At 64.9% G+C, this 57671-nt stretch carries 46 protein-coding genes, 2 tRNA genes and 1 pseudogene (1 of these 49 running past the window's edge); 23 read left to right on the plus strand and 26 right to left on the minus strand.

What is annotated here, in order from left to right:
• The 3 genes from AC1ROD_RS12015 to AC1ROD_RS12025 all read right to left on the minus strand — a co-directional run.
• Window positions 1-614, minus strand: the 5' portion of a protein-coding gene (locus AC1ROD_RS12015) for a fumarylacetoacetate hydrolase family protein (protein WP_492948502.1). 532 nt of this gene lie to the left of the window's left edge; 614 of the gene's 1146 nt are visible here — the first part of the coding sequence; the start codon lies at window positions 612-614; its stop codon lies off the left edge, out of view.
• Window positions 615-702: 88 nt separating this feature from the next.
• Window positions 703-1704, minus strand: a complete 1002-nt coding sequence (locus AC1ROD_RS12020) for a LacI family DNA-binding transcriptional regulator (protein WP_492948503.1) — start codon at window positions 1702-1704, stop codon at window positions 703-705.
• 42 nt (window positions 1705-1746) lie between these two features.
• On the minus strand, window positions 1747-2634 hold the full coding sequence (locus AC1ROD_RS12025; RefSeq protein WP_492948504.1) for an SDR family NAD(P)-dependent oxidoreductase: 888 nt from the start codon (window positions 2632-2634) through the stop codon (window positions 1747-1749).
• Window positions 2635-2822: 188 nt separating this feature from the next.
• Between AC1ROD_RS12025 and AC1ROD_RS12030 the strand changes: the two genes are divergently transcribed.
• From AC1ROD_RS12030 to AC1ROD_RS12055, 6 genes and pseudogenes are all read left to right on the plus strand, one after another.
• The gene (locus AC1ROD_RS12030) at window positions 2823-5006 is read left to right on the plus strand and encodes a TonB-dependent receptor (RefSeq protein ID WP_492948505.1); all 2184 of its coding nucleotides are present in this window, start codon (window positions 2823-2825) and stop codon (window positions 5004-5006) included.
• 93 nt (window positions 5007-5099) lie between these two features.
• On the plus strand, window positions 5100-6674 hold the full coding sequence (locus AC1ROD_RS12035; protein ID WP_492948506.1) for an AMP-binding protein: 1575 nt from the start codon (window positions 5100-5102) through the stop codon (window positions 6672-6674).
• A gap of 73 nt (window positions 6675-6747) precedes the next feature.
• Window positions 6748-7491, plus strand: coding sequence for a TetR/AcrR family transcriptional regulator (locus tag AC1ROD_RS12040; protein WP_492948507.1), 744 nt, complete (start codon window positions 6748-6750; stop codon window positions 7489-7491).
• Window positions 7492-7553: 62 nt separating this feature from the next.
• Window positions 7554-8888, plus strand: coding sequence for a spinster family MFS transporter (locus AC1ROD_RS12045; protein WP_492948508.1), 1335 nt, complete (start codon window positions 7554-7556; stop codon window positions 8886-8888).
• A pseudogene (locus AC1ROD_RS12050) lies at window positions 8888-9712 on the plus strand (carboxylesterase/lipase family protein); the annotation flags it as partial. The gene AC1ROD_RS12045 and the pseudogene AC1ROD_RS12050, both read left to right, overlap by 1 nt.
• An 85-nt stretch (window positions 9713-9797) precedes the next feature.
• Window positions 9798-10529 (plus strand): carboxylesterase family protein, encoded by a 732-nt coding sequence (locus tag AC1ROD_RS12055; RefSeq protein WP_492948509.1) that lies wholly within the window; start codon window positions 9798-9800, stop codon window positions 10527-10529.
• 79 nt (window positions 10530-10608) lie between these two features.
• On the opposite strand, the gene AC1ROD_RS12060 is transcribed toward AC1ROD_RS12055, so the two are convergent.
• Together AC1ROD_RS12060 and AC1ROD_RS12065 are read right to left on the minus strand one after the other, a co-directional pair.
• A tRNA-Arg gene (locus AC1ROD_RS12060) sits at window positions 10609-10685 on the minus strand.
• A 121-nt stretch (window positions 10686-10806) separates the two neighbouring features.
• Window positions 10807-13113 (minus strand): S8 family peptidase, encoded by a 2307-nt coding sequence (locus tag AC1ROD_RS12065; RefSeq protein WP_492948510.1) that lies wholly within the window; start codon window positions 13111-13113, stop codon window positions 10807-10809.
• A gap of 192 nt (window positions 13114-13305) precedes the next feature.
• Here AC1ROD_RS12065 and AC1ROD_RS12070 point away from each other — a divergent pair, with 192 nt between their 5' ends.
• Window positions 13306-14937 carry an alpha-D-glucose phosphate-specific phosphoglucomutase gene (locus tag AC1ROD_RS12070; RefSeq protein ID WP_492948511.1) on the plus strand — a complete coding sequence of 544 codons (1632 nt, stop codon included), beginning with the start codon at window positions 13306-13308 and terminating at the stop codon, window positions 14935-14937.
• Between the two features lie 132 nt (window positions 14938-15069).
• Window positions 15070-15144, plus strand: a tRNA-Val gene (locus AC1ROD_RS12075).
• A 132-nt stretch (window positions 15145-15276) separates the two neighbouring features.
• On the opposite strand, the gene AC1ROD_RS12080 is transcribed toward AC1ROD_RS12075, so the two are convergent.
• Together AC1ROD_RS12080 and AC1ROD_RS12085 are read right to left on the minus strand one after the other, a co-directional pair.
• A complete protein-coding gene (locus AC1ROD_RS12080; RefSeq protein ID WP_492948512.1) occupies window positions 15277-16464 on the minus strand; it encodes a class I SAM-dependent methyltransferase in 1188 nt (395 codons plus the stop codon).
• 46 nt (window positions 16465-16510) lie between these two features.
• Window positions 16511-17284, minus strand: a complete 774-nt coding sequence (locus AC1ROD_RS12085) for a hypothetical protein (RefSeq protein WP_492948513.1) — start codon at window positions 17282-17284, stop codon at window positions 16511-16513.
• Window positions 17285-17451: 167 nt separating this feature from the next.
• Between AC1ROD_RS12085 and AC1ROD_RS12090 the strand changes: the two genes are divergently transcribed.
• Window positions 17452-18564 (plus strand): class I SAM-dependent methyltransferase, encoded by a 1113-nt coding sequence (locus AC1ROD_RS12090; protein ID WP_492948514.1) that lies wholly within the window; start codon window positions 17452-17454, stop codon window positions 18562-18564.
• 14 nt (window positions 18565-18578) lie between these two features.
• Here the strand turns inward: AC1ROD_RS12090 and AC1ROD_RS12095 are convergent, their stop codons facing one another.
• The 4 genes from AC1ROD_RS12095 to AC1ROD_RS12110 all read right to left on the minus strand — a co-directional run bounded on the left by AC1ROD_RS12095 (window position 18579) and on the right by AC1ROD_RS12110 (window position 23493).
• Window positions 18579-19772, minus strand: a complete 1194-nt coding sequence (locus tag AC1ROD_RS12095) for a class I SAM-dependent methyltransferase (protein ID WP_492948515.1) — start codon at window positions 19770-19772, stop codon at window positions 18579-18581.
• A gap of 69 nt (window positions 19773-19841) precedes the next feature.
• Window positions 19842-22082: a glycosyltransferase family 4 protein gene (locus AC1ROD_RS12100; protein WP_492948516.1), complete on the minus strand. Its 2241-nt coding sequence runs from the start codon at window positions 22080-22082 to the stop codon at window positions 19842-19844.
• 26 nt (window positions 22083-22108) lie between these two features.
• Entirely contained in the window at window positions 22109-22948 is an 840-nt protein-coding gene (locus tag AC1ROD_RS12105; RefSeq protein ID WP_492948517.1) for an NAD-dependent epimerase/dehydratase family protein, read from the minus strand.
• Window positions 22945-23493, minus strand: a complete 549-nt coding sequence (locus AC1ROD_RS12110) for a hypothetical protein (protein WP_492948518.1) — start codon at window positions 23491-23493, stop codon at window positions 22945-22947. Before AC1ROD_RS12110 ends, AC1ROD_RS12105 begins: the two co-directional genes overlap by 4 nt.
• A 209-nt stretch (window positions 23494-23702) precedes the next feature.
• Between AC1ROD_RS12110 and AC1ROD_RS12115 the strand changes: the two genes are divergently transcribed.
• Genes AC1ROD_RS12115 through AC1ROD_RS12130 form a run of 4 tightly spaced genes read left to right on the plus strand, consistent with a single transcriptional unit; the run spans window position 23703 to window position 27216 of the window.
• Window positions 23703-24485 carry an ABC transporter permease gene (locus AC1ROD_RS12115; RefSeq protein ID WP_492948519.1) on the plus strand — a complete coding sequence of 261 codons (783 nt, stop codon included), beginning with the start codon at window positions 23703-23705 and terminating at the stop codon, window positions 24483-24485.
• A 42-nt stretch (window positions 24486-24527) separates the two neighbouring features.
• Window positions 24528-25694, plus strand: a complete 1167-nt coding sequence (locus tag AC1ROD_RS12120) for a KpsE/RkpR family capsule polysaccharide export protein (protein ID WP_492948520.1) — start codon at window positions 24528-24530, stop codon at window positions 25692-25694.
• A complete protein-coding gene (locus AC1ROD_RS12125; protein WP_492948521.1) occupies window positions 25694-26371 on the plus strand; it encodes an ABC transporter ATP-binding protein in 678 nt (225 codons plus the stop codon). Before AC1ROD_RS12120 ends, AC1ROD_RS12125 begins: the two co-directional genes overlap by 1 nt.
• 2 nt (window positions 26372-26373) lie before the next feature.
• The gene (locus tag AC1ROD_RS12130; RefSeq protein WP_492948522.1) at window positions 26374-27216 is read left to right on the plus strand and encodes a hypothetical protein; all 843 of its coding nucleotides are present in this window, start codon (window positions 26374-26376) and stop codon (window positions 27214-27216) included.
• 27 nt (window positions 27217-27243) lie between these two features.
• Here AC1ROD_RS12130 and AC1ROD_RS12135 read toward each other — a convergent pair whose 3' ends face one another.
• The 4 genes from AC1ROD_RS12135 to AC1ROD_RS12150 form a co-directional block, all read right to left on the minus strand.
• On the minus strand, window positions 27244-28026 hold the full coding sequence (locus AC1ROD_RS12135; protein ID WP_492948523.1) for a class I SAM-dependent methyltransferase: 783 nt from the start codon (window positions 28024-28026) through the stop codon (window positions 27244-27246).
• 89 nt (window positions 28027-28115) lie between these two features.
• Entirely contained in the window at window positions 28116-30887 is a 2772-nt protein-coding gene (locus AC1ROD_RS12140; protein ID WP_492948524.1) for a glycosyltransferase, read from the minus strand.
• A gap of 284 nt (window positions 30888-31171) precedes the next feature.
• Window positions 31172-31909 carry a class I SAM-dependent methyltransferase gene (locus AC1ROD_RS12145; protein WP_492948525.1) on the minus strand — a complete coding sequence of 246 codons (738 nt, stop codon included), beginning with the start codon at window positions 31907-31909 and terminating at the stop codon, window positions 31172-31174.
• A gap of 28 nt (window positions 31910-31937) precedes the next feature.
• The gene (locus AC1ROD_RS12150; RefSeq protein WP_492948526.1) at window positions 31938-34397 is read right to left on the minus strand and encodes a glycosyltransferase family 4 protein; all 2460 of its coding nucleotides are present in this window, start codon (window positions 34395-34397) and stop codon (window positions 31938-31940) included.
• Between the two features lie 249 nt (window positions 34398-34646).
• On the opposite strand from AC1ROD_RS12150, the gene AC1ROD_RS12155 reads away from it, so the two are divergent.
• The 4 genes from AC1ROD_RS12155 to AC1ROD_RS12170 are packed head-to-tail and all read left to right on the plus strand — an operon-like array spanning window position 34647 to window position 38540.
• A complete protein-coding gene (locus AC1ROD_RS12155; RefSeq protein WP_492948527.1) occupies window positions 34647-35603 on the plus strand; it encodes an NAD-dependent epimerase/dehydratase family protein in 957 nt (318 codons plus the stop codon).
• Window positions 35603-36916, plus strand: coding sequence for an HAD-IIIA family hydrolase (locus tag AC1ROD_RS12160; RefSeq protein WP_492948528.1), 1314 nt, complete (start codon window positions 35603-35605; stop codon window positions 36914-36916). Before AC1ROD_RS12155 ends, AC1ROD_RS12160 begins: the two co-directional genes overlap by 1 nt.
• On the plus strand, window positions 36913-37896 hold the full coding sequence (locus AC1ROD_RS12165) for a GHMP family kinase ATP-binding protein (RefSeq protein ID WP_492948529.1): 984 nt from the start codon (window positions 36913-36915) through the stop codon (window positions 37894-37896). The genes AC1ROD_RS12160 and AC1ROD_RS12165 overlap by 4 nt, the downstream gene beginning before the upstream one ends.
• 17 nt (window positions 37897-37913) lie before the next feature.
• A complete protein-coding gene (locus AC1ROD_RS12170) occupies window positions 37914-38540 on the plus strand; it encodes an SIS domain-containing protein (protein ID WP_492948530.1) in 627 nt (208 codons plus the stop codon).
• A 21-nt stretch (window positions 38541-38561) separates the two neighbouring features.
• Here the strand turns inward: AC1ROD_RS12170 and rfbA are convergent, their stop codons facing one another.
• The 4 genes from rfbA to rfbC are packed head-to-tail and all read right to left on the minus strand — an operon-like array spanning window position 38562 to window position 41978.
• Window positions 38562-39434 carry a glucose-1-phosphate thymidylyltransferase RfbA gene (rfbA, locus tag AC1ROD_RS12175; protein ID WP_492948531.1) on the minus strand — a complete coding sequence of 291 codons (873 nt, stop codon included), beginning with the start codon at window positions 39432-39434 and terminating at the stop codon, window positions 38562-38564.
• On the minus strand, window positions 39431-40375 hold the full coding sequence (gene rfbD, locus AC1ROD_RS12180; RefSeq protein WP_492949072.1) for a dTDP-4-dehydrorhamnose reductase: 945 nt from the start codon (window positions 40373-40375) through the stop codon (window positions 39431-39433). The genes rfbA and rfbD overlap by 4 nt, the downstream gene beginning before the upstream one ends.
• Window positions 40321-41373 carry a dTDP-glucose 4,6-dehydratase gene (gene rfbB, locus AC1ROD_RS12185; protein ID WP_492949073.1) on the minus strand — a complete coding sequence of 351 codons (1053 nt, stop codon included), beginning with the start codon at window positions 41371-41373 and terminating at the stop codon, window positions 40321-40323. Before rfbB ends, rfbD begins: the two co-directional genes overlap by 55 nt.
• Window positions 41374-41390: 17 nt before the next feature.
• Complete coding sequence (rfbC, locus tag AC1ROD_RS12190; protein ID WP_492948532.1) at window positions 41391-41978, minus strand: dTDP-4-dehydrorhamnose 3,5-epimerase; 588 nt, start codon at window positions 41976-41978, stop codon at window positions 41391-41393.
• Between the two features lie 130 nt (window positions 41979-42108).
• Between rfbC and AC1ROD_RS12195 the strand changes: the two genes are divergently transcribed.
• On the plus strand, window positions 42109-44133 hold the full coding sequence (locus AC1ROD_RS12195; RefSeq protein WP_492948533.1) for a glycosyltransferase: 2025 nt from the start codon (window positions 42109-42111) through the stop codon (window positions 44131-44133).
• Between the two features lie 2 nt (window positions 44134-44135).
• Here AC1ROD_RS12195 and AC1ROD_RS12200 read toward each other — a convergent pair whose 3' ends face one another.
• Genes AC1ROD_RS12200 through AC1ROD_RS12210 form a run of 3 tightly spaced genes read right to left on the minus strand, consistent with a single transcriptional unit; the run spans window position 44136 to window position 47268 of the window.
• Window positions 44136-45443, minus strand: a complete 1308-nt coding sequence (locus tag AC1ROD_RS12200) for a glycosyltransferase family 4 protein (RefSeq protein WP_492948534.1) — start codon at window positions 45441-45443, stop codon at window positions 44136-44138.
• Window positions 45440-46108 carry a hypothetical protein gene (locus tag AC1ROD_RS12205; protein WP_492948535.1) on the minus strand — a complete coding sequence of 223 codons (669 nt, stop codon included), beginning with the start codon at window positions 46106-46108 and terminating at the stop codon, window positions 45440-45442. Before AC1ROD_RS12205 ends, AC1ROD_RS12200 begins: the two co-directional genes overlap by 4 nt.
• A gap of 2 nt (window positions 46109-46110) precedes the next feature.
• Window positions 46111-47268: a polysaccharide biosynthesis/export family protein gene (locus AC1ROD_RS12210; protein ID WP_492948536.1), complete on the minus strand. Its 1158-nt coding sequence runs from the start codon at window positions 47266-47268 to the stop codon at window positions 46111-46113.
• A gap of 191 nt (window positions 47269-47459) precedes the next feature.
• Here AC1ROD_RS12210 and AC1ROD_RS12215 point away from each other — a divergent pair, with 191 nt between their 5' ends.
• Window positions 47460-49211 (plus strand): gamma-glutamyltransferase family protein, encoded by a 1752-nt coding sequence (locus AC1ROD_RS12215; RefSeq protein ID WP_492948537.1) that lies wholly within the window; start codon window positions 47460-47462, stop codon window positions 49209-49211.
• Between the two features lie 16 nt (window positions 49212-49227).
• On the opposite strand, the gene AC1ROD_RS12220 is transcribed toward AC1ROD_RS12215, so the two are convergent.
• The 3 genes from AC1ROD_RS12220 to AC1ROD_RS12230 are packed head-to-tail and all read right to left on the minus strand — an operon-like array spanning window position 49228 to window position 53798.
• A complete protein-coding gene (locus AC1ROD_RS12220) occupies window positions 49228-51489 on the minus strand; it encodes an AGE family epimerase/isomerase (RefSeq protein ID WP_492948538.1) in 2262 nt (753 codons plus the stop codon).
• A gap of 52 nt (window positions 51490-51541) precedes the next feature.
• Complete coding sequence (locus AC1ROD_RS12225) at window positions 51542-53023, minus strand: sensor histidine kinase (protein ID WP_492948539.1); 1482 nt, start codon at window positions 53021-53023, stop codon at window positions 51542-51544.
• A gap of 37 nt (window positions 53024-53060) precedes the next feature.
• Complete coding sequence (locus AC1ROD_RS12230; RefSeq protein WP_492948540.1) at window positions 53061-53798, minus strand: TVP38/TMEM64 family protein; 738 nt, start codon at window positions 53796-53798, stop codon at window positions 53061-53063.
• A gap of 147 nt (window positions 53799-53945) precedes the next feature.
• Here AC1ROD_RS12230 and rpmH point away from each other — a divergent pair, with 147 nt between their 5' ends.
• Genes rpmH through yihA form a run of 4 tightly spaced genes read left to right on the plus strand, consistent with a single transcriptional unit; the run spans window position 53946 to window position 57026 of the window.
• The gene (gene rpmH, locus AC1ROD_RS12235) at window positions 53946-54080 is read left to right on the plus strand and encodes a 50S ribosomal protein L34 (protein ID WP_013268133.1); all 135 of its coding nucleotides are present in this window, start codon (window positions 53946-53948) and stop codon (window positions 54078-54080) included.
• Window positions 54081-54126: 46 nt separating this feature from the next.
• Window positions 54127-54543 carry a ribonuclease P protein component gene (locus AC1ROD_RS12240; RefSeq protein WP_492948541.1) on the plus strand — a complete coding sequence of 139 codons (417 nt, stop codon included), beginning with the start codon at window positions 54127-54129 and terminating at the stop codon, window positions 54541-54543.
• A 4-nt stretch (window positions 54544-54547) separates the two neighbouring features.
• Window positions 54548-56386 carry a membrane protein insertase YidC gene (gene yidC, locus AC1ROD_RS12245; protein WP_492948542.1) on the plus strand — a complete coding sequence of 613 codons (1839 nt, stop codon included), beginning with the start codon at window positions 54548-54550 and terminating at the stop codon, window positions 56384-56386.
• A gap of 1 nt (window position 56387) precedes the next feature.
• Window positions 56388-57026, plus strand: coding sequence for a ribosome biogenesis GTP-binding protein YihA/YsxC (yihA, locus tag AC1ROD_RS12250; RefSeq protein WP_492948543.1), 639 nt, complete (start codon window positions 56388-56390; stop codon window positions 57024-57026).
• On the opposite strand, the gene AC1ROD_RS12255 is transcribed toward yihA, so the two are convergent.
• Complete coding sequence (locus AC1ROD_RS12255; protein WP_492948544.1) at window positions 57023-57583, minus strand: hypothetical protein; 561 nt, start codon at window positions 57581-57583, stop codon at window positions 57023-57025. The genes yihA and AC1ROD_RS12255 overlap by 4 nt on opposite strands.
• Between the last annotated feature and the right edge of the window lie 88 nt (window positions 57584-57671).

Raw genomic sequence — 57671 nt, forward strand, 5'->3', positions numbered from 1 at the left:
ACGACGATGACCACCTCGGGCTCGGGGTTGTTCCAGTGGGAGTCGGCACGGACGCCGACGTGGGCGCCCCAGCCGACCGAGGACAGGCAGGGGGCCTTGGTGAAGATCTCGGCGTCGGGGCCGATGGCGACCTCCAGATACTGGGACCACAGGCCGTCGGCGATCAGGGCGGCCTTAAGCTCGGCGGCCTGTTCGGACCCCGGCTTCACCTTGGCCATGTCGCCGCCGATACGCTCGGACAGGCGTTCGCGGATGCCGGCGGCGACCGAGGCCTCGCCCCGCGCCCGTTCCTCGATGACCCGCTCCAGGGCCGAGACGGCGAAGGTCACGCCCGAGGCCTTCACGCACTGCAGGTCGAGCGGGGACAGCAGGTTGAGCTCGCCATCCTCCCAGACCGAGGCGACGCTCAGATCCTCGATGGCGCCGAGATCACGGCCGGTCGCGGCGGCCAGATCGGCGCGCGACAGGGCTTCCGCCGAGGTCGGGGCGAAGGCGGAGATGTCGAGGAGACGGCCCGCGCGCAGCAGGACCGGGGTCGGGCCGTCGGCGGTTTCGATACGGCCCAGAAGAGTCGCGTCGCGCCAGTCCTCGGGCAGGATGTCCGTCAGCCTCATCTGTTCCTCCGCCCCAGTCTGCGTCCGCCGGGATCGTTGTGTGTTAGCGCTAACATCAAACGCCGCGACACGGGTTGTCAAGACGGCTTCAGGCGGGCGGGGCGGAGGTGCCGCGTTCGATCAGGGCGTGGGGGAAGACGACGTCGCTCCCGGCCGCGCCGCCGGCCAACAGGGCCACGGCTTCGGCGGCCATGCGGGCGACCGGCTGGCGGACGGTGGTCAGGGGCGGCCAGACCGCCGTGGCCATGGGGATGTCGTCGAATCCGACCACGGTCAGGTCGCGCGGCACGTCCAGACCCCGCTGGTGTGCGACCGCGACGGCGCCCTGGGCCATGTCGTCATTCGAGGCGAAGACGGCCGTCGGCGGGGCGGGCCGGTCCAGCAGGCGGCCGGTCGCTTCCAGCCCGGAGCGATAGGTGAAGTCGCCCGCCTCTATGACGGCCTCGGCGCCCAAGCAGGCGTCGATTTCGGACTGGAAGCCGATCAGCCGTTCGGCGCTGGCGCTCTGGTTGGCGGCGCCGGTGATAAAGCCGATGCGACGGTGGCCGAGGTCGAGCAGGCGCCGTGCCATGGCGGCGGCGGCTGCGCGGTCGTCGATACGGACGGCCAGGGTCTCGGACGGAGCCTCGGGTCGGAAGCTGCCGGCAGCGACCATCACCACCTTCAGCCCCAGTCGGTCGGCCTCGGCGAGGGCCGCGACCGATTCCCCATGCGGCGGCGGCAGGACCAGACCCTTGGCGCCGCCCGCCGCCAAACGGCGCACCGCCGCGACCTCACTCTCCGCGTCGTCGCCGCACTGTTCGACCAGCAACTGGCCGCCGTGGGTTCGGACCCCTTCGAGCGCCCCCAGCAGGAATTCGCTCAGATAGCCGGCGCTGGGGTTGGACCAGATCAGGCCGATGCGGTCGAGGCCGCCGAGGGCGAGGCTGCGCGCCGCGACATTGGGGGCATAGCCCAGGGCCTCGACGGCGTTGAGCACCGCTTCGCGTGTCTCGGGTTTCACCGCGCCGCGGTTGTTCATGACGCGCGACACGGTCATGGCCGAGACTCCGGCGCGCGCCGCGACGTCGCTGATCCTGATTCCGCTCATCCGCCGACCATGGGGCGCGGCGGATGAAACGTCCATCCGAAGCTAGGCCGGAACGGGCTCCGCGAGGGTGTGGCGGACCTCATGCTTGTACTGGGCGGCGCCGGAGTCCGGCACCAGTTCGCCCGCCCGGTCGCCGATGACGGTCCACTGCGCCTGAACCTGTTCGGCGGCGTCGGCCGCGTCGCCGACGTAGATGCCTTGCGTCATCGTGATGTGGGCCTGTTCGAAGGCGCCGGCGCCGGCGAGCAGGATGGTGCGGGTCGGCGCGCCTTCGGCGGCCAGGGCGACGACACCGGGGCTGACCAGACCGGAGGACAGGCCCTTGAGATCGTCGGCGGAATAGAGGCCTTCGGTCATCTGGGTCGCGGCGCTGGGCGCCAGGCAGTTGACGTGGATCCCGGCCTTGCGACCTTCCAGCGCCAGGGTCTGCATCAGGCCGACGAGGGCCATCTTGGCGGCGCCGTAGTTCGACTGGCCGAAGTTTCCGTAGAGGCCGGAGGAGGAGGTGGTGAAGATCACCCGGCCATAGCCCTGCGCCTGCATGAAGGGCCAGGCTGCCTTGGTGACGTTGACCGAGCCCATCAGATGGACGTTGAGCACCAGTTCGAAGTCGTCGAGGTCCATCTTGGCGAAGGTGCGGTCGCGCAGGATGCCGGCGTTGTTGACCAGGATGTCGATCGAACCCCAGCGATGGACGGCGCCGGCGACCATGTCGGAGACGGCCTGGCGGTCGGTGACGCTGCAGACGCAGCCGACGGCCTCGCCGCCCGCGGCGGTGATCTCGGCGACCGTGGCCTCGACGCCGGCGGCCGACATGTCGTTGATCACGACCCGGGCGCCGTAGCGGGCGAGTTCGAGGGCATGGGTGCGGCCCAGGCCGCCGCCCGCGCCGGTGACAATGGCCACGCGGCCGGAAAGATCGATGGTCATGGTCCTCATCCCTGTGAGTTAGCGGCCGGACTTCGCCGACCTTCATGGTGTGCAATGCAGCAAATACTAGCCGAATGGTCAATCTTCACCGGACGGCTAGTGAATGTTGACGGCCGTCGAAAAGGGTGAGAGGCTTCGCTTCGATGGCGCCGTCAGAGCGTCCGAGGAAACATCGAGGAGGGACAGCCATGAGCCGCAAGCTCTGGATAACGACATCTGCCGCCGCTCTGCTGTGGTGCGCCGCCGCATCCGCCCAAGCGCAACAAGCCGACACCGACAACAGCCGTCGCACCGAACAGGACCAGTCGACCGCCGTCGCCGACGTGGTGGTGACCGCCGAGCGCCGCACCAGCAATCTTCAGACGACCGCCGTCGCCGCCACCGTGCTGAGCGGTCAGGATCTGGAGAACAAGGCCGTTACCTCGCTGGACCAGCTGCAGTTCGCGGCCCCGTCCACGACGATCCAGAATTTCGGCCAGGGCAATTTCTTCAACGTGCGCGGCATCGGCAAGTCCGAGGCCACCACGGCCGTGGGCGTGGGGGTGATCACCTATCGCGACGGCGTCGCCGCCTTCCCCGCCTATTTCCAGACCGAACCCTATTACGACATCGGCAGCCTTGAGCTGCTGCGTGGTCCGCAGGGCACCTTCGCCGGCGCCAACGCCACGGGCGGCGCGGTCTTCATCACCGCCCGCAATCCCGACTTCACCGGCATCAACGGCTATGCCTTCGCCCAGGCCGGGAACTACAACGACATCAAGCTGCAGGGCGCCATCAACCTGCCGCTGACCGATACGGTCGCCATGCGTCTGGCCTTCAACCACGAGACCCGCGACAGCTTCTACACCGTCACCGGCGCCTATCGCGGCCGTCCGGGCGTGGTGGATTCCAACAGCGTGCGCGCCAGCCTGCTGTGGCAGCCCAGCGACGCCCTGAAGGTGCTGTGGAAGACCGACTACAACAACATCGACCTGGGCGGCTACATGGCCGACCCGGCCCTGGCCACCAACGACCCCTTCACCATCACCTCCAACGGTCCGAACGAGGCCCATGACGAGTTCGTCCGGACCTCGCTGAACGTCAGCTATGTCTTCGACAACGGCATGACCCTGAAGTCGATCACCGGCTATCAGAACGGCACTTCGCGCTTCGCCACCGATCTGGACGGCACCTCGGCCGGCAACAACACCTTCTACGACCAGCTGGACGAACAGGTCTGGTCGCAGGAGTTCAACCTGCTGTCGCCCGACAGCCAGCGTCTGACCTGGCTGCTGGGCCTCTACTACCAGAACGACATGGCCCAGTTCCCGCCGACGACGCCGGGGCGCGGCGAGTATCGCATCGGCTTCCCGGAGAACGTCCTCGACATCTATCTTTACGGCGACACGCCCAAGGAGACGACGGCGGCCTTCGGTCAGATCAGCTACGACATCTCCGACAGGCTGCAGTTGCAGGTCGGCGCGCGTTACGCCCATTCGGTCTCGACCAATGACGACGTCTACCAGACCTATCCGCAGTTCGGGATCGTGCTGTTCCAGGACGACAAGGTCGAGGACGACAAGCTGACCGGCAAGGTCACCCTGAACTGGAAGCTGGACGACTCCAACTTCGTCTACGGCTTCGTGGCGACGGGTCATAAGATGGGCGGGCTGAACGGTCCGAACCTCTATCAGCCGGCCGCGTCCTTCGAGGCCGAGAACCTTGTCGACTACGAGCTGGGCTGGAAGTCGACGATGATGGGCGGCCGCCTGCGCACCCAGCTGGGCGCCTACTACACCGTCTACGAAGACTACCAGGTCAATATCGGCGACCCGCAGTACCCGCAGATCAGCCGCATCCAGAACGTCATCGGCGACACGACCATGATGGGTCTGGAAGCCTCGGCGCAGGGCCGGTTCGGACCGCTGTCGTTCGACATCGCCGGCTCCATCTCGAGCTCCGAGATGGGCGACTTCTTCGCCGCCGATCCGCGTCTGGGCCGCACCGGGGTCTGCAACCCCTCGACCGGTCCGACCAGCGCCAACTGCGTAAACATCTCGGGTAACACCAAGAACTATGCGCCTGAGTTCACCTTCAACGCGGGCATCCAGTACGCCTTCAGCCTCGGGTCGAACATGACCCTGACGCCGCGGGTCGACTATGCCCACATCGGCGAGAGCTGGACGACGATCTTCAACAACGCCGCCCTCGGCGACAAGCTGTCGGAGCGCGACATCGTCAACGCCTCGATCAAGCTGAACACGGGCGAGTGGACCTGGGCGGCCTATGCCGTCAACGCCACCGACGAGACCTATATCGCCGCGATCAACTCGGGCCTGCGCTACGCCGGACCGCCGCGGCAGTACGGGATCAACCTGACCAAGACCTTCTAGCCGGCCTGCGAGCGTGGGCGGCGATCCCGTCCACGCTCGTTTTTTTCAGTGCGCCTTCGCCTGACTGCCTTTCTCCCCGAAAGCCCGCCCTTGATGACCCCCGATCCCGGTTTCATGCAGGACTATTCCCTGACGGTGGACCGCTTCCTCGACCACGGCGCCAAATGGCACGGCGGGGCGCGGATCGTGACGGCGGGTCTCGAAGGCGACGATGACGTCGCCGGCTATGCCGATATCCGGGACCGCGCCAACCGCCTGTCGGGCGCTTTCCTCGATCTGGGTCTCAGGCCCGGGGAGCGCGTCGCCACCCTGGCCTGGAACACCCGCCATCACCTCGAGGTCTGGTACGGCGCCATGGGCGTCGGCCTCGTCTGCCATACCCTCAATCCCCGCCTGACCGTCGCCCATCTGGCGGCCATGATCGTCCAGGCCGAAGACCGCGTCCTGATCGTCGGCGCGGGTCTTGCCGCCATGGGCCGGACCCTGATGGACGAGTGCCCGTGTCTGGAGCGGCTGGTCCTGCTGGACGGCGACGCCGCGCCCGGCTCAGTAATGCTGGAAGAGCTTCTGGCCGCCTCGGGCCGTCCCGCCGTCTGGGGCGATTTTGACGAGCGGACCCCGGCGGGCCTCTGTTTCACCTCCGGCACGACAGGCGCGCCCAAGGGCGTGGTCTACACCCACCGCTCCAACTATCTGCACACCATCCGCTCACTCCAGGCCGACGCCATGGCCCTGACGGACGTGGATACGGTGCTGGTCGCCGTGCCCATGTTCCACGCCAACGCCTGGGGCCTTCCGTTCGCGGCGCCGGCGGTGGGCGCGAGCCTCGTCCTGCCGGGCCGGGTCACGGACGGCCCATCGCTGGCGCGTCTGATCAATACGCACGGCGTCACCGTCGCCGTCGGGGTGCCGACGGTGTGGATCGGCCTGCTGGACCATCTGGACGCCACGGGCGAGGACGTTCCCACCCTGAACCGCGTCATGATCGGCGGCTCCAGCTGCCCCGACACCCTGCTCAAGCGGATGGAGAGCCGCCTCGGCGTCACGGTCCAGACCAGCTGGGGCATGACCGAACTGTCGCCGCAGGGGACCATCTCGCCGATGACCACCCCGGACGGCGTCTCGCGCGGCTCGGGCCGTCCGCCGATGGGGATGGATCTGCTGTTGACCGACGCCTCTGGCGCCGCCCTGCCGGAGCAGAGGAATGTGGTCGGCCATCTGAAGGTGCGTGGCCACTCGGTCGTCGGCCGATATTTCGGGGCCGAGACGCCCGCCGTCGGCGCCGACGGCTGGTTCGACACCGGCGACCTCGCCGTCATCGACGACAACGGCGCCCTGACGCTGGCGGGCCGTTCCAAGGACCTGATCAAATCGGGCGGGGAGTGGATCAATCCGGTCGAGATCGAGGAGATCGTCGGCGCCCTGCCGTCCGTCGGCCTGGTCGCCGTCATCGGCCGCGCCGATCCCAAATGGGGAGAGCGGCCCCTGATGGTCATCGAGCCGCGTCAGGGGCAGGAGATCGCCGACGCCGATCTGAAGGCCAGCCTCAAGGGCCGCGTCGCCGACTGGTGGATCCCCGACCGGATCGTGCGGGTGCCGGCCATGCCTCTGGCGGCGACCGGCAAGATCAACAAGATCCAGCTCCGCGCCACCTACGGAGCGGCCTGAAATGGCGGCTGAATTCACCATGGAAGCGGCGGACCGGTTTTCCGGAAGCTCGAACCGTGCTGACATTCAGCCCATGTCCGACCCGACTTCGAAACCGCCCGCCCGCCCTGCCGCCAAATCCGCCACGCGAACCCCGCGCCGCAAGGCCGAACAGCGCGCCGAGAGCCTGGAGCAGATCCTCGATGCCGCCGAGGAGCTGTTCTCCCGTCACGGCCTGCACGGGGTGACGGTGCGCGACATCGCCGACAAGGTCGGCGTTCACAAGTCTTTGATCCACTACTACTTCACTGACAAACAGGACGTCTTCGACAAGGTCATGGCCCGTCGGGCGCCGGTCACCTCCGGCCGCCGGATGGAGGCGCTGGACGCGTATGAGATCGCCTGCGGCGGCAAGCCGACGGTGGAGGGGGCGCTGCGGGCCTTCCTCGACACCGATCTGGACACCTATTCGACGGGCGGGGAGGGGTGGCGCAATTTCGGCGCCCTCAGCGCCCAGATCAACAATACCCCCGCCTGGGGCGCGGAGGTCATGGACCGGCTTTATGACCCGGTGGTGCTGCGCCTGATCGGCCTGCTGAAGGCCGCCATGCCCGACAGCTCCGAGGAAGACATCTTCTGGGGCTATCATTTCGTCACCGGGGCCCTGACCCTGAGCCTGGCGCGGACCGGACGGATCGACCACCTGTCGGGCGGCCTGTGCCGGTCCGACGACTTCGAGGCCATCAAGGAGCGGATGGCCGCCTTCATGGCCCACGGCTTCATCGGCATCTGCAAGAGCCGCGCGGCCGAACGTGCAGGCATAGCGCCGCCGGGCTGATTTCCGGCTTCCCCCTTCCAGAACAGAGACGGGTCTGAAGGCCCGCAGTCCGAGGAAACGACATGAGCGAGATCGAGGCGACTGCAATGGCGGCCGGAAGCGGGGGTGGGCCGACCCGAACCTCATCCGTGGGGGCGAGGGCCTGGATCGCCCTGGCGACCCTGTGGTTCATCTATGTGCTGAACTTCCTCGACCGGCAGCTGCTGTCGATCCTGGCCAAACCCATTCAGGACACCCTGCACGTCACCGACAGCCAGTTGGGTCTGCTGGGCGGGCTCTATTTCGCATTCTTCTACTGCTTCATCGCCATCCCCGTCGGCTGGCTGGCCGACCGGACGAACCGGGTGGCGGTGGTCTCCGTCGCCTGCGGCATCTGGAGCGCGGCGACCATGGCCTGCGGCCTGTCGCGCAATTTCGGCGAACTGGCCACGGCGCGGATGACCGTCGGCTTCGGCGAGGCCGGAGGCGTGCCGCCGTCCTATGCGATCATCACCGACTACTTCCCGTCGGGCCGCCGCGGCATGGCTCTGGGCCTGTTCAATCTCGGACCGCCCGTGGGCGCAGCCCTCGGCATCGCCTTCGGCGCCACGATCGCGGCCGTCTTCAGCTGGCGTGACGCCTTTGTCGCCATCGGGATTCTCGGCCTGATTGTCGCCGTCGCCACCCCCTTCCTGGTCAAGGAGCCCAAGCGCGGCGGTCTGGATCAGGTCGCTGGCGCGCCCTTCATCGCTCCGGCCAAGGCGCCCTTCTGGGCCACGGTGAAGATGTTCTTCTCCCGCCCCGCTTTGGTTCTGGCGGCGCTCGCCAGCGGCATCACCCAGATCATCACCTACGGCATGGGCAATTTCTCGGTCCTGTTCCTGATGCGCGAGAAGGGCATGGGCCTCGGCGACGTCGCCGTCTGGTACGCCCTGGTCGTGGCCATCGGCATGAGCGGCGGCATCTTCGTCTCGGGCTGGCTGCTGGACCGGTTCACGCGCAAGTCGAAGAAGGCCTATGCCCTGCTGCCCGCCATCTCCCTGTCGCTGGCCCTGCCCTTCTACATCGCCTTCGTCTGGGCCCCGTCCTGGCCGTTGGCCCTGGTCCTGCTGATCGGCCCGACCTTCCTCAACTACTTCTACCTCTCGTCCTCGGTGGCCCTGGTGCAGGAGGAGGTGAAGCCGAACCAGCGGGTCATGTCCGGCGCCCTGCTGCTGCTGGTGATGAACTTCATCGGCATGGCGGTGGGCCCGACCTTCGTGGGCGCGGCCAGCGACTTCTTCCACGCCACCCATCCGCAGAACTCGCTGCAGATCGCCCTCTACATCCTCGCGCCCGTCTATCTCGTCGCCATCGGTCTGTTCCTGTGGTTGGCGAAGGTGCTGGGCCGCAAACCTCAATCGAGCGGAGACGCCTGATGTCCGTACGTAGCCTCCTCACCGTGGCCGTCGCGGCCACCGCCCTCCTGACGGCCGCCTTCGCGCCGTCTCCAGCGGACCGGCCCACGGTCCGCGCCCCGGCCGGCGCCGTGCAGGGTCGAGCCGCCGACGGCATCGAGTCCTTCAAGGGCATTCCCTACGCCGCCCCGCCGGTCGGTCAGAACCGCTGGCGGCCGCCCGCGCCGATCGCGGCCTGGTCGGGGACGCGCGACGCTTCCGACTACGGCGCCGCCTGCATCCAGCCCTCGCGCGCCCCGGCCTCGATCTATTCGTCGGATCTGGGCCGCACCAGCGAGGACTGCCTGACCCTGAACGTCTGGACGCCCGCCACCACCGGCAAGGCGCCGGTCATGGTCTGGATCCACGGCGGGGCCCTGGTCGCAGGCTCCAGCAAGGAGCCTCTCTATGACGGCGCGGCCCTGGCGAAACAGGGGATCGTCGTCGTCTCGATCAACTATCGCCTCGGGGTGCTGGGCTTCCTCGCCCACCCCGATCTCAGCGCCGAGTCCCCGGTCGGGATTTCGGGCAACTACGGCCTGATGGATCAGGTCGCGGCCCTGACCTGGGTCAAGCGCAACATCTCGGCCTTCGGCGGCGATCCGGATCAGGTGACCATCGCGGGCGAATCCGCCGGCGGCCTCAGCGTCATGTATCTGATGGCCTCGCCGATCGCCCGGGGCCTGTTCCACCGCGCCATTGCCCAGAGCGCATACATGATCTCGACGCCCGAGCTGAAGGAGGCCCGCTACGGCGCGCCCTCGGCCGAGACGGCGGGGACCACTCTGGCCCGCGCGCTTCAGGCGCCCAGTCTGCAGGTGCTGCGGTCGAAGGACGCCCAGGAGCTGACCGACGCCGCGGCCATGTCCGGCTTCTCGCCCTTTCGGCGCGGTGGACGGCAAGGTCCTGACCGGCCAGCTGGTCGATGTTTTCGCCCAGGGCAAGCAGGCGCCCGTGCCGATCCTGGCGGGCTTCAACAGCGGCGAGATCCGTTCGCTCAGGGTCCTCGCCCCGCCCGCGCCGCGCACCGCCGCCGACTATGAGGGCATGATCCGCGCCCGCTACGGCGATCTGGCCGATGAGTTCCTGCGTCTCTATCCGTCGTCCGATCTCGGGGAGAGCGTTCTGGCCACCACCCGCGACGCCCTCTACGGCTGGACCTCCGAACGGCTGGTGCGTGACCAGACGGCGCTGGGCAAACCGTCCTTCCTCTATCTGTTCGACCACGGCTATCCGGCGGCGGATCAGGCCAATCTGCATGGCTTCCACGCCTCGGAACTGCCTTTCATGTTCGGCAATATCGACCGCACCACGCCGCGCTGGCCCGCCATCCCGGACACGGCGGAGGAACACGCGCTGTCACAGGCGATGGTCGGCTACTGGGCCTCCTTCGTGAAGACGGGCCGCCCGGAGGCGCCGGGCGCCGCCGTCTGGAGCTCCTATGGGACCGATGAGGCCTATCTGGCCTTCAAGGCGACCCCGGAGGCCGGTCATGACCTGATGCCCGGCATGTTCGATCTGCACCGCTCAGCCGTCTGCCGTCGTCAGGCCCTGAACCTGGCGTGGAACTGGAACGTCGGGGTGGTGTCGCCCGACCTGTCAGCGGGGGCACCCGGCTGCTGAGCTCGCAAGTCGCGGAAGCCAAACAGCAAAAAGCCCCGTTATCTTGCGATGGCGGGGCTTTTTAGTCGCTGGGGAGAAGTGGCGCACCCGGAACGATTCGAACGTCCGACCCTCAGATTCGTAGTCTGATGCTCTATCCAGCTGAGCTACGGGTGCGTGCTGCCTCTCGGCGAGGGCGGCTATCTAGCGGCTCGCTCCGGCGGGCGCAAGCGCCTTTCGTCACAATCGTCACATGACCTTGCCGCGGACCGCGCGAGGTCCGCGGCAAGACTGGCGATCAGAAGCCGCGCGCCCAGCTGGCCAGCAGGGCATAGCCCATGCCAGCGTCATGCCGGTGCTGTTCCTGACTGATGGCCACGGCGTCCAGACGCAGGGCCGAGCCGTCCGGCAGGCGGTGCAGGCTGCGCAGGGTCCAGTCGATCTCGCGGCCTGACGGCGAGGCGGAGAAGCGCCGCGTCGAGAAGGTGGTCGGGTCGAAATAGTCGAGCGGCACATCGGCCAGCCGGGCCGAGAAGGTCCCGCTTTCGATCCTGAGCGGCTGCGACGCCTCAAAGGTCAGGCTCGAGCACCAGGGGGCCCAGGACGGGCAGTCGGCCGTCAGGGCCGCGCGCCAGGTCGAGGAGACGGCGGTGCCGTCCAGGCTCAGCAGACTGCCGTCCAGCTCGGTGCGGCCCAGGCCGAACTCGCCGCTCAGCCAGGCGTGTTTCGAGAGGCGCAAGTCGCCGCCGATGGCCGAAAAGGTCGTCTTCGAAGGCAGGGCGAGGTCCGATCCGACCGGGAAATAGGCGCCCAGAGGCCCCATCCGTTCGTCGAGGGATCCAAAGCTGAGATTCAGCCCGCCCCGGGCCGTCCGCCAGTCCAGGGCCGCACGGGCATAGGTCGAGGCGTCACGGGCCACGGGGCGCAGGAAGGCGGTCCGGTCGCCGCCGCCCGTCTCGGCGGTGAAGGTCAGGGCGCCCAGGCTGACGGCGCCGCGCACGGCGTGGTCAGCGTTGGCCAGGGCTGCGAAGCTGTCGCCGGAGGCCGCGTGGAAGGGCGAGCGCGCGCCGCCCTGACCCTGCCAGGCCGAGAAGCCGTAGCGGCCCACGGTCAGGTCCAGCATGGCCGCCTGACGCGCCTCGGCGCCCAGCCAGGGGGCGTTGAAGGGGGTGATGCGCGCCACCACCGCCTCGGGCTCGGGCGACGGTGTCGAGGCGATCAGATTCAGGCGCGTGCCGTCGGGCATGGCGAAGTCCAGCCGGGCGGTCTGCGACGCCTGACGCGCCTCGGGCTGGTAGCTGCGCCTGGGCGCGGTCGGATAGGCGGCGCCAAGGTCGGTGCGGAACAGCCGGTCGTATTCGTCGCGAGTGACCGTCTCCAGCGCCGGGGTGCGGCTCAGCGCATCACCGAAGGCCCCGCCGATGAAGGCGCCCGGATCGACGGACACCCGCACCAGGGAGCCGGTCGCCGTCGGCGTGCTGGTGGTTCCGACGGGAGCGAAGGCGCGGGCGAGGTCCAGCAGGCCGCGGCCGTAGACGATGTCGGTGCCGGCGTCACCCGCATCGCGAGCGGTGCGCAGCAACAGATCGACCGCCTGCTTGCCGGTCAGGTTGGGGAAGGCCTCGATCAGCAGAGCCAGGGCCCCGGCCACGGCGGGGGAGGCGAAGGAGGTGCCGCTGCCCTTGTAGCAGCTTGTCCCGTCGCAGATGCTGATGATGTCTACGCCGGGCGCGCTGAGAAAATCCTGGGCCGACACGCCGGCCCTGTTGGAGAAGTCGGCGATGGTGTTGGACGAGTTGTGGGCGCCGACCACGATGATGCCGCCGGCGAAGCGCGGGTCCGTGGCGTAGCGGCCGGGATATTCGGGATTGGTCCCGCTTTCATTGCCCGAGGCGATGGCGAAGACGACCCCGGCGTTGATGGCGCGCAGCAGGGCGTTCTCGAAGGTGGAGCCCAGGGTTCCGTCGCCGCCCAGCGACAGGTTGATCACCTTGGCGCCGTTGGCCACGGCATAATCGATGGCCCGGGCCAGATCGCTACCGCGGAAACAGCTGTCGTCGTCAGGGTCAGTGCATTCGCTGATGTCAGCGCGGACCGACAGGACGGTGGAGTTGTAGGCCACCCCCACCGTGCCGAAGCCGTTGAAGCCGGCGGCGATGACCCCCGAAACGAAGGTGCCGTGGTTGGAGCTGCCGGTCGGGGTGTTGCGGCCCGCGACGATGTCCGTGGACAGGGGGGAAATCCGGCCCGCCAGGTCTGCCTGGTCCAGCTGGATGCCGGTATCGACGACCCCCACGATAATGCCGGTTCCGGTCGCGCCGTTGTTCCAGGCCGTCATGGCCCCGGTGTTGGCCACGCCGTAGTTGCGCAGATACTCCGACGACGTCGCCGAAGGCACGGCGGGCGGGGGAGGCGGCGGCGGCGGAGGCGGAGGCGGAGGCGGAGGGGGTGGAGGCGGGGGCGTCACCGGCGGGGTCACGGGCGGCGTGACAACGCCTCCGCCCGTCCCGCCGCCCCCGCCGCCACAGGCGGCCAGAGGCAGGAGAAGCAACCCGCCCAGACAGGCGGTGACGCCCAGGCTTTTCCAGCGACGATCGATCCCCACGGCGAACTCCCCAGTACGCAACGAAACCCTGAACCCCCCGGTCATTTGCATCATTTATGAAACAATCGGTTATGGCCAGCGTCACCGTTAAGAACCGTTGTTGCGAGGGCGGTCCCGGCGCTTTCTCGGTGCAAATCAACGGCCGCTGTGTTCAAAACCTTCCCGCCTTTTGGGCAGCCTGAGGACAATCGTTTGATTTCGACCGTTTCGGTGACCCCCTTCTCCGACCAGAAGCCCGGCACCTCCGGCCTCCGCAAGGCGGTCGGCGTGTTTCAGCAGCCTCACTATGCCGAGACCTTCATCCAGTCGGTTTTCGACGTGCTGACCGACAAGGCGGGGGCGACCCTGGTTATCGGCGGCGACGGACGCTTCCTGAACCGCGAAGTCATCGGCAAGGCCGTTCGCATGGCGGCCGCCAACGGTTTCGCGCGGGCAGTCATCGGCCGGGGCGGCATCCTGTCGACCCCGGCGGCCAGCCACCTGATCCGCAGTTACAAGGCGCTGGGCGGGTTGATCCTGTCGGCCAGTCACAATCCCGGCGGGCCCGACGGCGACTTCGGCATCAAGTACAATATCGCCAATGGTGGCCCGGCGCCGGAAGGCGTCACCGGCGCCGTCCACGCCCGCAGCCTCGAACTGGACCGCTATCTGATCCTGGAGGGCGGGGCGGACCTCGATCTGGACGTTCAGGGCGAGACCCGCATCGGCGATATGGTCGTGGAGATCGTCGATCCCGTCGCGGCCTATGCCGACCTGATGGAGAGTCTGTTCGACTTCGACGCGATCCGCGCCCGCCGCGCGGCGGGCTTCACCCTGTCGTTCGACGCCATGAGCGCGGTTACCGGCCCCTATGCCCACGAGATTCTCGAGCGCCGGCTGGGCTTCGCAGCCGGTTCGGTGGTCAACGGCGTCCCGCTGGAGGATTTCGGCGGCCATCACCCCGACCCCAATATCGTCCACGCCCGTGAACTCTACGACCGGATGATGGGCCCGGACGCACCCGACTTCGGGGCCGCCTCGGATGGGGACGGCGACCGCAACCTGGTCATCGGACGCGGCCGGTTCGTGGCGCCGTCCGACGCCCTGGCCATCCTGGCGGCCAATGCGCATCTCGCGCCGGGCTATGCGCGGGGCCTGTCCGGCGTGGCGCGGTCGATGCCGACCAGCGCTGCGGTGGACCGGGTCGCCGCCGCCCTGGACATTCCCCTCTATGAAACGCCGACCGGCTGGAAATTCTTCGGCAACCTGCTCGACGCCGGTCAGGTCACCCTGTGCGGCGAGGAGAGCGCCGGAGCGGGCTCCGACCATGTGCGCGAGAAGGACGGGCTCTGGGCGGTCCTGCTGTGGCTGAACATCCTGGCCGTCCGCGAGGTGTCAGTCGACGACCTCATCCAGGAGCACTGGCGCCGGTTCGGCCGCAACTACTATGTCCGCCACGACTATGAAGGCGTCTCCAGCGAGGGCGCCGATGCCTTGATGGCCGCGCTCAGGGATCGGCTGGCCGAGCTTCCCGGCCAACGCCACGGCGACCTCGTCATCGCCGCCGCCGACGACTTCGCCTATGTCGATCCGGTCGACGGGTCGATCAGCGCCGGCCAAGGCCTGCGGATCCTGTTCGAGGGCGGATCGCGCGTCGTCTATCGCCTGTCGGGCACGGGAACCTCCGGCGCCACCCTGCGGGTCTATATCGAGCGCTATGAGCCCTCGGACGGCATTCTCGACGCCGATCCGGCCGAGGCCCTGTCCGCCCTCGTCGAGGCCGGCAAGGCCATCGCCGGGATCGAAACCATCACCGGCCGGACGGCTCCGGACGTCGCGACCTGATGTCTCCGGAGCCCGGGATCGGCGGTCTTTCGAAATAGCGGGAAAAGCCCCTTGCGGCCCGCGCCGATCACGGGCTATAGACCGCGCCTTCCCGTTCCGGAGCCGCCGCGGCGACACCGGAACCGCCAAGGCGGACGCGTAGCTCAGCGGGAGAGCACTACGTTGACATCGTAGGGGTCACAGGTTCAATCCCTGTCGCGTCCACCATTGCCTTCCTTCGACAGATTGACCATCTCGGACGATACGGGTGGATGTATTTTGCCAAGACCTGGCGAGGGCTCGACCTCGCTACGGGTTTGCCAGGGCAAGAGGAGCGAGGGACGAGGCGCGGCGTCGGATTCAGGTCTCGCTGTCCAGCGGGGCGAGATTGTTCTCGGGCAGGGTCGGCTGACGCAGCGGGGAGCCGTCGGGCAGGATCACGCGCAACCGGGCCTGGGTTCGAGTGCCCCAGCCGCCGATCGAAAGCCTCCTGATTTTCGAGAAGTCCGGAGATATCGACAAATTGGGATTGATCGACGGATCACGCACGCCCTCGATCGGGCGGAAGTCTCGAGGCCCAAAGCGGTGGCAGTTGACGCCGGGCCGCGCGCCCAGATACCGCTGCGCTGAGTGGCTCCAGGCGCCTTCGTCGCTGTCGGAGGCGACGGCGATACGGATGCAAGGCTCACCCGGGCCCGAGGTCTCGATCACGATTCGCAGATCAGCCGGTGACAGATCGAGGGTCTCTTCGTCGAACGACCATTCGAACGATTGCCATTCCTCGTCCTCATAGTTGAGCGACAGGGTATCGGTCGGCCCGGCATGCGGAGTATCGAAATGTATGTCCAACGGCTTACGCACAGCGCCGTCGGGCCCCGCGATCGCCAGATCTCCCGCCAAAAACTCGTCGGCGCCCTCCGTATAATAGCTGTCGCGAATTCCGGCGGGCAGCAGCGGCATCGACCGTAGGAGATGGAATTTGGTCGGCTCCACCTCGACCTTCCGGCCCCATCCGCAGACGTTCAGGCCCAGCTCCATGAAAGTGCTTTGCGAACAGTCGAAACCGCAGGCGGCCAGCAGCATGGCCAGCTGCGTGCAGTTCCAGCCGATGTGCCAGTGATGGTTGACTGCCACAGGAATGTAAGGCGGCACGACGACGAAAAGATATCCGCCGGGATTGAGCAGGTCCCGCATCCTGCGGATCGACGCCGCCGGGTTCGGAAAATGCTCGACCACATGCGAGCAGAAGACGGCGTCGTAGCGGCGCTCGTCATCCATCTCCTCCAGATCCTTGTGAAGGAATTCGATTTGCCCGGCGAATTGGAACGCCTTGTCGTATCGGTCGGCGGCGACGGGCGAATGGCCGCGGTCCAGAAACCATTTGGAGTGGGTCCCAGCTCCGGCCCCGAGATCCAGGATGGTGTCGAAATCCGTCGGCAGGTTGCAAAGCCAGGCTTTCTGCTCCCGCAGGCGGAACGTAGCGGTGCTGGCGGCGGATTCAATCTTGCCGTCGTCGAAGCGGGCGTTTGAGTGTCTGGAGCGGGCCATCTGAAGTCCTGTGCATCGGCGGAACTCCTAATGGCCCCCTCTGCGGTCAAAGTGCTAGTTGGATGGTTTGTACCGCCACGCTCAGACTTTCGTGAAACGCTAGAAGTTCGGCTGGCGGCTGGCGCCGGTCTGTCTTCCGAAAGGCCAGATAATGGCTATCCTCGGACTCCTCGCAAAGGAGGATTTCAGAACCAGCATTCGACAAGTGGAACGCGATTTCAATCATTGTTCTTGCGGTGGGGAGGTCAAAGGTGTGCCAATGGCAGTCGTGATCATCTCGCTGTCGAACATCAAAAAGAACGTATTCGGCGAATTTTTCTACGCCCTGTTCAGAGTACCAAGGACGAAGATGGCCGTCATACGCAGTAATAGAGTTCACAAACGAATAGATATGCTGTTTGCTTTCATAGCTATATTCTGCGCGAGAGAAAAAATAATCCTCAAGTAGGTGCCGAATGGGCGTGGGAAGTCGCCCTCGTTCCGTCGAATTTTCTGCAGAGGGGATCGAGACGTACATTACGCCCCCCGTCTTCAGCCAGCCAACCCAGCGGATCAGATCTCTAATCGGGTCGTGGGCATGCTCCAGGACGTGATGGGCGGTCACGAAATCCAAATTAGAGGGGACGTCTTCAAGGGCCAGAACATCATACTTTGGAGGTTCCCCAAACCATTCCGCAAGATCGCCAGTAGTCCGCTTGTCTGCAAAAAGCAGCTGATCAACGTCGGAGTGGTAGACAGGAGAGAGTCCGGCCCCGATCTCGACACCGGTTCCCTTGATGAGGGGGTCGCCAAAGGCTTTGCGCGCTTCCATGAAACCCATCGGGCAATCCTCTCACGGAAAGATCGCAAACGCTAGGCGTTACCCTGCGACCTTTTTGAGGCATTGGGCCGAGGTGGACGAGACGGGCGGCGACTGACCTCGGTTCATAGACGACAAGTTTTTTTTCGGCTAGCACACCCTCACAGACTGTGCGGGACCTGAAAAGTATGTCGGACTATGGCTATTTCGATGAGGCCTATTTTCAGACCGGCGCCGATCGTGGAACAGCGTACAACGACTTCCTGACTGCCGCGCCGAACTCGGCGATCTTCCGGGAGGTCGCGGCAATATGTGCAGCGTTTGAGCCCAAGAGGGCGCTTGAAATCGGTTGCGCCACAGGGGTTGTCGTCAAGCATCTAAACGACTTGGGGGTCGAGACCCACGGGATAGACGTCTCTCAGTGGGCGATAGATAATCGAATGCACGAAAACGCCATTTTGGCGGGGGCAGAGAACCTGCCTTATCCTGATGGATACTTCGACTTGGTGTATTCAACGCATGCACTTGAGCATATCCCCAATCATTTAGCAGAAGCGGTGTTTCGGGAGCTGCGACGCGTAACAACACCGGATGCGGTGCAGTTTCATACCTTACCGATCGTAGGACGTGGGCCGTACGCGGGCGACTTGGCGGATGTCATTGCTGGCCTGAAAAATGATCCGACGCATAATATACTTGAGAACCAGTCGTGGTGGCTGGAGCAGTTTGCCGCCACGGGGTTCGGTGACATTGGAGTGGGCGTCGATTTCTACGAAGAGCCCTATCCCGAGCACAGCGCGTGTCAACTTCTCCTAGTATCCGAAGGGGCCTCGGAAACCAAAAAGGATCACATCCGAAAAAGCGTGCGCGAACGGAATCTTACCGTTCTTTCTGCTCTAATGGCTGATCGCCAGACCGCGAACGACGGCAACCACACACCAAGCCAATCTATACAGTTTCGGACGTTGAAGTTGGAGGGCGTGTGGGATGATGTAAACGGCGAAACCGATTTTGTTTTGAAGGATCAGAAAATGATCGCGACTGTCGTGCTAGATGCGGCGGACCCGATTTTTCTTCGATTTTGTTTCTTCGGGCCTGAAAAGACCGAAGCAAACTACATGAAGGTGTTCCAACCAGGAACAACATCGATCTCTTTTGGCCCCGAGGATCTTTACCAGCCGCGAGGTCGTGTATTAGGCGAGGTCGTGCGCAGCTACGTCTTCGGAGGACAAGGTCACGGGACCATAAAGGTCTCGCTGGATATTCTCGATAACAAAGGCTCTGTGATTCACAGTCTGTAGGTATCAGTTACATCTCACGACTGCTGGAAAAACCTAAGTCCAACGACTCGGAACCCACTTTCCTCGGGCCCATGGAAGGCGATCCGGCTGTTCTCTGATCCGACCAGAAATTCGCCTCTGTGCAGGCCGTCACCCGTGATGACAGCACCCGTTCCCGGTGGGCCCCCAGCGCAAACCATCACCGACCCACCATTTGTGTTGGTCAACTCGACTTCGAACTTCAGCGTCTGTCCGCTTCGGATTGGGGCGAAGGTGCTGGCCCAGCCGACCTTCCCGGCCGTCTTGCGAAGGGCGCCGGCGTCGAAGGCGAAGTCGCCTTCAAGGAACCAGTTCTCAGGCGTCTCCAGGCGATCGGAGTCGAGGATCCGCTTGCCGCGCAGGATCTCCTCCAGAGGGCGGCCGGAACGAGGTAACGGTTCCTTGCCGCGGCACAGACCCACTCCGAGGCCCATTTCGTCGTGGAAGGGAAACTTGGCGGCCTGTTCCTCGTGAGGATCCAGCAAGAGCAATTCATGCGCGGCGAAGCACTCCGCGTCGACCAGCCCGTCGCTAACGCCCTTCTCGCCATTGGCCTGACCCCCCATAGCGACGACGGACACGTCGTGGGCGATCAGGAAGCCTGTGGTGAATCTGGCCCAATGGCGTGCTTCGAAGATTGTGTTCCGATACTGCTTGGACGCGTCGATGAAGATCATCTGGGGATTGCCGGCCAGACAGGCTCCGGCCATTTCCGCAGTAAGCGGGTCTGTCGAATCCGCGCAGACGTGCGAGACCTGTGAAGCGAGGCCGGCGCGCCTTGTCCAGCTGTCGCTATAGTCAGTCAGGGCCTGATCGATGTCGAAAGAAATCATCCGGGCATCGGGGCTGATCTTGCGCAGGATGAACCCGATCACCAGAGAGCTGAAACCGGCGTAGTGCCCGAGTTGAACCACATTTCTCATGCGGTGGTTCAGCAAAAGGGTGGTGATCACGGAAAGCGATTGAAACCCGACCTCTCCGCAATAGGGGATGTCGTTGGTTTCCGCGAACCAGTCAGCCAGCACCTGGATCTCGTCGTCCTCGAGAAGCATGGCGAAGGCGGGGTCGATCGTCATCCCGTCGCGGGAGGGGTCGTACCATTTCATCCGCCCGTGCAGCCGTGCGGGGTCCTCGACGGCTACGGCGTTCAGGGCGTCGAGAAGTCGGGTGGCGTATGCACTTCTGCTCAATCGATCCTCCCGCGTCCCGCGGTTTGTTGTCGTCCGCGCGCCAGAGCCTGGCCCCGCAGCGGCGGGGCGTCAGGCGGTCGCCTTGCGACGCGGGACACGCGCCGTTCGTGTTTTGGCTTTGGTCCCGGGCTTGTCGACGGTTGTGCGGAGCCCTCTGACCCGGCCGAGTTCTTCGAGCATGTAGCGTTCAATCAGACGCACCATCTCGATCTCGGTCGGAAATTGTTTTGATAGCTTGATGCCGTTGTCCCTGAGGCGGCCATGGAGGGCTGCATTGTCCAGAACAGACCGAATGCCGTCGGCGAGGGATTCCGGCGTCGGATCAGCCAGAACGGCGTTGGCGTTCGAGCCGTAGTTGACGACGTTCCCGTTCGCCGCCAGGTCGACGACCGGACAGCCGCAGGCCATCATCTCGAATGGGACCAGCGACGGATTTGTGGTCGAGAAGCACAGGCCCACGGTCGCGGTGCGGTAAAGATCGCCCAGTTCCTGGATCGTCTCGGTCATCCCCAGACTGGTGAATTCGAACGGCACATGCTCGAAGGTTTCGGGCTTGTCGCCATAGAAGACGATCTCGACGTCGGGATGGGTTTTCTTGACCAGCGCGAGCGCCGAGACCCCCAGCGGGTAGCACCGCCTCGGCATGTGGGGGCGGGCGAAGAAGATCACGCGGGGAGCGGCTTGCTGCGCCTCATCACCCGGATAGTAGATCGAACGGTCAATCGGGAAGCGGAAGAAGTCTCCGTGGTGATCGCCGATGGTGGACTGGAGCATCCTCAAGGGCCACGGGCCAGACGTTATGAAATAGAAGCCGAAGCTGTACGTCGCCATGGCCCGCACATAGTCGGTGCCCATGGGATAGAACATCGGCTCGAAATCCTGCAGGAAATAGATCTGCAGGGTCGTCCGGTCGTCGTTGGCCTTGGCGATGTATGCGGTCGTCCAGAAGGTGGAGACCATGATGTCGCCGTAGGTGACATCATCCGTGCCCAGAATGACATCGGCGCCCACGTCGAAGAACTCGTCGGCGATGAAGGTGGCGATTTCGGCCCCGTTGGCGAAGCGGTGATTGTCCGGAACCACATGGATCACGCACTCATGGCCGAACTCACCCAGGAAGCGAATGGCGCGGAAGATGTTCCGGTGGCCGCCCGACCCCTCGAAGGGTTGGGGGATTAGCCAGACGATCTTCACCCCGGATCGTTTGGCCAGGTTGTGGCGGGCCTCGCGCACGATCACCGACCGACCCGACCTGTGCTGCTCGATGATTTCGCCGTAGACGGTAACCAGGCGAGCCCCGATAGCCTTGGGCTGGAAGCGTGCCATGCATTCGCGGCGGGCGGCAGCCCCGATCCGGTCTCTTATCTCGGGATTATCGAGCATGAACCGCATCGACTGGTACCAGTCGCGGCTCGTGGAGGCGAGAAAGCCGGTGACGCCATGGTCGATGCTTTCAGCGAACGACGGCATTGGCGATGCGACCGTGGGGACCCCGCACAATGCGGTCTCGACAAATTTGAGCTGGCTTTTCGCCTGGCAGAACAGGCTGTCCATCTCGAACGGAGCCAGGTTCAAGTACAGAGATTTGCTTTCAACCAGCAGATCTTCCCAGCTCATGAAATCAAGACGATAAATCTTGTGTTCGAGGCCTGGTAGAAGTTTCTCCGTGTCCAGATAGCCGATCAGTTTCAGATAGACGTCGTCGTACTCGGTCAGGATTTGAGCTACGGCTTCGGCCGCTTCCGCGAAATCTTTCTGATGAGTCTTGGTGCCGCTGAGGTAGCCCATGAAGCGAGGTCCGCCGACAAGGGGCTCTGTCGCGTCGGCGATGCTCATCTGCCGGTCGTTGACGCCGAAGGGTATCACCCAGGCGTTCATGCCCGTGTACTGTTCGAGATAGCTGGCCAGGAAGGTCGTCGAGGTCGTGACGTACTGGGCCGAGGTCAGCGCCCTGGAAATCTGACGCATGCCGTTCAGATAGTCTCGCTGATCCTTCTTGCTCATGCGGCGATAGACGTCGATCTGATCGACGACGGTCGGATCGAACACCAGGTCGTCCACGTCATAGACCAGCGGAACGCCCAATTCCTTGATGAGGTCGAAAAGGGGGCCGCTGCGCTCGTTGTAGCCGCCGCGGAAGTTCACAACGATCGAGAAAGAACTCAGATAATCGCGATCCAGCCGAGCTTCATGGATGTCCCAGATCCATTCCGCATGATGGCCCTCGAGTTTCAGGGCCTCGATGTGGTTGAAGACCCGATAGCGTTTGCTCGGACCTTCGTTGCAGCCCAAAATGTAGAGAACTTTCACTTGGACACATCCATAGGGCTTGAAGCTTATTTGTCTTGAAGGTCGAGAATGGCCCGGATGTCGGTCGCATCTCCCCAGATCGCGGGAGAGTCATAGAGGCGGTCCGGAAACGCACCGTATTCTGGCCTGATCCTCAGTCCGTTTTCCTCGAGGAATCGTTCGACCCTGCTGCGGAGCGTCTCGGGCTCGCCCGTGCAGCAGTTGATGACACCCAAGATGGCATTCTGGGCATCCGCGGCGACGATCTGCCGCGCGAGATCCCGGACGTCGATGAAGTCGTATTTGTTGAGGCCCGAGGTGAAGGGGAAGGTCGCCTTGCCCTCGGCCTCCCAGCTCAAAATCTTGGCGAAGATCGACTGATTGGTGGCGTCGTCACCCATGATGTAGAAGGCGCGAATCCAGCGGAAGTCGACGGGCGTGCTCTTGAGGCGAACAGTCAGCGCCTGACGCAGGGCGTTCTTGGCTATGCCGTAAAGAGACTGCGGCCGCGTCGGCGTGTTGGCGTCGACCGGGCCCTCCCAGTAACCGACTTCATGCATGCTTCCGAGGACAGTCAGACTGGTCACGCCGGCATCGGTCAAGCTGGTCAGGAAATCGAAATGGGAGGAGAGGTTCGACATGTGACTGTCAGCGAAATGCTGAAAGCCGTCGCGCCAGGCCAAATGAATGCAGCTGTCGGGCACCGCGCCGTCCAAGGCTGCAAGCGCGTCGCGAAAATCAGTCGCCAGATGGGTGGTGCGTGGATCCGCCATGTCGCCCTTCGGGGCGACGAGCAGCACTTCGTCACGCCGCGCCAGAAGGGCATCGACGACGTGCCGGCCGACATACCCGCCGGCGCCAGTGACCAGGACCCGGCGAGCTGTCAACGCGCGGGGCCCTTCAGGCGACGGCCAAGCCGCTTCCAGAATCGACCCCACCGCGAGATGCGTTTGGCGACACGGTAGGGTGGGCTGCGTTGCAGCTTCGACAAGGCGGTGAACTTGGCGTTGAGCGCGTCCGCGCGGTCGGCTTCCTGGCGTGTGCGCACTTCGGACCTTGCCATGGCCAGCTGGTGCGAGGCGGCCTGACGCTGAAGCGCGGCAGCGTGATGGGCCGCCTGGGACGCGAGCGCCTCCGCCATGGCGGCGGGGTTGGGGCTTCCGCGCCCGCGCGCGGGCTGGTTCCCGGCTTGCGCCCGTTCCAGGGCCCAGTTGAAGGCTTCTTCGGGCGTGACCGCAGTCCCGCCGCTGGCTACGACCATCTCCTTGAGCCGAAGCAGGTCCTGCTCCAGCAGTCGGGTCTTGTTCTTGTAGAAATTGCGCTCGGAAACCATGGCCGCACTGTCGCGGGAGATAGTCGTCGGCGTGACAGCAACCGCCAGAACCGTTTCCGGGCGTGTGGCAAGCGATTTCGATGACTGCCTCGGCGCCATTCGGCCTCCATCCGATCCAAATACGCCACCGAAACGCGGACCCTGAAGGTCTTTGCGCGAGGTCGCCGACCCATATCCGCAGGTCGATTAGGATACAAGGTTTACGGATGCCGCCGCCGAGGCTCAAGGGCCAGTAGTTGTGATTTTTTTCCGTTTGCTCTAGCGCTTCGCGCGGCCTGTTGTTGGGGGCGGTGTCGGAGTGTCGTGAAATGCAGCGGCTTGGCCAATCGATCAGGGAGCATTTCCGGATCGTGGGCGCCCTCGTCATGCGGGAAATTCTGACGCGCTACGGGCGTGAGGGAATTGGATTTCTTTGGCTGGTCGCCGAACCCCTGATGTTCTGTTTCGGTGTTCTCATCATGTGGTCGCTGATCAAGCCGCCGTACGAACACGGAATCCGCCTCGCTCCGTTCCTGATGACCGGATACATGTCCCTTCTGTTGCTCAGGCACATCGTTTCCCACAGCATCAGTGCGGTGCAGGCCAACTCAGGCCTCCTCTATCACCGCGGCATCACCGTGCTGCACATCTATTTTTCGCGCTGGATCATGGAGCTCGGCGGAGCGACGATGGCCTTCATGGTCGTCTATGTGACCCTGCTCTGTCTCGGACAGGTCTCCCTGCCGCATGATGTGCTGCTGCTGTATAGCGGATGGTTCCTGATGTCGTTCATCGCGCTGGGAATCGCCCTGATCTTCAGCGCTCTCGCCATCGAGTTCGAGATCGTCGAACGGATCGTCCAGGTCATCATGTATCTGATGATTCCCGCGTCCGGGGCCTTTGTGATGGCGGCCTGGATTCCTGAGAAATATCGCGACGGCTTTCTCAGAATTCCAATGCCGAACGCGATCGAGATGGTGCGCGCCGGAGTGTTCGGCGAGTTCGTCAAAACCTATTACCATCCGGCCTATGCGGCTGCCTGGGCGGCGGTCCTGATCGGAGTCGGGCTGCTGATGCTGGCGCGGGCAAAGAAGCACTTGGAGATCGAGTAGCTTTCTCGTATTCGGCCTGCCTATGAGCTCCGGGACGGCGTAATGACAAAACCGAATCTGACCTATCTGGGGCCTGTCGCCGGACGTGAGGATGCTCGGCCGACCACGGGGCGTGACTGGTGGCGGCGACTGCCTCGGGTCTTCTTGGTCACGGTCGTTGCGCCCACCCTGGTCGCCGCGATCTATTTCATGTTGATCGCCACGCCCCGCTATGTGTCGGAGGCGCGGTTCATCGTCCGTGCGCCGTCTCACAACCAGCCTTCATCGCTGGGCATCGCGTTGCAGGGCGTGGGCCTTGCGTCCACCCAGACGGAAGCGTTCGCGGTCCACGATTACATCAAGTCGGGCGACGCTCTTCGGGAACTGATGACCCAGGTCGATGTCGGCCAGGTTTACGGCAACCGGGGCGCGGACTTTTTCTCCCGGCTTCCGCATCCGTGGCAGGGCAGAAGTTTTGATGATCTCTACAGCGGTTTCCGCGACTATGTGACGGTCGGCTACGATTCCTCGACCGGCATCAGCACGATCCGCGTGGAAGCTTTCCGCCCCGAGGACGCCAAGTCGATCAACGTCCATCTGCTGGCCGGCGGCGAACGCCTGATCAATCGCCTCAACGAGCGCGCGGCGAGCGACGCGGTGTCCCAGGCCGAACGCACGGTGGAGGAGGCTCAGATCAGGCTGACGCGCTCCCAGCAGGCGCTTACGAGCTTCCGTAATCGCGAACGGTTTATCGATCCCGCCCGTTCGGCCAACGCCGGAGCGACCCTGATCGGTGAACTGGCTGTCAATCTCGCGACCCTGAAGGCCGAGCGCGCCCAGGTCGCGGCGTCCGCTCCTCAAAGCCCGCAACTCCCCTTCCTGGATGGGCGTATTCGGGCGCTGCAGTCCCAGATTGATATCGAGCAAGAGAAGATCGCGGGCGATTCCGATTCCCTGGCGCCCAAGATCGGCGCTTACGAGGATTTGGTGCTCGATCGCGAATTGGCGGATCGAGCCATGACGACGGCCATGACCTCTCTCGACGCCGCGCGACTGGATGCGCGCCGGCAGCAGCTCTACCTGGAGCGGGTCGTCGATCCGAGCCTCCCGTCCGAACCGTCGAAGCCGCGCCGTCTGCTCGCGCTGCTGGCGGTGTTTGCGACCTGCCTCATGATCTATGGGACCGGTTGGCTGATCTGGGCAGGCATCCGGGAAAGTAAGCAGGATTGATGGGCGGTGCTTCCTCCGAACCTGGCCTGACGGTAAGAGGCCTTGCCAAGCGCTACCGCGGCAAGGCCGGACGTGTCCTGTTTGAGAACCTCGATTTCGAGGTCGCTCACGGCGAGCGGATGGCGGTGCTGGGCCGAAACGGTCAGGGCAAGTCGACGCTGATCAAGATTCTCGGCGGCGTCCTTGAGCCCAGCGCCGGGACGATCGAATGGCGTATGCGTTCGTCCTGGCCCATCGGTTTCGGCGGTGGGTTTCAGGGCAGCCTGAGCGGGATCGACAACATCCGGTTCATCACCCGGATCTACCACCGCGACTACGATGAGATATTTGATCGGGTCGAAAGCTTCGCCGAACTCGGCAAGGCGCTTCGGCAGCCGGTGAAACATTATTCTTCGGGCATGCGGGCGCGTCTGGCTTTTGGCCTTTCGCTAGCAATTGATTTTGACTGTTACCTGATCGACGAGCTGGTGGCGGTCGGCGATGCGCGGTTCCAGGCCAAATGCTGGAGCGAGCTGTTCGACCGGCGTCAAGATCGCGCCTTTCTGATTGCGTCCCATGACTCAAACCTGATCCGGCAAACCTGCCAGCGCGCCGTCATCGTCGAGGGCGGCAAGGCGAAGCTGTTCGACGATATCGACGAAGCGGTCGAGGTCTACAGTTGGCTCCGGGCGAGCTGATCATGGCGATCGTCGGCGTCTATCAGTTTCCCTCGGACAATGAGCTCGTCTGGCGAACGCTCATGTCGAACGAGGCGTTGGCCAAGGGATGGCTCTACCGCGAGCACGCGTTGGACGTCGCCACGATCGAACCGGGCGCCTCGGTTCTGTTTGTAACGTCCGATCCCGAGATGATTGACCTGGCGGGCGTTGACGCCTGGACGGTCATCGGGGCGGACCTGGATCGAGCCGCGGCCCTTCTGGTCGAGCGTTTGGGCATGGGAGACGACAGTCTCTGGCACATCGCCCGGCGGGGCGTCGCCGCAGATACGTTGTTGCGTCAGGGTTATGCTCTGTTCGACACCAGTGATGACGCGATCGACATCGCTGGCTTCGGCCGTATTTCAGCGGGCCCCCAGGGCGATTCGCCGCGAAGGAGTCCGACGGGGCCGCTTGCCCTCTATTCGCAGTTGCCGGTTCCTGTCGGCGCCCGGGCGGTATGGTCGACCGCGGTCTACAAGCTGGCCACCGAGGTCATGCCGGGCCTCGAGCCGATCGATCTGACCGGAAAGGCCCGCCTTCTCATCCAGGGCCCCTATTTCGACCTCACGCCTGGTGTCTGGACCGTGACGCTTGATGTCGAGGTCGAGGCTCCCGCATGGGGCGTTCCGCTGGTGTTCGAATGGGGACATGGCGCCGACGTGGCTGAGCTGTCGGTCACTGTTCGCGATTCCGGCCTCTACAGGATCGTGATGGAGCACGGCTGGACCGCACCGGCTCATGCGGATCTCCGAATCACCCTTCCCCAGCCGACCTTCCATGGGCGTTTGACGTTCGTCGGCAGCGAGATCGTGCGGACCGCCTAGTCAGTAATCTCGACGGCCGCGCGGATATTAATTCTTGATCGGCTTCTTCATGGATACGGTCATGGCGTTCATGACGTGGTCATAGTAGAATCGGACTTTTTCTAAACCATTCTGTGAAGCGAGCACTTCAAATGCTTGCTCGCAATAGAAATAATAGTGTCCTGGATAGACGTGTTCTGAGCTGAGAACTGGCACTTGGATAAATATGAATGCGCCTGGATTCATCCTTTTTGCGCACATCTCAAAGACGGCTCCGGGGGCAAGGAAATGCTCCATGGCGTGCCAAATAAGAACGATATCAGCTTCGATTTTGCTGACGTCTTCAAATGAAGATACCTTGTAGCGATCTCCAACCTTGTCGCGAACCATGTTGAGGCGGGTCTCGACATGGTCGAAAACATGGACTTCGTCAAAATAGTTCAGGGCGGCGGCGGCGAGCATGCCGCTGCCTGCGCCGATTTCCAGGTAAACGCCGCCCCGTTCGGCACCGACGTCCCCCAGCAGGAAATCGAACATGGCGTTGCCTTGGGCGACGATCCCATCGAACTCATCGCCCTCGGGCACCGCGTAGAAGGTTTCGTCGGCCGCCCAGCGCTTTTGCCATTCTACGACGTCAAGGGCTTCGTTTTCCGTGGTGGCGTTATAAATTCCGGCGCAATACCCGCACATCCACAGCGGGGCAAACCCCGAGTCCATGCTCTTGCATTCGTTGTACTTCCTCAACGTATTTTTCTGGCGGCAAATACCGCAAGTCCGGGTTGAGATTGCATTGGGAATGCTGACCGAGAACGGCAAGGCGAGATCCTTCATAGGGCTGGCCGAGCCTCTCTAGCGGCAAAGAGGGGGGCTTAGGAAGCCCGACTTTCCCGCCCTTCCGATTGCTGTCGGTGCGGCGGCGATCACCCCCTCGGGGCGCAGGGCGGCGACGCGAGCGCGGCCTCGAGCAAGATTTTCTCATACTCTTCGACCTCGCTCGTGAAGCCGGCGCGCGCCGCCAGAACCTCGGGGCCGCGCGCCCCCATTTCGCTTCGGAGCTGGGGATCGGCGACCAGGGTGCGGATCGCCCGGGCAAGCATACGGGTCTTCCCCGGGACATAGAAAATGGCATTCCAGTCGGGCCAGACCATCTCCCTGATACCGAACACGGGCGTCGTGATGATCGGCAGGCCGTAGGCCATGGCCTCCAGCAGCACGCGCGGCGCGCTTTCGACTCTTGAGGTGCACAGGCTGATGTCCGCGGAGGCATAGAAGCGGGATATGTCGGGCTCCGGCCCGGTGACCACGATCCGCCGTGCGCGGTCCGGACCAAGGCGCGCAATGTCGCGAAGCATGGATTGGAGATAGTCGGCTTCGGGATGCGCGCCGACGATGAAGAGTCTCGTTCGGGACGCTGTCAGCCCATCAAGACGCGCCATCGCCTGAACCGCATCGCGCTGCCCCTTCCTCTCGCATACCGTACCCGGCAGCAGGATCATGACCTCCTCGGGCGATATGCCCAACTCGGCGCGAAGGCGCGCTCTCTCGCTGGATGACATTGCCGCCTCGGTCGCGGGAAGGTCGTGCGCAATGGTCATTGTGTTGTGGCGATTGCCCACCTCCGCCCAGGCGCGCCGAGTAGCCTCCGCGACATAGGTCCACCGGGTGGTGCGCTGCAGGGCCTTATAGGTCTCATCCCTCAGTTCCGGCTTCAGCTCGCTGAAATAGGTGTTCCACGGCTCGCTCTCATGCTGCCACATCACCGCCGGAAGGCCTGATCGTGCGGCCGCAAGGATGGCTGGAAACGCGCGCAGGGTGTTGGCGAAGACGACTTCGGTCCCTGTAGCGCGAAAATGTTCGGCAAGATGGTCGATTTGTTCGTCTACGGACGGTCTATCGGCGTCCGCGCCGGCGATGGCGACCGGAATGCCGGCCCGCCCGAGATCCTTGATCAACGGTCCATCTGCAAGGGCCACGACTTCCGCCTGAACCTTGCCGCGTACGGACAGGGCCAGGACCAGATCTACCAAGGTCCGGGGCGCGCCTTCGTTGCGCAGATTATGGGAGATGAAGGTTGTTCGGACAGGATCGATCGATCGCCTCCGTGCGGTGACGGCGAACGGGCGGAAAAGATTACCCTGCCGGGAGAGGTTGCGGTTGTGGAACGGGTCGTTCCCGGGCCAGCGGGACGCCGCCTTCCGGGCTGCCAGGCGCTCTCCGGCGGTGGGCGTCGTCTGCGGGAGTGATACGGACACATCGGGACAGACTAGGCACCCTCCGTCTGGCGCAGCCCGGACACACAAATCCACGAAAGACAGGTGGTCAGGGAAATCGACCGCATTCAGCCCGCCGATTTCCTGAAATCGCGCACGATCCATCATCACCAGTCCAGCTTCGACCGCGCGACACTCCCGCGTGACCAGGGCCAGTTGCATATAGCCGCCTTCATCAGCAGGCAGACCCGCGAAGGCGGGCGCGGGTTCACCGTTTCCCAAGGTTCCGAAAACGCGGCCGCCATCAACGACTCGGCCCTGCGCGAGGGCGCGAGGCCCCACGATGTGAACGCCAGGCAAATCGAGATAGCCGCTCATTTGGCCTATCCAGATTATCCCGTCGATCTCGACGCCGGGACGAAGCAATATGATCCGCTCGGCGTCAGTCTCTTCGGCCAGACGATTGAATCGCTCGGACCCCGTCGCCCCGGCGTCGACCGTGACGGTCTTGCATCGCTCGCCGAGGACGGACGCGGCTCTCCCGATGTCGACGTCGGCCTTGCCGTCCGCTCCAATCAGAACCTCGAAATCAGCGTCCCTGATGTTTGCAAGGGCACGCATCCGCCGGCCCAGGGTGTCGGAGGGACCTGGATCTGGGATCAGAATGGCGAAGCGAAGCGCCGGGCGCGGGAAGTGAGGCTGAAAGACACCGACAGATCGCGCCACCGCCCAGGGCGCGCGCCCGATCGTCACCTCTAGACCGCGTCTCTGAAAGGCTTGACGAACGGCTTCGGCGCCGGCGCCGAAACTGCCCGGCTTGGCGGCGCCAGACATGGCGGTCGAGCCTTCGATCGCACGCCAGTGATATAGGATGCGTGGGATGTGGCCGATATGCCGGGCGCGTTCCGAGGCCCGAAGCACGAGATCGAAATCCTGGGAGCCGTCGAAGGGCTTGCGCATCCCACCGACCGCCTCGAACAGAGATCGTCTGATCGAGACGACATGTCCGAGATACATGTAGGCCAGCAGAAGGGCAGGCGACCAGTCCGGTTTGAACTGGGGGTCGCTGCGACGGCCCGCAACGTCGATCTTGTCGTGATCACTATAGACGAGATCTGCCGTCGGATGGCTTGCGTAATATAGCGTCAGCTCCGCCAGACATTCCGGATCCAGAAGGTCGTCCTGGTCGAGCAGAACCAGGACGTCGTTCGTAGCCGCCGCGGCCGCTGTGTTGGTCGCCTCGCTGATCCCCTGGTTGATGTCATGCTTGCCGATCCGGATGCGGCGATCGCTCCGGGCGAGGTCGACAAGGTAGGGCCAGATTTCGTCTACGCCCCCCCCGTCATCGACGATGCACAGCTCCCAGTTCTCGACCGTCTGCGCGCGCACCGACTCGACGGCGTCGCGCAGCATCCAGAGTTCCGGCCGATACACCGGCATGATGATCGAAAAGGCAGGCGCATTGGCGGCGACAGCGTTCACCGCCGCCTGCAAGTCCTGTCGCGATCTGGCGTTCGGACGGTTGACCTCACACCAGGCCTCGTAGGGCGAGGGGCCGTCGACGGGCGGCTTCCAGGTCCCGGCAGGGGAACGGCGAGGCCAGAGCCAATCGGGCGCACGGCGACGCAAGGCGCGTAGCCGCTTTACAATAACGCGCCCGGCGCGCCCTCCGATCATCACCGCCGGCTCCGGTCACGTTTAAATCTCTGCCCGTCTTTCAGGAAACTGGGCACAGGAACGCGACGAGGGACCATGGTGGAAGGGGATCAGGCCGGCTTGCGGGCCAGGCAGGCCAGGAATTGGGCGACTTCGTCGTTCCAGACGTTTTCGCAGACAAAGCCGGCCTCAGTGCAGAATTTCTGGAGGGCGTACTCGTTGAAGAATGTCAGGTGGGAGCGGACGACATAGGCGTCGCGGTAAGCCGGTGTCTGCAGGAACAGCACACCGCCGGGCTCGAGCCGTTCAAAGATCTCGCGCGCCATCTGATGCGGACTGGTCATCTCGTGAAGCGAATGCCAGGCGACGACCGCGCTGATCGGGTCGCTGACGTCGTTCAGGCCGGCGCCGACCTTGGGCCTGCGGTCCGCCGGGTAGTGCTTCGCCATCTCTTCAAGCGTCCAGGTGTTGAAATCCAGCGCCCAGCCCTCGGTGAAGTGAGCCTTGCTGGCCGCGGCGACCTGGCCAAGACCGGCTCCCAGGTCCACGAGAGCGCCGGCAGGCAGGGGCTTGACCAGATTATCCAGGAGAAATCCGACCACGTTCTGCCCCTGTTCCAGAAGCTGGGGGATGCGGGAGATCGAGTCGTGGTCGGCCCTGTAGAAAGCGTTCTCGGGCGAATCGCCTTCCCCCGGGGGCAGCGTGGACGCTTCCAGGTCCGTCGCGTTCACCAGCACCAGGCAGTAGGTGCAGATGTCGATGTCTACGCGACGATGGTCGATGTCCATGCGCTTCTGAAAGCGCGTCAAGCGGTCGGCCTTGCCGCAGCAGGGGCAGATCTGGGGCATCGGAGTCCTTGCGAAAGAGAAGGCTGGTTCAGACGAAGGTATGGAGGGCCGGGTTTGTTTCGGCGGCCGGCGAAGGAACAGGAGAGGACATCTCTACTCTTTTCAAGATTAGAGCCTCGACCCGTCGCGCCATTTCGGTCTCTGTCGGCAAGGCGGCGACCAGGGCCAGTCCGCGTTCGCGACGCGCCACAAGCTCTGCTTCGTCGTCGATCCACGCCGCCAGTTGCTCGCCCATTCGCGCCGGATCCTGGTCGGCGAGATAGGCGATGTCGGATCTGTCGCCGTAGTTCACCGTGGCGTCCGGGCGTTCCAGATCGACGATGGGTAGCCCGCACGCCATCATCTCATACGGGACGAGGCTGGGGTTCGTCGTCGAAAAGACAAGGCCGAGGGTGGCTTCAGCGTAGGCGTCGGCGAGGTTCTGCAGCGACGGCATCACACCCAGGTGGGTGACGGGGAAATCATACGACATCCCGGCCGCAGCCTCGGATCCGAACATCGCGATCTCCAAGTCCGGCTTCAGTTTGTGAAGCGTCTTCAGGGCCGCGACTCCGATGCGGAAACACCGACGGGGCATGTCCGGCTTGGCGAAGAACAGGACGCGGCGCCGGCGCCTGATCCCGGGCTGTTCGCGATAGACGCCGCGATCCACCGGGAACAGGAAATGATCGGCCTGCATGCCGTAGTCGCGCTTCAGGATGCGCTCACACCACGGACCGGAGGTAATGGCGTAGAGGTCCTTTTTGTAAGTGCTCTCCGCCATCAGGTATTCCGACCCCATTGGGTAGAAGGCAGGCTCGAAATCCTGGACGAAATAGATCAGCGATCCAGCGGAATCGCGAACCGATTCCGCAAGTTCCACCGTCGACCAGTGGGTGGCGATCAGTATATCGACCTTCTCCAGATCCGGAGCAAACCGGTTCACGGAGCCCTGGAAGGGATAGAAGTGACGCTGCACCTGTCGACGAAGCGTCGCCGGATCCAGATCGGTGTCCGAGAAGTAGAGCCGGACATCGTGCCCGAACCGTTCCAGGTGATAGGCGGCTCTGAGGATGTTTCTGTGTCCGCCGCTCCCGATGATCAGGCCCGGCACGATCCACGCGATGCTTCTTCCGGTCGGAGCCGCCCGCGTCTCGACCGGCTGTAAAGAGAGCCCATAGGCCGCCAAGGCCTGGCGAGCGGCGTGGTCGAAGCTGAACCTTTCAAGCACGGCCTGCCGGGCATTGCGTCCCATGGTGCGGCGAAGAGTGATCGACCCCGTCAATTCGTTCAGCTTCGCCGCCCACTCCGCTGGCGTGGAGGCCAGTGCGCCGGTCTCGCCGTCGGTGATCGCAGCGGCGTAAGGCACGGTTCGGCTGGCGACAGTGGGAACCTCGACCAAGGCGCTCTCAAAGAATTTGAGTTCGCTCTTGCCTTCGCTGAACGCATTTCCTTCCTCGAGGCAGGCGAGGTTGATGTCGCATTCCCGCATGCTGTTCAGGGTGTCGAGGTAGGGCATGAACGGCTGCCGCTCAACCTGGCCGGCCAAGTGGCTCCAGGATTCGTCGAGATCCAGATGGCCGACAATGCGGAGTAACACCGACGGGTTGGCCGACATGACGGCTTTGAGGCCCTCGGCGCAGGCTTGGAAATCCCGCCAGTGCGTCTGACTGCCGGAAAAATAGCAGATTCGGACGAACGGGCCGGCGGCCCGGGGTTGCGCCAGAAGGTCCGCCGCGCGGGCCATCTGGGCGGCATTGATCGAGTTCGTCACGTGCCAGGCGTCGCGGCCGAGATCCCGCATCCGGCTGACCAGGAATTCGGTCGAAGCGGTGGCGCGCTCACAGAGGAACATCATGGCGCGATAGGCGCGCACGTCATCCTGATAGCTGGCCCGTTGCTCGGCCGACATCCGCGCCACAGCAGCGATATCGCCAACGATATCGGGCTCGAAAACGTAGTCATCGACATCGAAGACGGTTCGTGTGCCCGACCGCCGGAAATGTTCGAGAACCTCGATCGTGCCGTGCCGGGGATTCAGGGGAGCCCTGAAGAAGACCGCCACCGCAGGCTTCAGGTCCCGGGCGATGACGTCATGTCCATTGGCGACGTCCATCACGAGAACATCGTACCCGAGGTTCCGGAGGCCTTCGATGAGGTTGTAGACCCGGTACCGCTTGGACTCGCCGTCCCAGCATCCGATCAGGAACAGTATATCGGGTTGCAGTTCGGGGCGGGTCGGGACTTGGACAGGCGCCGGCGAGTCCGGCTTGCGGGGCTTCTTCTTCTTCTTGACGCGGCCTTCCAGCCAACGCACTGGGCTGGTGAGCTTCCAACTCAAAGACTTCCGCAGGGCCGCCAGGTCGGTGTTCCTCGCCCTGAGGCGAGCCGTGTCTTGCGCCAGCGCTTCGTAGTGCGACAGAAGGTCCTGGTAACGCGCCGTCTCCACAGCCAACCGAAGCTTGAGATCCGCCGCCTCCGTCGAGAGACGGCTGTTGGAGTCCGCCAACTTGCCAAGATCCGGGTTCCTGACAGCAGGGGCCTTCAGTCGTCGCCAAGGCCGCAAAGCCGGTCTCCATTCTCGGGGGCGGAGGATGGACGCAGTGGCTGCTCCGCCTGCAACTCCTTGTAGCGTCATAGCGATCTCGCGTGGGCTTGGGAAGCGGGCCAAGCCCTTCCGAACGTGACGAGGGTGGTATGTTGTATTGCTCGCCCCAACCGCTTCCGCTAACGGGTCATGCAAACCGGGGATTGCGAATTGACCACCCATATCATCACTGGAGGCGCCGGTTTTATTGGCGCAAATCTGGCGCGCGTCCTTCTGGATCAGGGAGATCGCGTCATCGCAGTGGACGATCTGTCACGCGGGAAACTCTCCACTTTGGCATCCCTGTCGGATCATCCGTCCTTCAGCTTCCGTCAGGCGGACTGCTCTGATTTTAAGGCGCTTTCGGACGTCGTGGCTGAGACGGGACCGATCGACGAGGTCTGGCACATGGCCGCCAACTCGGACATTCCCGCCGGGGTGGAAGATCCGCGGATCGACCTGCAACAGACCTTCATGACCACCTTCGTCATCCTCGAGGTTATGAAGAAGGCGAACATCCCGACCCTGCATTTCGCGTCCAGCTCGGCGATCTACGGAGACTTCGGCGATACGCTGATCCACGAAGACATCGGGCCGCTCCAGCCGATCTCGAACTACGGCGCCATGAAGCTGGCGTCGGAGGCGCAAATCCGGGCCGCGAGCGAGGCGTTTCTCGCCCGCGCCGACATCTTCCGGTTTCCCAACGTCATCGGCGTGCCCGCGACCCACGGCGTGATCTGGGACTTCGTCCGCAAGCTGAAAGATAACCCCGGCACGCTCGACGTGCTTGGAGACGGATCTCAGCAGAAGGCCTATCTGCACGTCGACGATCTGGTCGCCGCCATGTTGCACATTGCGGCTCTGCCGGGGTCATATCTGGTCTACAACATCGGTCCGACCGACGACGGCGTGACGGTCCGTTCAATCGCCGAGGCCGTGCGCGACCATGCGGAACCCGCCGCGACCATCGCCTATGGGGTAGGTGCGCGGGGCTGGGTCGGAGACGTGCCTCGCTTCCGGTATTCGGTCGAGCGGCTGATGGCCACCGGGTGGGCGCCGACTCTCGGTTCCGCGAACGCAGTAGAGCGGGCGGTCAAGGAGATTGTCCGCCAGGAGTTGTCGCGCTGATGCAAGCGATCATTCTGGCGGGGGGAAAGGGCACGCGGCTGGCTTCACGCCTGAACGGCCGTCCCAAACCCCTCGTCGACGTCTGCGGCGAGCCCCTGCTCGCACGGCAGTTGGACATGTTGGGACGCCACGGCGTGGATGACGTCGTGGTTCTGGTCAATCATGCGGCCGATCAGATCGAAGCGTTTTTCCAGTCGCGAACCGGCGGCCCCCGGGTTCGCCTGATCGATGACGGGGAGCCACGTGGGACGGCGGGCGCGGCTCTGGCCTGCCTCCCCGATCTCGCCGATCGCTTTCTCGTCGTCTACGGGGACACCCTGTTCGACATCGACATCGAGGCCATGGTCGCAGCGCATGAGGCCAGCGACGCGGATGTAACCCTTCTACTCCACCCCAACGACCATCCGGCGGACTCCGATCTTGTCGAGATCGACAGCGACGGTGAGGTGAAGGGATTTCACGGCTATCCGCATCCCGAAGGCGCGGAGCTGCGAAATCTGGTGAACGCGGCCTTCTATATTTGCGAGAAGCGCGCGCTCCTCCCGTGGGTCGACGCGGCTCCGCCCCTCGATTTCGCCAAGGATCTGTTTCCGCGGATGCTGGCGGCGGGGTCGAAATTCCACGGCTATGTGAGTTTCGAGTACATCAAGGACCTTGGCACGCCCAAACGCCTGGAGAAGGTCGAGAGGCATCTCGCTTCCGGCGTCGTCGAGCGCGCTCGCCGCACTGTCCCGCAGCGCGTGGTGTTCGTTGATCGCGACGGCACCCTGAACGTGCTGAGAGATTATGTGCGACGGCCGGAGGATCTGGTCCTCATCCCCGGCGCGGCGGAAGGCGTGCATCGCCTCAACGACGCGGAGTTTCGGGTCGTAGTCGTCACCAATCAGCCGGTCCTGGCGCGAGGCGAAGCGGATTTCGGGGACATGTCCCGGATACATGCCAGGCTCGAAAGCCTGCTTGGACAGGAGGGGGCCTATATCGACGCCCTCTATCTCTGCCCTCATCATCCGGACAGCGGATTCGCCGGGGAGGTGGTCGCGCTGAAGGGGCCCTGTCAGTGTCGCAAACCCGAGACGGGTCTGTTGGACCAGGCATCCCGGGTCATGGCCATCGACTATGCCAATTCATGGATGGTGGGTGACAGCACCTCGGACATTCTCGCCGGCCAGCGGGCCGGTGTAAGGACCATCCTCGTTCAGACCGGCGAAGGCGGGCGCGACGAAAAATGGTCGGCCCGCGCCGATTTCGTCGTCTCCGATTTCGCCGCGGCTGCGGCGCTCATAACCGAACAGGCGGCCGGAGCGGCGAAATGATCATTAGCCGAACACCCCTGCGAATGAGCTTCGTCGGGGGGGGCAGCGATATTGCCTCCTTCTACCGCAAACATGGCGGGGCGGTGCTCAGCACCGCGATAGACAAATACGTCTACATCACCGTCAACCGAAAGTTCGACGGTGGCATCAGGCTGGCCTATTCCCGAACGGAAGAGGTTTCCTCGCTTGAGGAAATCGACCACCGCCTCCTGCGGGCGACCTTCGAGATGCTGAACCTGAAAGGCGGCGTGGAGGTTACCACGACTGCCGACATCCCGTCGAAGGGCACCGGCCTCGGATCCTCCAGCTCGTTCACCGTGGGATTGATCCAGGCCATCTCGGCCTATCTGGGCAAGCATACTTCGGCCCAGGATCTCGCCGAGCGGAGCTGTGAAGTCGAAATCGAACGCTGTGGGGAGCCGATCGGCAAGCAGGATCAGTACGCGGCCGCTTATGGCGGATTCAATCTCATTGAATTCAACCCCGATGACAGCGTCAATGTATCGCCGGTCGTGATGAGAAGTGACATCAAGGATCTGCTCAAGCGGCGGATCATCACCTTCTACACCGGGGTGACCCGCAGCGCGTCCAACATTCTGAAGGAGCAGACGGCGGTGTCCGGCAGTGATGTCGACAAGCAGAATGCTCTCAGACGTATGGTTGAGCTGGCCTACATCACGAGGGACGAGTTGTCGCGCGGCAACGTGGATTCCTTTGGAGAGATTCTCCACGAGAACTGGATGCTGAAGAAGTCCCTTACCGCGGACATCAGCAACGGCTCTATCGACGGCTGGTATGAAGCGGCCATGGGGGCGGGAGCCATGGGAGGTAAGCTGCTCGGCGCGGGCGCAGGCGGCTTCATGATGTTTTATGCGCCGGTCGAGCGGCATGAGGAAATCGCCCAAGCCGTTGGCCTGCGTCAGGTCCATCTTGGATTTGAGCCGCTCGGCTCGCGGATTCTATTCTACAACCCGAGCTGACTGTTGGGAGCCGACGTATGACATTCTTTCCTGACCGCCTGTACGAAGACGGCGGAGCCTACGCGGGCAAGTATTTCCAGCTGCTGGGCGAGGCCTATGCCACTGTCGATCCTGCTGCCGTCGCGGCGGCTGGAAAGCTTTTGATCGAAGCGGCTTCCGCAGGGCGCATGATCTTTTCCTGCGGTAACGGCGGGTCGGCGGCCATCGCCAACCATCTGGTCTGCGACTGCATGAAGGGGGCTCGGACGAACAGCACGCTCAAGCCGAAGGTCAACAGTCTTTCGGCGACGATCGAACTCATCACCGCGATCGTCAACGACATCGGCTCCGAGCAGATGTTTTCGTATCAGCTGGAATCGATGGCTTCGGAAGGGGATATCCTGATCGCCATCAGTTCGTCCGGGGCGTCGCCGAATATCATAGCGGCCCTCAACCAGGCGAAGGCGATGAAGGTCAGGACGATCGCGATGACCGGATTCGGCGGCGGAGAGTCGGCAAAGCTGGCGGACGTCTCTCTGCATGTCGATGCCCAGAACTACGGCGTCGTCGAGGACACTCATCAGTCACTGATGCATATCCTGGCGCAGTATATGCGCCACGCGAACCTCGAAGCGCCTGAAAAGCTGGGTTCGCTCAAATTCTGATCGGCGACGTCTGGCGGGCAATCAGCCCTTGCTCGCCAGGCGCTGCTTCAGATACTGGCCATAGGAGCTCTTGCCGAGCTCTCCGGCGAGACGCTCCAGTTGCGTCCCGTCGATGAACCCCATTTCGAACGCGATCTCCTCCGGGCAGGCGATCTTGAAGCCTTGGCGCTTTTCCAGGGTGCGCACGAACTCGGCCGCTTCGATCAGGCTGTCCGGCGTCCCGGTGTCCAGCCAGGCGAAGCCTCGCCCCATGATTTCGACAGAGAGCTCCCCGCGGTCCAGATAGGCGCGGTTCACGTCCGTTATCTCCAGCTCGCCCCGGGCAGAGGGCGTCAGATTGGCGGCGATATCGACGACCTGGGCATCGTAGAAATAGAGCCCGGTCACGGCCCAGTTGGATCGCGGCGCGACGGGCTTCTCCTCGATTGAGCGCGCGGTCATGTTCTTGTCGAACTCCACCACCCCGTAACGTTCCGGATCCTGAACGTGATAGGCGAACACGGTCGCGCCGTGGGTGCGCGCGATGGCGCTTTCGAACAGGGAGCCGGCGCCGTGGCCGTAAAAGATATTGTCGCCCAGGATCAGGGCGGATGGTGAGCCCGCCACAAAATCCGCGCCGATGACGTAGGCTTGGGCCAGGCCGTCGGGGCTGGGCTGGACGGCGTATTCTATGTTCAGGCCCCAGCGCTGGCCGTCTCCGAGCAAGGCCTGGAACGAGGGCATGTCGCGCGGCGTCGAGATGATCAGGATGTCGCGAATGCCGGCCAACATCAGGGTCGACAGCGGATAATAGATCATCGGCTTGTCGTAGACGGGCAGCAACTGCTTCGAGATGACCTGGGTCATGGGATGCAGACGAGTGCCTGAGCCGCCCGCGAGGATGATGCCCTTCATTGATCCTGCTCCTTGGCGGCGATTTCAGCCACGACCTCCGGCACGAAGGCCTGCCAGGGCCTGGGTGTGATTCCGAACTGCTGCTGGATTTTGGTGGTGTTCAATCGCGAGTTGGAAGGGCGACGGGCAGGGGCGCCCAGATCCCGGGTGGCGATCCGCGTCACGCGGCCGCCGCCGCCGCCGGTCGCGACGATCTGTTCGGCAAATTCCCGCCAGGTCGCGTCGCCGGAGTTCACGAAGTGGAAGACGCCGCCGATCGGCTCGCGAGCCTCGATCACGGCTGAAGCGACCTGAACGATCACATCGGCCAGATCGGCGGCGGAGGTGGGATTCCCGATCTGGTCATCGACGACCGGGAAGGTGTCCCGGGTTTGGCTCAACTGGAGCACTGTCTTGAGGAAATTGCGTCCAAACGCACTGACGAGCCAGGCTGTGCGCAGTACCACGGCGCGCGGGTTGCCCGCGATCACGGCAAGTTCTCCCGCCAGCTTGCTCGCGCCATAGGCATTCGCCGGAACCACGGCGTCGGTCTCTTTATAGGGCTCGGGAGAGCGCCCGTCGAAGACGTAGTCGGTGGAAATGTGGATCAGGGGAATTCCAGCGTCGCGGGTTAGGTCAGCGAGAACGGCGGGGCCGAGCGCGTTGACGGCGAAAGCGTCGGCGACCTGGGCCTCAGCCTGATCCACGGCGGTGAACGCCGCCGCGTTGATGACCGCCGCATAGGGCCTCTCGGCGAAGGCGCGAGCGATGCTGACCGGATCCGACAGATCCAGAGCCTCGCGCCCGGGGGCGTGGATCGTAACGGTGTCGGGCCAGGCGGCTCTCCGGATTTCCCTTCCAAGCTGGCCTGCGCCGCCCGTGAGGAGAACGTGACGGATTGCGCCGCTCATGAAGCCCCCAAGCGCGCGGTCGCGTCCCGGGTGTCCAGAATCTGGCGCCACCAAGTCTGGTTCTGAAGATACCAATTCACCGTGGTTTCGATGCCCTTATCGAAGGTCACCTCCGGCTCCCAACCCAGCTCGCGGCGAATCTTGCCCGCGTCGATGGCGTAGCGCCGGTCATGGCCGGGACGGTCGGCGACGAAGGTGATTTGGTCGCTATAGGGCTTCCCGTCCGTGCGCGGATGCAGCCGGTCCAGGGTCGCGCAGATCGCTTGCACGACTTCCAGGTTGGTGCGCTCGGAGTTGCCTCCGATGTTGTAGGTCTCGCCGGGGACGCCGCTCTCGAACACGCGGCGCAACGCGCGGGCGTGATCCTCGACGAAGAGCCAGTCCCGCACGTTTTGCCCATCGCCATAAACTGGCAGAGCCTGGCCGCTGATCGCACGGATGATGACCAGGGGGATCAGTTTTTCCGGGAAATGATAGGGGCCGTAATTGTTCGAGCAGTTGGTGACGAGGACGGGCAGGCCGAAGGTGTGACCCCAAGCGCGCACCAGATGATCTGACGCGGCCTTGGACGCCGAATAGGGCGAGCGCGGATCATAGGCCGTGGTCTCCACGAAATGCCCGACGTCGCCCAGAGAGCCGAACACCTCGTCGGTCGAGATGTGGTGGAATCGGAATGCGTCCTGCTCCTCCGGCGAAAGGTCCCTATAGAAGCCAAGCGCCTCCTGAAGCAGGGTGAAGGTCCCCACGATATTGGTGCGGATGAAGTCGCCCGGCGAGTCGATCGAGCGGTCGACGTGGCTCTCGGCCGCGAGGTGGGCGATGACGTCGGGCCGGAAGGCCCGGATCGCTTCCCGGACGGCGGCCTGGTCGGCGATATCCGCTTGGACAAAACTGTAACGGCCGCTTTGGCTTGCCGGCTCCAGCGAACTTAGCAAGCCTGCATAGGTCAGCTTGTCCAGAACCATGACCGTATGTTCGGTGTCGCGGATCAATTGTCGCACCAAGGCGGACCCGATGAAGCCGGCGCCCCCCGTGACCATAACCCTCAAGGCGGATTTCGCAGCCATTACGCAGACTCCAGCTGCAGGTCGGAAAGGGGCCCGCCCTCGTAAACAAACGGACTTTCGAATGCGGCCAGGGTCTGCTGTCGCTGGTCCTTGTCCGACAGGGTAAGCGCCTCTGCGGCCATCGGCCAGTCGATGGCGATGTCCGGATCATCCCACGCCACGCCGCCATCGCACTCGCGCGAATAGGGGGCCGTCACCTTGTAGGCGACTTCGGTATTGGGCTCGAGGGTCAGGAAAGCGTGTCCGAACCCCTGTGGGATCAACAGGAGAAGGCCATTCTCCGCCGTCAGTTCCGCGCTGACCCAACGTCCGTAGCTCGGGGATCCTTTCCGCAGATCGACGGCATAGTCCATGATCCGCCCTCGCAGGCACCGAACCAGCTTGTCCTGGGCAAAGGGAGGCGACTGATAGTGAATCCCGCGCAGGGTGCCCGGTTGGACCGACAGGGAGTGATTGTCCTGCACGAAGCCGCGCGTGAATCCGAACTTGGCCAACATGGCTTCGGAATAGGTTTCGACGAACCACCCACGTTCGTCGCCATGCCTGCGTGTCGATATCAGCTTCACCGGCGAGGCAGACGAAATCATCGGGTGTCCTGTGGCGATCGCATGTTTCGGGCCAGTCGGCCGGTCTGCGCCGCCGTTGGACCGCCTCGATAGCGGGATGCTGACGTGTTGAAAAGTAGCGCGTGGCGAAACCGCCCGGTAGAAGACGAGCGTGACTATTCTACCTGTGAACGAGAGCGATCAAGGGATGGCTAGGTGGCTCTCCGCGATCCGATCAATGCTCGCGCGAAGAGCGGATCGACGGCGCGCCATTGATCGTCGGCGATGGGGCGTCGAGGCGGCGGATGCGTCGCGTCGGGCCTTCGACTGGGACGCCGCCATCGAAAACTACACTCTTTATCTAAGGCGAAGGCCGAAGGATCTGGGCGTCGCCTTGAGGTTGGCCCGGACACTTGAATCCGCGGGGCGTGTCGAGGAATCCGAGGCGCTGTTACGCCGTCTCGCCAACCGCCGGCCGGATAGTGTGGCGGTGCGCCAACACCTTGCCGCGGTGAGAGGTGAGGACGCCGGGTTACCGAGCGGCTTCCAGATGGACTACGCGCAGTCGCGCTATCAGGCCTTTCGCCAGAGCCTCGCGCTGCCCGAACCGCCGAAGACCTCGGGCGAGATCCATGTCCTCATGGACGGGCGAGGCGTCCAGCCGGCGTTACTGCGCGCCAGCTTGCTCAGCCTGAGGGGCCAGAGTCTCACCGACTGGACCGCCACCATTCAGGTGGACAGCGACCTGCTTCAGCATCCCCTCGCAAGTCTTGCGCTTGTCGATGACCGTATCCGGTTCATCGCGGACGCCCGGGAGGCGCGGAGCATCGGCGGTGCTCGTCATCTGCTTTTGCAACCCGGTTCGGTTCTGGAGCCTTTCGCGCTGGAATGGCTGCTGCACGCCGCCGTCCACACAGGATCGTCTCTGGTCTATGCCGATCATGACCGGAGCGCCGATCACTGGCTTTGGGGGCGGTTCTGGTTTGATCCTGCGCTGTTTGCCGACTCCCACATCGAGGATGTCGTCACCAACCGCCGCCCGCCCATCGCGCTGCTCTTGTCCTCAGGCGAGGTGAGGGATTTGCTTGAGGCGTGCAGTCCCGCCGGGCGCCGCCGTCTGATGCTGGCGCAAGATGTGGGAACGCGGCCTGTCCATCTACCGCTTCTGCTGGCGAGTCTTCTCGATTCGGTAGTCACTGACGACACGTTCGTGCCGCCCGCGGGGAGCGGGCCGGACTGGATCAGCGGAGACCTGTCTTGCAGGCCTGGTCGGGCCTCCGGACAAGACGACCTCGGAATTCTGGTGGTGATCCCCACGCGCGACGAAGCGGAATCTCTCAAGGCCATGGTCGACAGCCTGATCGGCCAGGCCGAGCGGCCGTCCCGGGTCGATATCCTGGTTGTCGACAACGGGAGCCGTCAGCCGGACACCCTCGATCTGATTGCGCAATGGCGTAGCGCCGGCGCCGTCGAGGTGATGACAGCGGACGAACCCTTCAACTGGTCGCGGCTGAACAATCTCGCGGCCCAGGGGCGTACTCAGGACGTCTTCCTGTTCGCCAATAACGACATGGAAATGCTGACGCCCGGCTGGGATTCGCGATTGGTCGCCTGTCTGGCGGCCGAAGGTGTCGGGGCAAGCGGCGCTCGCCTGCTCTATCCCGGAGGCCAGATTCAACACGCCGGAATGGCGCTGGGAGCTTTGGACGGCAAGCCGGTCCATGAAGGCCTCGGTGCGTCGCCGGACGACGAGGGGCCCTTGGGACGCTGGAAACGAAACCGGCCCGCGGCCGCGGTCACCGGAGCTTTTCTGGCGGTTCACCGATGGGTTTTTGAAGCTGTCGGCGGGTTTGAGGCCTTCGGCCTGGCCATCGCCTGTAACGATATCGACTTCTGCCTGCGCGTGCGCGCTATGGGTCTGACGGTGATGTACCAGGCGGATATCGAATTGATCCACCACGAATCCCGGACCCGAGGCCATGCGGACACCGACAGCAAGGTCGCCTGGGCCTCTGCAGAGATGGCAACGGTGCGCCAGACCTGGGGCGAAAGTTTCCTGCGCGATCCATCCCGCAGTCCGGCCTGGAAGGCCCGCGGCGCCAAGGTGTTTCACACCGTGCGTTCGCCGGACCCTGACATGGTCCTGGCCGGCCTCGATATATCCGACCCCTGGGGTGTCAGCCGCGCGTCAGATTGATCTCAGAGTATGCCCATACTGGCGTAAAAGGCCTGCATCCGAGCGGCGTAGGCCGGGGGGCTGAAAGCCTCGGCTCGCGCCCGGCCTCGAACGGCAAGGTCGGCACGCAAGGCGTCGTCCGCGTCGATCGTGCGAATGGCCGCCGCCATGTCCTCGATATCGTAGGGGTCGACCAGCAAGGCGGCCTCCGCCGCGATCTCGGGCAGAGACCCGGCATTGGAAGCGATCACCGGCGTGCCCAACATCATCGATTCGAGAACAGGCAGGCCGAAGCCCTCGTACAGGGACGGGAACAGGGTCGCCCGGGCGCCGCGCACCAGGTCCAGCAGAACCGCGCGCGGCATATAGTCGTATTTTCGCATCCGCCCGCCGGCGCCGAGGCCTCCAGCGATCAGTTCGGTCAGGAAGCCGCTTTCCTGCTCATCCATCCATGCCTTGCCGCCGATGACGACCAGCGGGGTCTCGCAGCCGCTGCGCAGATAGGCCTCGACCAGGCGGCCGAGATTCTTCTTGGGTTCGATCGCGCCGAAGTGGACGAAATAGCCCTTCCACGGCAGGGCGAATGTACTCTCGATCTCGTGTGCCACCTCGGCTTCGGGCCGATCGGTGACAGACCGGGGCAGGTCCGCGGACTGCCAGGTGGTGGTGACCCGGCGTTCGTCCGCGCCCAGCATCTGGATCACGTCCCGACGGGTGGTGTCAGACACGGTGACGATATGGTCCGCGTCGCGGACAATCCGCCGGCACAGATCCAGGAAGCGACGTTTGTCGTCCAGCGTGGTGTGCGGGAGCTTCAGGGGGATGAGGTCGTGGATCGTGTAGATGTTGGGTATCGCCCGCGCTCTGACCGGTGTGGGCAATGTCCAATGCATGACATCGGGAGCCCCGACCTCCGACTCGAATCGCAAGGGGGTGGTCACCCGATCGTTGGCGAAGGCGCGATTGGCGATGCGGTAGAGATCCCGCGACAGCCAGAAACCCTCTGCTTCCGGGATATGGCCGTGCTCGGGCCAGAGAACATGACCGCCGGGCGCCACGAACCGCGCGGACCGGCCGAAGCGGGCCAGGGCCGCCTGAACCCGCCGATTGGGCTTCGGCGTCGCCATGGCCGCCAGTCGCCGCCAGCGGGCATCGCCGGCCAAGACCTCCCGCAGGAGGGGGTCTTCCGGAACAGCCGATGGCGGAGCGTGAAGGATGTGCCGGTCGATCCCCGCAGTCCGCACCCCTTCCAGCAGGGTCCGTGCATAGGTCGCGATGCCCGAACCGGTCGCGAGCGCCAGGTTGTGGCCATCGATACAGACGGCGGTCACGCTCCGGCTCCGGGCTTTCTGGCGCGGCGGTGCGTGTTTCCCTTGGCGGCTTTGCGTCCTCGCGCCGGCTGGAGCGGTTCCGACGCGGAAGGATCGACAGGCGCGTGGAAATCCTCGGGCGGGAAATACAGCTTCAGGGCGCCGCGTCTTTCGCCGGCCGGCACGATCCGCGCGACCTGGAAATCCGCCCAGGCGACGGCCAGTTTGACCACTGCTTCCAGATCTCCAATCCCCCCGTGCTCGACGGCTCGCAGGCAGGCGGTTCCCTGTTCCAGGACATCAGCAGCCCGTCGAACGGCGTCGTCATCAGGCAGCGCGGCGCGCACGACCTGAGGCAGAGTCGCGTACCGCCATCCCTCGCCTGCCGGGACCGCAAGCACCATGGCCCAGCGTTCCTCGGGGGTCATGGCGTGGGACAAGAATTCCCATTCCCTCACATGCGGATCCCAGCGGTAGAAGCCTGGTCTGGAAGGGAGGCCTAACGCCTTCAGGGCATCGACTGCTTCTTCCAGCATCAGGGCCAGAACCTGACGGGCGGTCTGGTCCGAAGACGCGGCTGCATTCAGAACGTCATCGTCCTGACCCGGCGCCTCGGATTTTCCCGACATACGCCGGCCAAGCTGTTTGAACAGCGCCGTGAAACCAGGGAACTCCGGTCTGGCCACTGTTAGTTCACGGTCAAAGTGCTCGTGACGCTGACGTCGTAGATGATGCCGGTGATGCTGCGCACGAACTCGAAGAAGGTCTTCATCTCGGTCACGCTCGAGCGCGGGACGAAGATGACATCGTCCGGGCGGATCTCGAAGCCGTTGGCGATGAAGAAGCCGGTCGGCGACGACAGGTCCAGACGATAGATCACCGGCACGCCCTTGGGGGTCGGGGCCAGGTTCACACCGATCAGACTGGCCGCCTCGGGCCGCTCGAAACGGAACACCAGGACGGACCGGGCATTGGCCGTGGTGGCGTCGAGGCCGCCGAGTTGGCCCAAAGCGCCGGTCAGGGTCAGGGTCCCGCTCGGCATTTCCAGCTGGCTGACGCGGCCCAGGGCGCCGAAGCTGCTGTACCGGCGCGGAGCGTAGACGAGATTGACCTGATCGCCGCGCTTCAGCCGGATATTCTGGTCGAATTCGGAGAGCACCTTGCGCAGCGGCGCTTCATAGGTGGTTCCGGCGCGGTTCACAGTCACCCGGATGTCGTCGATGTTGCGGTTCGGGCCGCCGGCCGCCGCGATGGCGTCCAGCAGATTTTCCGCGCCCGGACGGACCGAGGCGCGGCCCGGGGTGCGCACCTCGCCTAGCACCACGATGCCGTTGGCGGGGCTGCTGGCGACGGCGACGAGAACCTGCGGATTGGCGACACGGCCTCTCAGGCTTCCGCGAACGGCTTCGGAGGCCTCGCGGGTGGTCATACCGGCGACATTCACCACTCCCCCGAACGGTATCACGATGGTTCCGTCTCGATCCACCATCAGGGCGGGCAGGGCTTGGTTGCCGCCCTGGATCGCCGCGCTCGTCGAAGACCCTCCCGATCGCGATGAGAACAGGCTGCCGCTTGGGTCGAAGATCGAGACCTGGAGCTCGTCGCCGATGTTGATCGTGTCCGCGGTGGTGGCGTTCGCAAGGGCCGCCAGGCTGGTCTCCTCAACCTTGGGGGCCTGCAGCAGTTTTTGGCTGACGGCATAGTCCAGATCGACGAGGGAGTAGGTCAGGCCGGCCGTTTCGACCCCGTCCTGCCGGGTGATCGACCGACCCGACGGGCCATCGGCCGGCAGGCCGGCGCAGGCGCCGAGAGAGGCGAGGAGGGCGAGAGTCGCGATACGGCGCATACGGGCAGGGTCCAGCATCATGGAGTTGAGTGTGATTAAGCAGTTTTGCCGAAACACGCCACGGCAATGTGTGGGCGAAAGCCTCGGGCGGGACGCGAAATCGTCCGATATCGCAATCCTCTATTGGCGAGGGGGCGCGGGAGGACTAGGCCGGAAATCCGCCAGTTTCCTCCCCGGTCGCAAGGACACCGATGCGTTTTGATCGTCTGTGCGTCGCCGCGCTTCTGCTGCCGCTATTCACCTCAGCCTGCCTGGGCGTCACGCCCGCGGGAGGTATTCCCGCCGCGCCGGCTTCGGTCGCCGAAGTCGCCCCCCCCGCCCGCGGGCCTTTCGTCGCCGCCGCCAATCCGCTGGCGGTCGAGGCCGGGCTGAATGTGCTCAAACGCGGCGGCTCCGCCGTTGATGCGGCGGTCGCGGTCCAGGCGGTGCTGGGTCTGGTCGAGCCGCAGTCCTCGGGTCTGGGCGGTGGGGCCTTCATGATGGTCTACGACGCGGCGACGAAATCGGTCACCGCCTATGACGGGCGCGAGACCGCCCCGGCCGCCGCGACGCCCGAACTCTTCTATGAGGACGGCAAGCCCCTGCCGTTCCAGCAGGCCGTGCTCAGCGGACGCTCGACCGGCGTGCCGGGCGCCGTCGCCATGCTCGGTCTCGCCCAGAAGGACCACGGCAAGCTGGCCTGGAGCGAGCTGTTCGGCGACGCCGAACGTCTGGCCCGCGATGGCTTCGTGGTCAGCCCGCGTCTGGCCTCGATGATCGCCCTGCCGGCCAACTACGGTCAGGGCCACACCCGTTGGGCGGACGCCTATTTCACCAAGCCGGACGGGACCCGCTATGTCGCCGGGGATGTGATCAAAAACCCCGCCTATGCCGAGACCGTTGCGACCCTGGCGCGCGACGGCGCCCGCGCCCTGTACGAGGGGCCCATCGCCGAGGCCATCGTCGCCGCGACCCATGAGGCGCCGCGCCCCGGATCCCTGACGACCGCCGACATGGCCGCCTATACGGCGATCGAGCGCGGGGCCCTGTGTCGCCCGTTCCGGGTCTATGTGATCTGCGTGCCGCCGCCGCCGTCCAGCGGGGTGGCCGTACTGCAACTGCTGGAGATGTCGGAATATTCTCCGGACCTGGCCTGGGGGCCGGACAATGCGGCCTCCTGGGTCGCCTTCGCCCAGCTGCAGCGACTGATGTACGCCGACCGCGACCGCTATGTCGGCGATCCGGCCTTCGTCGGCGTTCCGGTCGAGGGGCTGCTGGACGAAGACTATGTCGCCGGCCGCGCGGAACTGGCCTCCGGCCTGACCGGGGCGGCGACGGCGGGCACGCCCCCGGGTGGCGTCTTCCGCGGCGGCGACGCCACGCGCGAGCCGGGCGGCACCAGTCACATGGTCATCATCGACGCCGAGGGGAATGCGGTCAGCATGACCACGACGGTCGAGAGCATCTTCGGCTCGGGTCGGATGGTCGACGGCTTCTTCCTGAACAACCAGCTGACCGACTTCTCCTTTGTCCCGACCCGTCCGGACGGCGGGGAGGCGGCCAATGCGGTGGCGCCGGGCAAGCGGCCCCGGTCGTCGATGTCGCCGATCATCATTCTGGATCAGCAGGGCAATCTGGTCGGCGCCGTGGGCTCGCCCGGCGGCTCCTCCATCCTCGCCTACAATACAAAGGGGCTGATCGGGACCCTGGTCTGGGGACTGCCCGTCCAGGCGGCGTTCGCCCTGCCCAATCTGGTGGCCAAGGGTGACGGCTTCGGCGCGGATACGGACCGGTTCAGTCCGGCCCTGCGCGCAGGCATGGACGCGGCAGGCATCCACATCCAACCGAACGCGTCGGAGAACTCGGGCCTGCACGGCGCCCTGTGGCGGCGCGCGGCGGACGGAACCTGGGGCTGGGACGGCGGCGCCGACGACCGCCGCGAAGGTCAGGCCCGCACGCATTGAGGCGTCGGCCTGACCGTCAGGTCAGGTCGAGCGTCGCGCCACCGGCGAGATCGAGGGCTCCGGTGGTCTTCGCCAGCTGATCGAAGGCCGCGATGATGTGGTAGAAGGAGCTGGCCGGCGCGGGTTCGTCAATGAAGTCGCCCGCCGGCAGCCGCTTGTCGCGCCACAGCCCGTCTTCCGTCAGATAGAGCTTGAGCGCGCGCAGGGCGGCGGCGGCGTCATCAAGCAACGCCTGCTGCTCGCCGTCTTCCGCCCCTTCGGCCAGGATCAGCGAGGCCTTCAGCCATTCGGTCTGGGGCCACAGACGGGCCCGGCGACTGCGCAGGGTCAGGTCATCGTTCATGGCGTCCACGGCGACCGGCGGGCGGTGGGCGATCCCCTTGCGGCCGTTGCGATAGAGCTGACGCGCCGCCTCCGAGGCCGCGGCGTTGCCGCTGGCGTTGCCGTAGCGGGCCAGAAGCCAGGCCCATTCGAACTGGTGGCCGGGCTCGACCAACCGGCCGTCCTCTCCGGCGGCGGGCTTCCAGTCCTCGCCGAAGAACTCTCTCAGATAGCCGCCCTCGGCGTCGATGAAGGTCGACAGGGCCAGGCCCGCGACCCGGTCCGCCAGGGCCTGCCAGGCCGGATCCGTGCTGAGGCTCGACCAGGCCAGGGCGGCCTCGAACAGATGCATATGGGCGTTGGACTGATACGGATGGTCGCCGACCTCGGGCAGGGCGCCGTTGGGCAGGGCGCCGGCCAGAAGGTGGTCACGCAGCCGCGCGGCGTCGGCTTCGAGCCCCGCGTCATCCAGACCCGCCCTCGCGGTCGCATAGAGGGCGAACAGGACGAAGGCCTGGTCGTACAGGGCCGCGCTTTCGTCCAGCGGCGTCCAGTCGTGGGCCAGCAGGGCGCGAGAGGCGCCGTCCTCGCGCAGATAGGACTGACGCAGCCGGGCGAGGGCGGCCGTGACGATCGACCGCCACGGTCCCTGCCAGCCCAGGGCGCCGGCCTGGGAATAGACGAAGATCTGGCGCGTCTGCACCCGTGCGCGGCGCGCGGCGAGCGTGGGCTGGCCGGCCAGGGTCAGGGATTCGCGGAAGCCGCCCTCGGCGTCGAAGCCCACCGTCGACCAGATCGGCAGGGCGCGCAGCCGCAGCCAGTCGGCGAACCATCGTCCGCCCTCCACAAGACCCTCCGGAGGCGTCCGGTCGAAGTCCAGATGTTTGGGCGAGATGGTCCGCACCCGCTCGACCAGTCGCTTGACCTCCTGGGAGCGGCTGAGGTCGCACACCAGCACCGCATCGTGCTCGACGATGATGCCGATGTCGCTGACGCCCAGGGCGGCGACCATTACCCCGTCGGGGGCCCGGGTCAGGACTCGCTCGGCGTCTTCCAGAATCCGGATGCCGGTCGAACCCTCGCCGCTTCCGGCGATGGCGTCCCACGCCCCGAGGTCGGACCAGGCGAAATCGACCGCCAGCACCGAGGCCTTCTGGGTGCGTTCCATCACCGCATAGTCGATCGAGATCTTGGGCGACGCGAGGAAGGCGTCCTCCAGCGTCTGCATGGACGGTCCCTCGGTCGCCGGCGGCAGGGCCGAGGCCGCGGCGGCCAGGACGGCCGGGGCGTATTTCTCGAGATCGGTGGTCAGGGCCGCGGCCGAGACGATGAAATTGCCGCTGTTCCACAGATAGCCGGAGGCGATGAACTCGGCGGCGGCTTCGGCGTCGGGCTTTTCGTGGAAGGAATCGACCGCCGAAAGGCCCGGGCCCGTCGGCTTGACGTAGCCATAGGCTGAGGACGGTTCGGTGGGCTTGACGCCCAGGGTGACGATACGACCGTTCTTCGCCTCGGTCGTGGCCTCGACCACCGCGCGGCGGAAGGCGGTGGCGTCGGGAATATAGTGGTCCGAGGCGACGAAGCAGATGACCCCCTCGGGATCGTGACGGCGCACCCAGGCGGCCGCGGCAGCCATGGCGGCGGCGGAATCGCGCGGCTGGGGCTCCAGCAGCACCTGGGCCTCGATGCCGATCTCGGACAGCTGGTCGGCGATGACCTCGCCGTGGGGCACGCCGCCGACCACGATCAGCCGTCCGCCGCCCGCCGCCAGTCCGGCGACGCGCTCGACCGTGTCCTGGAACAGGGAGCGGTTGCCGGCTAGGGCGATGAACTGTTTCGGACGCGAGGGACGGGACGCCGGCCACAACCGGGTTCCGGAACCGCCACACATGATCACGGGGAAGAAGGCCATGGCGATACCTACAAGTGCATGATGGGCTTGGGAAAGGTCCGCCATGCTGCACTGCGATACAAGCGGGTGAGCGTGGCGTTGAAGTAACATCGCATCGTTATGCGACTGTCCTGTTCTGGGGCAGGCGAATCTCGAAGGTCGTGCCACTGGGCCCCGTATCGACAAGCCTGAGCTCGCCGCCGTGATTGGCCGCCAGTTCGCGCGAAATGGTCAGGCCGAGGCCCGTCCCCTCGGAGGCCTTGCCGCTGACGAAGGCTTCGAACAGGCGTTCCGACAGGCGCGGCGGAATGCCCGGGCCGTCGTCGGCGATCAGGATCACGGCGCTCTCGCCGTCGGTCGCGGCCTCGATGCGGATGACGCCCTTGCCCTTGCGCGCGCCCCGGGTCGCGTCGGCCTCGATGGCCTGGCGGGCGTTACGCATCAGATTGACCAGGATGCGGTGCAGCTGGTCGCTGTCGGCGATGACGGCGAAGCGGGGCGGAATGGACTTGGTCAGACGCACGCCCGACGGGTCCAGCCCGGCGTCCTCGGCGGCGCTGGCTGCGGCGGCGGCCAGGGGAATGCGGATCAGCACCGGCGCCGGCTCCTCGGACTTGCCGTAGTCGAGGACATTGCGGGTCAGGGCGGCGGCGCGGCCCAGGGCCCGCTCCAGACGCGGCATGGCCTTGGCCACCTGCGGATCGGCGGAGGAAGCCAGACGTTCGGACGCCATCTGGGCCGAGGTCAGCATGTTCCGGAGGTCGTGGTTGATCTTGGCCACCGCCTCGCCCAGCGCCACCAGACGCGAGCGGGCGCGCAGCGACTGGCGGACCTCGTCCTGCATCCGCGCCAGCTCGCGCTCGACCCGGCCGATCTCGTCGTGACGGTCCGACGGCGTAGGGGCGACGGTCTCCACGTCGGCGGCGAAGCCTTCGATCGAGCGTGTCACCCGCCTCAGCGGCTGCAGCACCAGAAACGCCAGACCCGCATAGAGCAGGGCGCCAGCGACCATGGAGATCACCATCGACACCAGCAGGCTGTTCAGCAGAAAGGCGCGCAGCTCCAGCTTCAGCGGCTGGGCCGGCGCCACCACGTCGATGAAGTCGCCTGACCGGTAGCGCGGCTTGGCCCGCACCCGGATCGAGCGGTCGGGCGCACCGTTCAGGGTCACCACAGGGTCCCACAGGCGGGCGGCCAGGCTGCGGCGGCGCAGGTCGATGAAGTCGGGCGCCCGGGTCAGCTGCGGCGCCTGCAGCAGTTGACGCATCACCCCCTGATCCGAAATCGCCACCGCGGAAACGCCGCCGATGCGCAGCATGCTCTCGGCGGTGTTGTCGTCCACGGCGTTGTACGGCAGGGCCTCGACCCCGACCGAAGCCAGCTCGGCGGCCTGCAGCCGATCCGACAGCCAGCGCTCGTGGAAGGAGGCGGCGCTGGGGGCGATGATCAGGGCCTCGACCGCCAGGGTGAAGGCGACGGTCAGCAGCAGCAGGCGTGACGACAGGCCGTCCGGCGCGTGGGGCGTCAGCCGTTCGCGCCAGTCGGCGGGAATGTTGAGGCGCTGGCGCACCTTTCCGACGAGATCGTCACCCAGACTCATACGTCCGGCCCTGCAAGGTTCGCGCCGCTGTGACGCTTCACGGGAGGACCTTGGGCGATGCCGCCCTGGCTGTGAATCGGGTCTGTACCCCCTTCAGGGCGAACGGCAGGACGACGGCCAGGATGAAGACGCCCGTCATCGGGGCCCAGAACTGGCCGAACAGGGCCTGGAAATCGGGATTGGGGTCGTTGGCCAGCAAGGCGTTCAGCCGCGCCCCGATCCAGCAATAGATGATGTGCGCGGGCAGGAGGCCGATCACCGTCGCGATCACATAGGGCAGCAGTCGAACCCCCATGACGCCGGCGGCGATATTGATCATGTGGAAGGGCACCACCACGGCCAGACGTGAGGCCAGAACGTACCAGAACGTATCCTTGTCGATGGCGACGCAGACCTTCTGCATCAGGCCGGCGTTCTGTTCGGCCCGCTCGCGCATCGACCGGCCCAGCGCCGAACGCGCGACGCCATAGACGATCAGGGCCCCGAGGGTGGCGGCGATGGAGGTCGAAACGCCGCCGACCCACGGTCCGAACAGATAGCCGGCCGTGATGGTCACGAAGAAGACGCCCGGCACCACACTGGCGGTGGCGATGGTGAAGATGGCCATCAGCACCAGAAGGCTGACGATCCAGTGGTCTGCGGTGAAGGCGCGCAGCTCTCCCCCGTGCACACGCAGGGTCTCCAGCGACAGATAGCGGTTCCAGCCCATGCCGAAGATCAGGGCGGCGACACCGGCCAGAAGGATAAGGGGCGCGAAACGCCTCAGACGATTCATTCAAACTCCGACACGCGACCGCGTGCGATAAGGGCTTTTGGGCTCGTTACGGCGTTGACTCATGCCGATAGGCCCCTTATACGCCCGCCCTCCTGCAGCGGACGCTTATCTGTCCGTAGCGACCACATTCAACCCGAGGAGCCGACCGTGAAGCGGACCTATCAGCCGTCGCGACTCGTGCGCAAGCGCCGTCACGGCTTCCGTTCGCGGATGGCCACCAAGAACGGGCAGAAGATCGTTGCGCGCCGTCGCGCCAAGGGCCGCAAGAAGCTGACTGCTTAAGCGGCCTGTATTCTTCCCCCCAATTCCTTACCTTGGGGGAAGAACCATGACGGATGTTCTGAAAATCGAACGCCTGACCTCGCGGCCCCAGTTCCTGGCGGCCGCGAAAGGCGTTTCTCAGGCCCGCGGCGCCGTAGTCGTCCAGCGGCTGGACCGGGGCGACGGCGATCCGGTCGTGCGCGTGGGCTTCACCGCCACCCGCAAGGTCGGCGGCGCCGTGGTTCGCAACCGGGCCAAACGCCGTCTGCGCGAGGCCGCCCGCGCCCTCGTTTCCGATCACGGGGTGCCGGGCAGCGACTATGTGTTGATCGCCCGCATGGGCACCGCGGCCCGCGAGTGGCCCCGTTTGCTTGACGACGTGAAATCGGCGCTTACAAGGCTGGCGACCGCGCCGGCGCCTCCGGCAGGGACTTCTGGCGACACGCCATCCGCTGCCCGCGACAAAACTTCCCAGGACCGCTGACCGAATGAAATTCGATAATGCCCGCAACACGGTGATCTTCGTGATCTGCACCGTGGTGATCCTGATCCTGTATCAGATCTTCGTCCTGGAGCCGCAGAGCAAGGCGCGTCGCGCCGCCATGGCCGCGCACGAGACCAGCCAGACCCAGGCGGGCGGCAAGCCGGGCGTGACCAACGCCGTCGGGCCCCAGACGACGCCGACCAGCGCGAATTTCGTCACGGACCGCACCCAGGCTCTGGGCGGCGCCGCGCGCGTGCCGATCTCGACCCCGACCCTGAAGGGCTCGCTGTCGCTGCAGGGCGGCCGTATCGACGACCTGTTCCTGACCAAATACCGCACCACCATCAAGCCGGACTCCGGCCTGGAGGAACTGTTCCGCCCGCAGGGCATGGAGCACGCCTATTTCGCCCAGTTCGGCTGGGCCGCGGCCAACCTGCCCGGCGGCGTTCCCGGTCCGAACACCGTCTGGTCGCTGACCAATGGCTCCACCCTGACGCCGGCGACCCCGATCACCCTGACCTGGGACAACGGCCAGGGTCTGCGTTTCGTCCGCGTCGTCTCGATCGACGACCAGTATATGTTCGCGGTCAAGGACACGGTCACCAACCTGGGAACCCAGGCCGTGACCCTCGCCCCCTACGGCCGCGTTGAGCGCCAGGGCGTGCCGCCGGCGCTCGGCAAGACCCAGATCCTGCACGAGGGCGCCATCGGCACCTTCAGCACCGACAACGGCAAGGGCTATTCGACCGAACAGCTCAAGTACAAGGCCTGGGAGAAGAAGCCGCTCGAGGAGCGTGACTCGAAGGGCGGCTGGCTCGGCATTACGGACAAATACTGGATGGCGGCCCTGATCCCCACCCAGACCGAGACGGTCAAGGCCCAGTTCAAGGTCGAGGATGCGACCCACGTCGACATCCACATCGCCCAGATGCTGGGCGCCTCGCACACCATCCAGCCGGGCCAGACGATCACCGAACAGCAGCACCTGTTCGCCGGCGCCAAGCGCAACGAGATCCTCGCCGGCTATGAGAAGTCGCTCGGCCTGCCGCGCTTCATCTACGCCATCGACTGGGGCTTCCTGTTCTTCCTGACGCGCCCGATCTTCCTGCTGGTCGAGTTCTTCTACGGCCTGGTCCACAATTTCGGCGTGGCCATCCTGCTGCTGACGCTGACGATCAAGCTCATCATGTTCCCGCTGGCGAACAAGAGCTACGAGAGCCTGTCGAAGATGCGCAAGCTCCAGCCCAAGATGGAAGCCATCAAGGCCGCGCATAAGGACGACCCGGCCGCCCAGCAGCGCGAGACCATGGCGCTGTACCAGTCCGAAAAGATCAATCCGCTGGCGGGCTGTCTGCCCATCCTGGTGCAGATCCCGGTCTTCTACGCCCTGTACAAGGTGCTCTACGTCACCATCGAGATGCGGCATGCGCCCTTCTTCGGCTGGATTCGCGACCTGTCGGATCGCGACCCCACCAACATCTGGAACCTGTTCGGCCTGATCCCCTGGGACCCGGCCACTGCGCCCCTGATCGGCGGTTTCCTGTCACCCCACGTCGGCGGCGGCTTCACCCTGGCGCTCAGCGTCCTGGCCATCATCTACGGCCTGACCATGTGGCTGCAGCAGGCCATGAACCCGCCCGCGCCCGATCCGGTCCAGCGCCAGATCTTCATGTTCATGCCCCTGGTCTTCACCTTCATCATGGCCAGCTTCCCGGCCGGCCTGCTGGTCTACTGGGCGTGGAACAACATCCTCTCGATCGTGCAGCAGTATTTCATCATGCACCGCTTCAAGGCCGAGAACCCGATCGACGACTTCTTCGCCAAGCTCAAGAAGGCGACCTGAGTTGGAATACGACGACGAAGAGATCGAGGCCGCGCGGGTCCTGTTCCAGCGCCAGGCGACCTTCGTCATGGGGGCTGCCAAGATCGACCAGCTGCCCGAGCCGGACCTGCCCGAAATCGCCTTCGCCGGCCGGTCGAACGTGGGCAAGTCCAGCCTGATCAACGGGCTGGTGGGGATGCACAAGCTGGCCCGCGCCTCCAACGAGCCGGGCCGCACCCGTGAGGTCAATTTCTTCGATCTGGACGGCCAGTTGCGTCTGGTCGACCTGCCCGGCTACGGCTGGGCCAAGGCGTCCAGGACCACGGTGAAGAAGTTCCAGGACCTGGGTCGCGACTATCTGCGCGGCCGGGTGACGCTGAAGCGCGTCTATCTGCTGATCGACAGCCGCCACGGCCTGAAGTCTGTGGATACCGAGGCGCTCGACGCGCTGGACCTCGCCGCCGTCAGCTACCAGATCGTCCTGACCAAGGCCGACAAGCTCAAGAAGGGCGAGGGCGAAGCGGTGCGCGAGAAGACCCTCAAGGCCATCGCCAAACGCCCCGCCGCCTTCCCGGACGTGGCCCTGACCTCGGCCGAGAAGGGGCTCGGCATGCCCGAGCTGCGCGCCGAGATCATGCGCACCACCGGAACCGCGCCCTAGGACGCCGGGGACGGCTCGGCCGGCGCGTCCGGTCCGTATTCGATGAAGTGGGCCAGGCGCTCGAACTGGTCGCCCATGACCCCGTCGACGGCCTCGGCCATGGCGCCCAGGCCGGGGCCGCGCACCAGATAGCTCATCACCAACTGCAGGCCCGGACCGTCGTCGGACCAGCCGATCCCCCAGATCGCCCGTGTCGCCTTGCCCTTCAGCGGCCCGAGCGGCGCTTCAAGCATCACGCCCGAAGACGGATCGGCCCTCACCACCAGTCCGTGCTCGAAACGGCTTCCGTCCGTCAGGCGTTCGCAGAAGCAGCTGCGTTCCTGCAGCGGCAGGCTCAGATTGCGGGCGTCGCCGCTATAGGTGTGCGCCGGATTCCACCACTGGCCGACGTCGCCGATCGCGCCGTAGATGTCTTCCGGCGTGGTCTCCATGGCGACGGAATAGCGCAGGACGAAATGGTCGGCGTCCTGCTCGATCACCTCGGCCGGCGCGGCGGTGGCGAAGGCGGACATAGCGATTATCGCGACGGTGGCGAAGGCGGCGGCTTTCACGGACATGGCGGTTCCTCCCCGAATGGCCTGCGACACGACGCGCCGAACCGGGAGCCTCGTCAAGCCGGAGATCGATGTTACAACCATCCGGAAC

It is taken from the genome of Brevundimonas sp. GW821-FHT12E07 (genome assembly GCF_058807035.1).

Bases quoted from the DNA above. Each gene is read 5' to 3' on its own strand.
- AC1ROD_RS12130 (WP_492948522.1), top strand. From the start codon at position 26,374: ATGGCGATCGTCGGCGTCTATCAGTTTCCCTCGGACAATGAGCTCGTC.
- AC1ROD_RS12145 (WP_492948525.1), bottom strand. From the start codon at position 31,909: ATGCCCCAGATCTGCCCCTGCTGCGGCAAGGCCGACCGCTTGACGCGC.
- AC1ROD_RS12020 (WP_492948503.1), bottom strand. From the start codon at position 1,704: ATGAGCGGAATCAGGATCAGCGACGTCGCGGCGCGCGCCGGAGTCTCG.
- AC1ROD_RS12085 (WP_492948513.1), bottom strand. From the start codon at position 17,284: ATGGGTTTCATGGAAGCGCGCAAAGCCTTTGGCGACCCCCTCATCAAG.
- yidC (WP_492948542.1), top strand. From the start codon at position 54,548: ATGAAATTCGATAATGCCCGCAACACGGTGATCTTCGTGATCTGCACC.
- AC1ROD_RS12220 (WP_492948538.1), bottom strand. From the start codon at position 51,489: ATGGCGGACCTTTCCCAAGCCCATCATGCACTTGTAGGTATCGCCATG.
- AC1ROD_RS12255 (WP_492948544.1), bottom strand. From the start codon at position 57,583: ATGTCCGTGAAAGCCGCCGCCTTCGCCACCGTCGCGATAATCGCTATG.
- AC1ROD_RS12030 (WP_492948505.1), top strand. From the start codon at position 2,823: ATGAGCCGCAAGCTCTGGATAACGACATCTGCCGCCGCTCTGCTGTGG.
- AC1ROD_RS12045 (WP_492948508.1), top strand. From the start codon at position 7,554: ATGAGCGAGATCGAGGCGACTGCAATGGCGGCCGGAAGCGGGGGTGGG.
- AC1ROD_RS12090 (WP_492948514.1), top strand. From the start codon at position 17,452: ATGTCGGACTATGGCTATTTCGATGAGGCCTATTTTCAGACCGGCGCC.
- AC1ROD_RS12215 (WP_492948537.1), top strand. From the start codon at position 47,460: ATGCGTTTTGATCGTCTGTGCGTCGCCGCGCTTCTGCTGCCGCTATTC.
- rfbA (WP_492948531.1), bottom strand. From the start codon at position 39,434: ATGAAGGGCATCATCCTCGCGGGCGGCTCAGGCACTCGTCTGCATCCC.
- rfbC (WP_492948532.1), bottom strand. From the start codon at position 41,978: ATGATTTCGTCTGCCTCGCCGGTGAAGCTGATATCGACACGCAGGCAT.
- AC1ROD_RS12025 (WP_492948504.1), bottom strand. From the start codon at position 2,634: ATGACCATCGATCTTTCCGGCCGCGTGGCCATTGTCACCGGCGCGGGC.
- AC1ROD_RS12135 (WP_492948523.1), bottom strand. From the start codon at position 28,026: ATGAAGGATCTCGCCTTGCCGTTCTCGGTCAGCATTCCCAATGCAATC.
- AC1ROD_RS12165 (WP_492948529.1), top strand. From the start codon at position 36,913: ATGATCATTAGCCGAACACCCCTGCGAATGAGCTTCGTCGGGGGGGGC.
- AC1ROD_RS12080 (WP_492948512.1), bottom strand. From the start codon at position 16,464: ATGGCCCGCTCCAGACACTCAAACGCCCGCTTCGACGACGGCAAGATT.
- AC1ROD_RS12210 (WP_492948536.1), bottom strand. From the start codon at position 47,268: ATGCGCCGTATCGCGACTCTCGCCCTCCTCGCCTCTCTCGGCGCCTGC.
- AC1ROD_RS12240 (WP_492948541.1), top strand. From the start codon at position 54,127: ATGACGGATGTTCTGAAAATCGAACGCCTGACCTCGCGGCCCCAGTTC.
- AC1ROD_RS12120 (WP_492948520.1), top strand. From the start codon at position 24,528: ATGACAAAACCGAATCTGACCTATCTGGGGCCTGTCGCCGGACGTGAG.
- AC1ROD_RS12160 (WP_492948528.1), top strand. From the start codon at position 35,603: ATGCAAGCGATCATTCTGGCGGGGGGAAAGGGCACGCGGCTGGCTTCA.
- AC1ROD_RS12170 (WP_492948530.1), top strand. From the start codon at position 37,914: ATGACATTCTTTCCTGACCGCCTGTACGAAGACGGCGGAGCCTACGCG.
- AC1ROD_RS12040 (WP_492948507.1), top strand. From the start codon at position 6,748: ATGTCCGACCCGACTTCGAAACCGCCCGCCCGCCCTGCCGCCAAATCC.
- AC1ROD_RS12110 (WP_492948518.1), bottom strand. From the start codon at position 23,493: ATGGCGCCGAGGCAGTCATCGAAATCGCTTGCCACACGCCCGGAAACG.
- AC1ROD_RS12035 (WP_492948506.1), top strand. From the start codon at position 5,100: ATGACCCCCGATCCCGGTTTCATGCAGGACTATTCCCTGACGGTGGAC.
- AC1ROD_RS12115 (WP_492948519.1), top strand. From the start codon at position 23,703: ATGCAGCGGCTTGGCCAATCGATCAGGGAGCATTTCCGGATCGTGGGC.
- AC1ROD_RS12125 (WP_492948521.1), top strand. From the start codon at position 25,694: ATGGGCGGTGCTTCCTCCGAACCTGGCCTGACGGTAAGAGGCCTTGCC.
- AC1ROD_RS12225 (WP_492948539.1), bottom strand. From the start codon at position 53,023: ATGAGTCTGGGTGACGATCTCGTCGGAAAGGTGCGCCAGCGCCTCAAC.
- AC1ROD_RS12230 (WP_492948540.1), bottom strand. From the start codon at position 53,798: ATGAATCGTCTGAGGCGTTTCGCGCCCCTTATCCTTCTGGCCGGTGTC.